Here is a 56,336-nt window from a genome sequence, read left to right on the forward strand (position 1 = left end):
GTGCATTGACCCTCGCCATCCTCTCGGTTGCCGCCATGTCGGCGTCGGCCCAATCGTCGGCTCAATACCAGGAACCCGGCTTCTTCTACGGTGGCGTGTCCGCCGGTGAATCCCGTGCCAAGGTGGACGAAGCCGGCGTTGCGAACAACCTGCTCGGCGCCAACGGCCCGGCCACCGGTTTCAGCAGCGACGAAAAGGACACCGCCTACAAGCTCTTCGGCGGCTACCAGTTCAACCGCAACATCGCACTTGAAGGTGGTTACTACGATCTGGGCAAGACCAGCTTCTCGTCGACCACGCCCGCAGGCGCCTTCAACAACAGCACCCGCCGCCACGGTCTGAACCTGGATCTGGTGGGCACGCTGCCGATCACCGAACGCTTTTCCATGCTGGGTCGCGTCGGCGCTGCCCATGGCCGCACCCAGAGCAACTACTCGGGCGCTGGTGCCACCGCTGCCGGTGTGCAGGGCAGCCGCGACAGCAAGACCGACGTGAAGGTCGGCCTGGGCGTTCAGTACGAACTGAACCGCTCCATGTGGCTGCGCGCCGAGATCGAGCGCTACCGGGTGAAGACCGCCAGCGCCGGCCGCACCAACGTCGATGTGGTGACCGTGGGCCTGGTGTTCCCGTTCAACCGCGCTCCTGCCTACGTGGCCGCAGCCCCTGCGCCTTACGTGGCACCGGCACCGGCGCCCGCACCGATCGTGCAGGCACCCGCACCGGCACCAGCCCCCATGCCCGCACCAGCACCCGCACCCATGCCCCAGCGCGTGAGCATGTCGGCCGAGTCGCTGTTCGGCTTTGACGCTTCCACCGTGAAGCCCGAAGGCCGCGCCGAACTCGACAAGTTTGCCCGTGACCTCTCCAGCGCCAACTACCAGACCGTGACCGTCGAAGGTCACACCGACCGTCTGGGTTCGGACTCGTACAACCAGAAGCTCTCGGAACAGCGCGCCACGGCAGTCAAGAACTACCTGGTCACCTCCGGCAAGCTCGATGGTTCGAAGATCTCCGCCGTGGGCAAGGGCGAAACCATGCCCGTGACCAAGCCGGGTGACTGCAAAGGCACGAAGCGCACCGCCGCACTCGTGGCCTGCCTGCAGCCTGATCGCCGCGTCGACGTGGAAGTGACCGGCACCCGCTGATCGCTGTCTTCGGACAAAAAAAGCGGCCTTCGGGCCGCTTTTTTCGTTGTGACAGGGGATCAGGCAGCAAACGGCATGCGTTCACCGGTGGCGAGCTGGCGCCATCCCATCCATTCCAGTTCGGCCAGCACGAACACCACCACCGCCTGCACCAGCAGGTAGGCCATGCCCAGCGGTGTGGGGTTGATCGCAGCGCCGAACGCCAGCCACAGGCAGCCGACGGCCCAGGCGAAGTTGAGCAGCACGATCAACATCAGCGGCCCGCGCGGGGGCGAGGCATGCAGCGCGAGCCAGCCGGCCAACGCCACGAACGCGAAGATCACCACACCCGAGGCTTGCAACAGCCCCTCGGGCAGGCCCAGCCAGGTCGAGAGCGTGGACCCCAGCAACAGGTGCAGCACGCCGGTGCCGGCGCCTGACAAGGCGTCGAAAGCCAGCACGCGGCGCAGCACAGTGGGCGAAGAGAGTTGGGAGGTGAGGGACATGGAAGCACTCCTTGCGGGGGTTGAAGAGGCCTTCATCGTGGACGTGGTCGTGCACCGCGTCGATGACCTCACAGGTCATGGAAGCGGAGCCCCGAGCGGCCTAACATGGCGGCCATGGACACCTCTGCCCTCCCCCACCGCAGCGCCCCACCCTCCACGTTTGGCGAACACCTGCGCCACTGGCGCCAGCGAAGACGCTTCAGCCAGATGGACCTGGCGCACGTGGCGGAAGTCTCCACGCGCCACCTGAGTTGCGTGGAGACCGGCCGCGCCAGCCCGAGCCGCGAGATGGTGCTGCGCTTGGTGGAGCGGCTGGACGTGCCGCTGCGCGAGCGCAACGCCTGGCTGGTGGCGGCGGGCTTTGCACCCATGTACCGCGCGCGGCCGCTGGACGACCCCGAGATGGCCTCGGCCCGCGCGGCGGTTCAGCGCATCCTCGAATGCCACGAGCCCTGCCCCGCGCTGGCCATGGACCGGCACTGGAACCTGGTGATGCACAACCGCCTCGTGCCGATGCTGATGGCCGGTGCCGCGCCCGCGTTGCTGCAAGGCCCGGTGAATGTGCTGCGCATCAGCCTGCACCCGCAGGGCCTGGCGCCGCGCATCGCCAACCTGCGGCAGTGGCGCGAACACCTGTTCGAGCGCTTGCGCCAGCAGATTCGGGCCACGGGCGACGCGGTGCTGGCCGCGCTGCTGGAAGAACTCAAGGGCTACCCCGATGCCTTTGGCTCGGAACACCTGGCCTTGCCCGGTGAACACCTGGGTGTGCTGATGCCGTTCCAGTTCCACACGGCGCACGGTGTGCTGCAGCTGGTGAGCACCACCACCGTGTTCGGCTCGCCGGTGGACATCACCTTGCAGGAACTCGCGCTGGAGACTTTTTTCCCGGCAGACGAAGCCTCGGCCGCCGTGCTGCGCGGGCTGCTGGCTTCTAGGACGGCCTGATCAGCGCGGGCCGTCGGTCGGGGTCGACGCCGCCGACTCGTGGTTCAGCGGTGGTGGGATCTCGCCGCTGCCGCCGGTGCCGTTGCGACGGCGGAACAGCTCGGTGCGCGCCAGCAGGATGGTGGTCACCGGCACGGTGAGCGCCAGGAAGATGATGATGAGCCAGCTGCGCAGCGCGAGCCTGTCGTCCTGCGCGGAGAAGTAGACGATGCTCGCGAGCGTGACGCACCAGGCGGCGAACGTGAACGCAAGCGCCGGCGGATGCATGCGCTGGAAAAAGGTCTTGAAGCGCAACACACCCACCGCTGCCGCCAGGGTGAACACGCCGCTGAGCACCAGCAGCAGTGCCACCAGAACATCGATCCACCAGGACAGGTTGCCGCTCATTCGATCACCTCGCCGCGCAACAGGAACTTGGCCATGGCCGCCGAACCGATGAAACCGAAGATGGAGATCAGCAGCGCTGCTTCAAAGTACATCGAGCTGCGATAGCGGATGGCCAGCACCATCATCATCAACATGGCGATGGTGCAGATCAGGTCCATGGCCAGCACGCGGTCCTGCGCCGACGGACCCAGGTACAGCCGCAACAACGACAGCCCCATGGCCACTGCGTAGCAGGACAGCGCAAAGACGATGGCGACAAACAGCACCGGGGTCATTCGAATATCTCCATCAGCGGCCGCTCGTAGCGGTGTTTGATCAGGTCGATCTCCGCCTGCGCGTCTTCCAGATCGAACATGTGGACCAGCAGCGCGCTTCGGTCCAGCGCAAGCTCTGACCAGATCGTGCCGGGGATCACACACATGATGGCCGCCAGCACGGCCAGGCCGTTGGGGTCGCGCAGGTCCAGCGGCACCACCACAAAACCGCCCTGCGGAACCTTGTCCGCGGGGGCCAGCGTGCCCAACAGAACGCGCCAGTTCCAGACGATGACGTCGCACCCGACCTGGAAGAAAAGCCGCAGTGCCACCAGCGGGTGGCTGAAGCGCACGGGCGTGGGACGCAGCGAATGCGTGAGCCAGGGCACCAGCCAGCCCAGCAGCAGGGCCATCAACCACTGGCCCAGGCCGAGCGAGTTGTTGAGCAGCAGCCACAGGGCCACCAGCGCCAGGGACAGCAGGGGCGCCGGGAAGAGTCGGCGCATCATGGGCGCCCCCCCGGCTGTGGAACGCCCAGGCGATCGGCGTTGGTGGGCGTGGGCAAAGGCCGTGAGGTCATCACGGCGTCGATGTAGAGGCGGGGCTGGTAGAGCGCGGCTGCCGTGGCGCTGGTGTAGCGCATCACCGCTTCGGCGCGCACGGTGAACACCACGCACAGCGCGATCAGCAAGGCAATCGGCAGGTACTCCACGACGCGCAGCACCGGGGCCGGGCGATCCACCGGCGCCCAGAAGAACCGGATGCCGGTGCGCGACAACGCCAGAAGCGCCAACAGACCCGAGACGATGATGCAGGCCATGAGCAACCAGCTCACGGGCGCCACGGCTGCGCCCGGCGCGTCCAGCAAGGCGGAGAGCATGGCGAACTTGCCGATGAAACCTGAGAACGGCGGCAGACCCGCCAGCAAGAGCGTGCAGACGATGAAAGCCAGACCGAGCAGCGCGGTGGACGCGGGAATGGCGCGCCCGACCAGCGGCACTTCGTCCTCGTCCAGGTTGGCGCCGCGTGGGAGCTCCAGCTCGGCCATGGAGAACGGCAGGTGGTCTTCTTCGTCTTCGGGCGCCTGCTGGCGTGCCGGATCGGACTGGCGCGAGCGGTCCATGAGTTCGGTCAGCAGAAAAAACGCCGCCACCGCGAAGGTGGACACCGGCAGGTAATACAGCGCACCGGCCGTGACCTCGGGCCGGGCCAGCCCCAGCACCGCCATGAGCGTGCCCGAGGAGATGATGACCGCGAAGCCCGCCATGCGCGCCGGTCGTTGCGCGGACATCATGCCGATGGCGCCCATGGTCAGCGTGGCCAGGCCGCCCCACAGCAACCATTGGCTACCGAAGCCGGCGGACTCACCCGCATCATCTGAAAACAGCAGCGTCGACAGCCGCAGCAGCACATAGATGCCGACCTTGGTGAGCAAGGCAAACACAGCAGCCGACGGCGCGCTGGCGCTCGCGTACGCCGGCACCAGCCAGAAGTTCATCGGCCACATCGCCGCCTTGGCGAGAAAGGCCACTGCCAGGATGGCGCATCCCGCGTGCAGCAAGGCCCGGTCGGCGCTGGGCACCTCGGGGATGCGCGCGGCGAGGTCGGCCATGTTGAGCGTGCCCGACACGCCGTAAATCAAGGCGGCACCCACGAGGAACAACGAGGATGCGGCGAGGTTGATGGCGATGTAGTGCAGACCGGCCTTCACGCGAGCCGGCCCGGAGCCGTGCAGCAGCAGACCGTAGGAAGCGGCGAGCATGACCTCGAAGAACACGAACAGGTTGAAGAGATCGCCCGTGAGGAAAGCACCGTTGAGACCCATGATCTGGATCTGGAACAGCGGGTGGAAATGCGCACCCGCCCGGTGCCAGCGCGCCAGCGAGAACAGCAAGGCCATCAGGGCCACCAGCGCCGTCATCACCAGCATCAGGGCCGAGAGCCGGTCCAGCACGAGCACGATGCCGTAAGGCACATCCCAGTTGGACGGCAGGTAGATGCCGAAGGCGTCGGGCTCGTCGCCAGCCTTGACCCAGAAGACCAGCAGCACCGCCACACAGAGATTGGCGGCGGTGGCCAGCAGGCCCAGCGTGGCCTTGGTGCGGTGCCGACGTTCGCTCACGAACATGAGCAGACAGGCCGCCAGCAGCGGCAACAGGATGGGAGCCACCATCAGGTGCGGCATCAGGGCCTGGGCCAAAGCCGTCATTCGCCATCCTCCCGAGCCTTCTCGTGTCCGTCCACATGGTCATTGCCGGAGAAACCCCGCTGGGCCAGCAACACCACGAGGAACAGCGCGGTCATGGCAAAGCCGATCACGATGGCGGTGAGCACGAGGGCCTGCGGCATGGGGTCGTCGTAGAACTCGAATGTGGGCGGAAAACCAGCCACGAGGATCGGCTCGCTGTCGACCGAGAGCCGCCCCATGCTGAAGATGAACAGGTTCACGCCGTAGCCCAGCAGCGCCAGGCCCATGATCACCTGGAAGGTACGCGGGCGCAGCATGAGCCACACGCCGCAGGTGGTGAGCACACCGATGGCCAGAGCCAGCACGATTTCCATCAGAGGTCTCCCTGGGTTTGTCCGCCAGCACCCCGGGCATCGGTGCTCACGCGGCGGTGGCCGCGCACCGACTGGTGGCCCAGCGCCGTGAGGATGAGCAGCGTGGCGCCCACCACCAGGGTGAACACGCCGATGTCATAGAAGAGCGCACTGGCCACGTGGATCTCGCCCAGCAGCGGGAGGTCGAGGTGGGCGGTGTGTGTGGTGAGGAAGGGGTAGCCAAAGAACAGCGACCCCAAGCCCGTGAAGGTGGCCAGCAGCAGGCCTGTTGCGATCCAGCGCACGGGCCGCAGCCTGATGTTGGCTTCGACCCACTGCGTGCCCGAAACGATGTACTGCAGGATGAACGCGGTCGAGAGCACCAGCCCGGCCACGAAGCCACCCCCCGGCTCGTTGTGCCCGCGCATGAAAAGGTACACACCGATGACAGCTGCGATGGGCAGGATCAGACGCACCAGCACCGCGGGCACCAAGAGGTAGCCGCGTGCGGTGTCGGCGGTGGTCTGCGCATTCACGAGATCGGTCATCAGGTCGGTGGGCAGGGCACGCTGTTGCGGCGGCAGGTCCATGCTCTCGGGCGCGGGCCGGAAGCGCCTGAGCAGCGCATACACCGTGAGCGCCACGATGCCGAGCACGGCGATTTCGCCCAGCGTGTCGAAGCCACGGAAGTCCACCAGCATCACGTTGACCACGTTGGTGCCACCGCCCTCGGGCATGGCACGCTCCAGGAAGAAGGTGGAGATGCTCTGCGGGAAGTCGCGCGTCATCAACGCATACGACAGCGCCGCCATGCCGCAGCCGGCGGTCAGCGCCACGGCCAGGTCACGCCCGCGCCGCGCGCTCGTGCGCATGCGCTTGCGCAGCGGCTGCCTGCGATCGACTTCCTCGAAGCGTTTGGGCAGCCAGCGAAGACCCAGCAGGATCAGCACCGTGGTCACGGCCTCCACCGAGAGCTGCGTCAAGGCCAGGTCGGGCGCGGAGAACCAGGCGAAGGTAACCACCGTGACCAGACCGGCCACGCTCATGAGGGCCAGCGCCGTCAACCGGTGGTACTTGGCCTGCCACGACGCGCCGATGGCGCTGCCGATGCCCACCAGCCAGAGCAGCGCAAACATGGGCGAGAACGGCAACACACGCCGCTCACCCGCGAGCCAGGTCGACTCACCAGCACCACGCAGGGTCGCGAACGCAGCCAGCAGGGTCACCAGCACCAACAGCAGCAGCTGTGTCTGGAGGCGCCGCGTGCCCAGCCAGCGCTGCAGGGTGCGACTGGCGCCGGTGATGAACGCCAGGGTGCCTTCGAACACCCGTTTTCCGCTCACCCGGCTGAGCACCGGCGTGCGCCGGATGCGCCCCGTCTGCATCGGTCGGCGCAGCAACAGGAACAGCACGATGCCCCCGGCCAGCGCGAGGAAACTCATCCACAGCGGCAGGTTGAAGCCATGCCACACCGCCAGATCGAAGGGGGGCAACTCCCCGCCCACCACCGGCGTGGCCGCGGTGGACAGGATGTCCTGAATGGACCAATGCGGCAGCACACCCACCACCAGACAGGCCAGCACCAGCAGTTCGACCGGCACGCGCATCCAGTGCGGCGGCTCGTGCGGCGTGCGCGGCAGGGCTTGGCAGGTGTCGGGTCCGAAGAACACGTGGACGGTGAAGCGCAGCGAATAGGCCACGCTGAAGGCACCGGCCACCACCGCGGCCATCGGCAGCAGGCTGTCGAACCAGGGCGCGGCATTCACGAACACGGCCTCGGTGAAGAACATCTCCTTGGAGATGAATCCGTTGAGCAGTGGAACGCCCGCCATGGCCGCCCCCGCCACCATGGTCAGGGTGGCGGTGATGGGCATGTAGCGCCAGAGGCCGCTGAGGCGGCGCATGTCGCGCGTGCCGGTCTCGTGGTCGATGATGCCCACCGCCATGAACAGCGAGGCCTTGAAGGTGGCGTGGTTGATGATGTGGAACACCGCCGCCACGGCAGCCAGCGGGCTGTTGAGTCCCAGCAGCGTGGTGATGAGTCCGAGGTGCGAAATGGTCGAGTAGGCGAGCAGGCTCTTGAGGTCGTTCTGGAAGATGGCCGAGAAGCCCCCGATGAGCAAGGTGATGAGGCCCGAGCAGGTCACGATCCAGAACCACTCGTCGGTGCCGGCCAGCACCGGCCACAGCCGCGCCAGCAGGAACACCCCGGCCTTGACCATGGTGGCCGAGTGCAGGTAGGCCGACACCGGCGTGGGTGCGGCCATGGCGTGCGGCAGCCAGAAGTGAAACGGAAACTGCGCGCTCTTGGTCAGCGCCCCCAGCAGGATCAGCACCAGCGCCGTGCTGTAGAGCGGATGGGCGCGGATCACGGCGCCCGCGCGCAGCACCACGTCCAGGTCGTAGCTGCCCACGATGTGGCCCAGCACCAGCATGCCGGCCAGCAGGCACAGGCCGCCCGTGCCGGTGACGGTCAGCGCCATGCGGGCGCCGCGCCGCGCATCGCTGCGGTGGTGCCAGTAGCCGATGAGCAGAAACGAAAACAGGCTGGTCAACTCCCAGAACGCCACCAGCTGGATCAGGTTGCCCGAGAGCACCACACCGCTCATGGAGCCCATGAAGGCCAGCAGCAGCGAGAAGAAACGCGGCACCGGGTCGGTGGGTGACATGTAGTAACGCGCGTAGAGCACCACCAGCGCGCCGATGCCCAGCACGAGCATGGAGAACATCCACGCGAATCCGTCCATGCGGAACACCAGGTTCAAGCCCAGCGACGGCAGCCAGACGATCTCTTCGCGAACCACACCGCCCGAAGCCACCTCGGGAAACAGCAGCGCGGCCTGCACCGCGCAGAAGAGTGCGATGGCACCGGCCAACGTCGACTCGGCGTTTCGAGCGTTCGACGGCAGCAAGGCGGCAACGAGACTGCCCACGAAAGGCAGGAGGACGAGGCTGTAGAGCGGCAAGGTCATGTGGCTTTGAGTCTATCGGCTGCTCGTGGCAAAACGCGGCGCAAAAAAAGCGGCCCGCAGGCCGCTTTTTTCATGCCGTTGCAGCGGCTCAGGCGGTGACCCCTTTGGCCGTGTCGGCGTACTCCGAGATCTGGTCGAAGTTCAGGTACTTGTAGATCTGGCTGCCGTCCTTGTTGATCACACCCATGTCGGCCTGGTACTCGGCCACGGTGGGAATGCGACCCAGCTTGGACGCGATGGCCGCCAGCTCGGCCGAGGCCAGGTACACGTTGGTGTTCTTGCCCAAGCGGTTGGGGAAGTTGCGCGTGGAGGTGGACACCACAGTGGCGCCTTCGCGCACTTGCGCCTGGTTGCCCATGCACAGCGAGCAGCCCGGCATTTCGGTGCGCGCACCGGCGGTGCCGAACACGCCGTAATGGCCTTCCTTGGTCAGCTCGGCCGCGTCCATCTTGGTGGGTGGAGCAATCCACAGCTTCACAGGGATGTCGCGCTTGCCTTCGAGCAGCTTGGAGGCGGCACGGAAGTGACCGATGTTGGTCATGCACGAACCGATGAACACCTCGTCGATCTTCACACCGGCCACATCGCTCAGCAGCTTGGCGTCGTCCGGATCGTTCGGGCAGCACAGCACGGGTTCGTTGAGATCGGCCAGGTCGATCTCGATCACGGCGGCGTACTCGGCATCCTTGTCGGCTTCGAGCAGGCTGGGGTTGGCCAGCCAGGCTTCGACCTTCTCGATGCGGCGCGCCAGCGTGCGGGCGTCGGCGTAACCGTCGGCGATCATGTTCTTCATCAGCACCACGTTGCTGGTGAGGTATTCCTTGATCGGTTCGGGGTTGAGCTTGACCGTGCAGCCGGCGGCCGAGCGCTCGGCCGAGGCGTCGGAGAGTTCAAACGCCTGCTCCACCTTCAGATCCGGCAGACCTTCGATTTCGAGGATGCGGCCGGAGAAGACGTTGATCTTGCCGGCCTTGGCCACGGTCAGCAGACCGGCCCGGATGGCGTACAGCGGGATCGCGTGCACCAGGTCGCGCAGGGTGATGCCGGGCTGCATCTTGCCCTTGAAGCGCACCAGCACCGACTCGGGCATGTCCAGCGGCATCACGCCGGTGGCGGCGCCGAAGGCCACCAGGCCGGAGCCGGCGGGGAAGCAAATACCGATCGGGAAGCGGGTGTGCGAGTCACCGCCGGTGCCCACGGTGTCGGGCAGCAGCAGGCGGTTGAGCCAGCTGTGGATCACGCCGTCACCGGGACGCAGGGACACGCCGCCCCGGTTGCTGATGAAGGCCGGCAGATCGCGGTGGGTCTTCACGTCCACCGGTTTCGGGTAGGCCGCGGTGTGGCAGAAGGACTGCATCACCAGATCGGCGCTGAAGCCCAGGCAGGCCAGGTCTTTCAGCTCGTCGCGCGTCATGGGGCCGGTGGTGTCCTGGCTGCCCACGGTGGTCATCTTGGGCTCGCAGTAGGTGCCCGGGCGCACGCCCTGGCCTTCGGGCAGACCGACCGCGCGGCCCACCATCTTCTGCGCCAGCGTGAACCCGGCCTTGGTCGCCACGGGTGTGGTCGGCAGGCGGAACAGTGTGGAGACTGGCAGGCCCAGGAACTCACGCGCCTTGGCGGTGAGCGAGCGGCCGATGATCAGGTTGATGCGGCCACCGGCTCGTACTTCGTCGAACAGCACATCGCTGCGCAGCTGGAACTCCACCACTGTGGCACCACCCTTGGTGATCTTGCCGTCGTAGGGGTGGATGTCGATCACGTCGCCCATCTCGAGCTTGCTCACGTCGACCTCGATCGGCAGCGCACCCGAGTCTTCCTGCGTGTTGAAGAAGATGGGGGCGATCTTGCCGCCGAGCGTGACACCGCCGAAGCGCTTGTTCGGCACGAAGGGGATGTCCTGGCCGGTGGCCCAGATCACCGAATTGGTGGCCGATTTGCGCGAGGAGCCGGTGCCCACCACGTCGCCCACGTAGGAAACCAGGTGGCCATTCTTCTTGAGGTTTTCGATGAACTGCATCGGGCCGCGCTTGCCGTCTTCTTCGGGCTTGAAGGCCGCGTCAGGGCGTGTGTTCTTGAGCATCGCCAGCGTGTGCAGCGGAATGTCCGGGCGACTCCAGGCGTCGGGGGCGGGCGAGAGGTCATCGGTGTTGGTCTCGCCGGGCACCTTGAACACCGTCACGGTGATCACCTTCGGCACTTCGGGGCGCGTGGTGAACCACTCGGCGTTGGCCCAGCTCTCGATCACTTCCTTCGCCTTGGCGTTGCCGGCCTTGGCCTTCTCGGCCACGTCGTTGAAGAAGTCGAACATCAGCAGCGTCTTCTTCAGGCCTTCGGCCGCCACCGCAGCCACATCGGCCTGGTCAAGCAGGTCGATCAGCGGGTGCACGTTGTAGCCGCCCACCATGGTGCCGAGCAATTCGGTGGCCTTGGCCTTGGACACCAACCCGACAGCGATGTCGCCGTGCGCCACGGCGGCCAGGAAGCTGGCCTTGACCTTGGCGGCGTCGTCCACGCCGGGGGGCACGCGGTGCGTGAGCAGGTCCAGCAGGAAAGCGTCTTCCCCGGCCGGTGGCGCCTTGACCAGTTCGATCAGGTCGGCCACCTGCTTCGCATCAAGCGGCAATGGTGGAATGCCCAGTGCCGCGCGTTCGGCGGTGTGGGCGCGGTAGTCGGTGAGGAAGGTGGTGGACATGGCGATCTCCAGAGGGAAGTGGTGTGCGTGGGGGTCGGAAAACAGATGGAAACAGGGCAAGCAAGCTCAATGCCGCGGTGCAACGGGCTCGCTGAAATGGGACTGCACCGTCTCGGGCAATGACAGGCCTGTGTGGTGCGCGCGCTCCAGCACCTGCCAGAAATAACGGTAACTCGCGCGGTCGTGCAGACGGCCTTCAAACTGAACCGGCGCCCAGTCGGCGGCCATGGCGCATTCAATGAGCGCCGCAGCGGTGTCGACCTCGCGCTCCGAGGGCGCGAACGCGGCCAGGATGGGGCGGATCTGATCGGGGTGGATGCTCCACATGCGGGTGTAGCCGAGCTCGCGGGCAGCCTTGTGTGCGGCGTTCTGCAGCGCGACCATGTCCTTGAACTCGGTGACCACGCAGTGCGAGGGCACCTTGCCGTGCGCGTGGCAGGCCGAGGCGATGTCCAGCTTGGCGCGCAGCACCAGCGGGTGGCTGAACTGGCCGGTCACGCTCATGCCGTCGGCGGGGATGGCCCCGCCATGCGCCGAGACAAAGTCCATCAGCCCAAAGCTCAGGCTCTGCACGCGCGGGTGGGCCGCGATGTCGAAGGCGCGGTGCACGGCGGCGGGCGACTCGATGAGCACGTGCAGCGGCAGTGCCTGCGCGCCCGCGGCGTCGAGCGCCATCACGGCGCGCTGAACATCGGCCACCGACTCGACCTTGGGCACCATCAGGTGCGTGAGGCGTTGACCCCCACGGCCGGCGATGGTGGCCACGTCGGCGTCGAACGCAGCGTGGTCCACCGGGTGCACCCGAACCGCCACACGGGCATCGGGGCTGGCGGCCAGCGCGAGTTCGGTGACAAGCAGGGCGTGTTCGCCCTCCCCGCCCACGGGCGCGCCGTCCTCGCAATCCAGCGTCACGTCGAACACACAGGTGCCGAACTCTTCGGTCATCTCGGCCTGCAGCGCCAGGCTCTTCTTCATCCGCGCCTCCACCCCGCTGTAGTGGTCACAGACCGGCAGCGCGAACGCGCCGGCCTGAGCGCCCAGCAGGATGGATCGGGGATGGCGCGCACTCACCCCCACGCTTTTCACTGCGTGTAAGGCGCTGCCCCCCCAGGGGGCTTGAGCGCCTTGGGGCGGCCCGGCGTCGCTCATGTTGCGCAGTTACCAGCGGGTTACAGGAGGTGTTTCACGCCGTCCTGTTCGCCTTGCAGCTCGGCCAGGGTCTTGTTGATGCATTCTTGCGAGAAGGCGTCGATGTCCAGGCCTTCAACAATCTTGTACTCACCGTTCTGGCAGGTGACAGGGAAGCCGAACATGATGTCCTTGGGAATGCCGTACCAACCTTGCGAAGGAATCCCCATGGTGACCCACTCGCCGTTGGTGCCCAGCGCCCAGTCGCGCATGTGGTCGATGGCGGCATTGGCTGCCGATGCGGCAGAAGACAGGCCACGCGCTTCGATGATGGCGGCGCCGCGCTTGCCCACGGTCGGCAGGAACACGTCCTTGTTCCAGACCTGGTCGTTGATCATGTCCTTGACCGAGGCGCCGTCGATGGTGGCGAAGCGGTAGTCGGCGTACATGGTGGGCGAGTGGTTGCCCCACACAGCCAGCTTCTTGATGCTGGCCACGGCCTTGCCGGTCTTGGCCGCGATCTGGCTCAGGGCGCGGTTGTGGTCCAGGCGCAGCATGGCGGTGAAGTTGCCGGGGTTGAGGTCGGGTGCACTCTTCATGGCGATGTACGCGTTGGTGTTGGCCGGGTTGCCGACCACGAGCACCTTGACGTTGCGCGAGGCCACGGCGTTGAGCGCCTTGCCCTGCGCGGTGAAGATGGCACCGTTGATGGCCAGCAGCTCTGCACGCTCCATGCCGGCTTTGCGCGGCATCGAGCCGACCAGCAGCGCGTAGTCGGTGTCCTTGAACGCGGTCATCGGGTCGCTGTGTGCTTCCATGCCCACCAACAGTGGGAACGCGCAATCTTCCAGTTCCATCATCACGCCCTTGAGCGCTTTTTGCGGCCCATCCACCGGCACTTCCAGCAATTGCAGGATCACGGGCTGGTCTTTGCCCAGCATTTCGCCGGAAGCGATGCGAAACAGCAGGGCGTAACCGATCTGGCCAGCGGCGCCGGTGACGGCAACACGAACGGGCTTCTTTTGCATGGTGAGAACTCCAGAATGAGACGAGAGGAAGGGGATGGGGTTGGGGAGGGACACCCCAAGACAAAGGCGACAGAAGCGGGCGAATGACGCGCCGCAGGTGGGTCAAGGTCAGGCGAAGAGTGTACCCTCGCAAACCCTGATACGTCAATTTGTCTTATGTCTTATATAAGATATCATTCGACGCTCGTGCGCAGTCTTCAGACGCGCCCAAAAACATGGCCACGACCCCACTCACCACCCCAGACGCGTCACCGAGCGATGGCCGCCCCGCGCCCGATGTCGGCGCGTTTGAACACTCCGCGCCGGCTTTCAGTCCGCTCTACCAGCAGATCAAGACGCTCATCCTGCGCAGCCTGCAGGCCAGTGAGTGGAAACCTGGCGACATGATCCCGAGCGAATTCGACCTGGCGGCACGCTTCAAGGTGAGCCAGGGCACGGTGCGCAAGGCGATCGACGAACTTGCCACCGACAACCTGCTGGTGCGCCGACAAGGCAAGGGCACCTTTGTTGCCACGCATTCCGAGCAACACATCCAGTACCGCTTCTTGCGCCTGCTGCCCGACACCGGCTCTCTGGAAGACCAGGGCCCGGCAGAGCGTCGCATCATCGAATGCCGCCGCCTGCGCGCGCCCGCCGAAGTGGCGCGTCAACTCGCCCTGCGCACCGGCGACCCGGTGCTCCAGGTCAAACGCGTGCTCACCTTTGACCAGGTGCCGGCCATCCTCGAAGACCTCTGGTTGCCCGGCGTGCCGTTCAAGGGCCTGACCATCGAGACCCTGTCGGACGACAAGGGGCCGATGTACGCCCTGTTTGAAGCCCAGTTCGGTGTGCGCATGGTGCGCGCGGTCGAGAAAATCAAGGCCGTTTCAGCGGACGGCGAGAGCGCGAACCTGCTCGGCGTGGCCGAAGGCTCTCCGCTGCTCAGCGTCGAGCGATTGGCATTCACGTACAACGACACCCCGATGGAACTGCGGCGCGGCCTGTACCGAACCGACGCCCGTCACTACCGCAACGAACTGAGCTGAGGCATGCGCTGCTATGTCCTTGATAGCCCCGCACGTGCCTCCGGTGTCAGCCTCACGATTGGTGCATTGCAATAGAATTTGACACTCGGTGGTTCCGGTTACCAACGCGTTACACCACCGACATCCCTTCCCCGCACCCCTTCCGCGCAAGAAAGCCCCACCATGACCGAGTTGACCAAAAAGCGGCCCGAGTTCCGCAACATCAACGCATTCAAGGATCTCCCCACCTACCGCCTGCCACCCGCGGGCTGGGTCTCGATCCTGCACCGCATCAGCGGTGGCCTGATGTTCATCCTGTTGCCCCTGATCGTCTGGCTGTTCGACACCTCCGTGTCCTCAGAGATTTCCTTCGAACGTTTCAGCGCGGCCTTCTCGGCGGGCTTTGGCTTCGTGCCCGGCTGGTTCTTCAAGCTCGTGGTGCTGGCCCTGATCTGGGCCTACCTGCACCACCTGATTGCCGGTGTGCGCCACCTCTACATGGACGCGCGCCACGCCGTCACCAAAGAGTTCGGCAAGTCCTCCGCCATCTTCACGCTGGTGGTCAGCATCGGCCTGACCGTGCTGCTCGGCGCCAAGCTGTTCGGCCTTTATTGATTCCGAGAACCCACCCCAGGACCCACAAGATGTCTGTCAACTACGGTTCCAAGCGCGTCGTCACTGGCGCCCACTACGGTCTGCGCGACTGGCTGGCCCAGCGCATCACCGCCGCCATCATGGCTGTGTTCACCCTGATCCTGCTGGTACAGGTGCTGTTCACCAGCGGCCCGCTGGGCTACGAGGGCTGGGCCGGCATCTTTGCCGCCCAGTGGATGAAGGCCCTGACCTTCGCCGTCTTCCTCGCCCTGACCTACCACGTATGGGTCGGCATGCGCGACATCTGGATGGACTACGTCAAGCCCGCGGGCATCCGCCTGGTGCTGCACGTGTTCACCATGGTTTGGCTCCTGTCCTGCCTGGGCTGGGCCGTTCAAGTTCTCTGGAGGCTCTGAAGCAATGACCGCAACCGCAAATCTTCCCAAGCGTCAGTTTGATGTCGTCATCGTCGGTGCCGGTGGTTCCGGCATGCGCGCCTCGCTGCAGCTGGCGCGCGCCGGCCTCAAGGTGGCCGTGCTCTCCAAGGTGTTCCCCACGCGCTCGCACACCGTGGCCGCGCAAGGCGGCATTGGCGCCTCGCTCGGCAACATGAACGAGGACAACTGGCACTACCACTTCTACGACACCATCAAGGGCTCCGACTGGCTGGGCGACCAGGATGCCATCGAGTTCATGTGCCGCGAAGCCCCCAAGGTCGTGTACGAGCTCGAGCACATGGGCATGCCGTTCGACCGCAACCCCGACGGCACGATTTACCAGCGCCCCTTCGGTGGCCACACCGCCAACTACGGCGAAAAACCCGTGCAACGCGCCTGCGCCGCGGCCGACCGCACCGGCCATGCCATGCTGCACACGCTCTACCAGCAGAACGTTCAGGCACGCACCACCTTCTTCGTCGAATGGATGGCGCTCGACCTGATCCGCGACGCCAGCGGCGACGTGCTCGGCGTGACCGCCCTGGAAATGGAAACCGGCGAGACCTACGTGCTGGAAGCCAAGACCACGCTGCTGGCCACCGGTGGCGCCGGCCGCATCTTCGCCGCCTCCACCAACGCCTTCATCAACACCGGTGACGGCCTGGGCATGGCGGCGCGCGCCGGCATTCCGCTTGAAGACATGGAGTTCTGGCAGTTCCACCCCACCGGCGTGGCCGGCGCCGGCGTGTTGCTGACCGAAGGCTGCCGTGGCGAAGGCGCGATTCTGCTCAACAGCGAAGGCGAGCGTTTCATGGAGCGCTACGCGCCCACGCTGAAAGATCTGGCTCCTCGCGACTTCGTTTCGCGTTGCATGGACCAGGAGATCAAGGAAGGCCGCGGCTGTGGTCCCAACAAGGACTATGTGCTGCTCAAGCTCGACCACCTCGGCGCAGAAACCATCCACAAACGCCTGCCCTCGGTCTACGAGATCGGCGTGAACTTCGCCAACGTGGACATCACGCGCGAGCCGATCCCCGTCGTGCCCACCATCCATTACCAGATGGGTGGCATTCCGACCAACATCAATGGCCAGGTCGTCACCCCGGACGGCCAGGGCAACCAGGCCGTGGTCAATGGTCTCTATGCCGTGGGTGAGTGCTCCTGCGTGAGCGTGCACGGTGCCAACCGCCTGGGCACCAACTCGCTGCTGGATTTGCTGGTCTTCGGCCGCGCGGCCGGCAACCACATCGTGCAGTTCAACGACAAGAACAAGACCCACAAGCCCCTGCCGGCCGATGCAGCCGACAAGACCCTGGCGCGCTTGGCCCGGCTGGACAACACCACCGGCGGCGAATACGCGCAAGACGTCGCCAACGACCTGCGCGCCGCCATGCAGCAGCACGCCGGCGTGTTCCGCACCCAGGCCAGCATGGACGAAGGCGTTGCCAAGATCAACGCCATGCGTGCGCGGGTCAACAACATCGCGCTGAAAGACAAATCCAAGGTGTTCAATACGGCGCGCATCGAGGCGCTGGAAGTGGAAAACCTGATCGAGTGCGCCCAGGCCACCATGACCTCGGCCGCCGCCCGCCACGAATGCCGTGGCGCGCACACGGTCAACGACTACGAGCGCCCCGCCGATGACGCGCAGTTCCCGCTGGGTCGCAACGATGCCGAGTGGATGAAGCACACGCTCTGGCACAGCGCCGACAACAGCCTGACCTACAAGGCCGTCAACCTCAAGCCCCTGACCGTGGAGTCGGTGCCTCCGAAGGTACGCACCTTCTGAAGCCCCTTCATCCCGCACCCACGACGCACAGAGAAAAACACCATGGCCAAACGCACATTCAAGATCTACCGCTACGACCCCGAGAAGGACGCCAAGCCCTACATGCAGACGATCGAGGTTGAACTCGACGGCCACGAGCGCATGTTGCTCGACGCACTGGGCAAGCTCAAGGCGGTTGATCCCTCCATCTCGTTCCGCCGCTCGTGCCGCGAAGGCGTGTGCGGCTCGGACGCGATGAACATCAACGGCAAGAACGGTCTGGCTTGCCTCACCAACATGAACACGCTGCCGGGCGTGATCACGCTCAAGCCGCTGCCCGGCCTGCCCGTGGTGCGCGACCTGATCGTGGACATGACGCTGTTCTTCAAGCAGTACAACAGCATCAAGCCCTACCTGATCAACGACACCGTGCCGCCTGAAAAGGAGCGCCTGCAGAGCCCCGAAGAGCGCGACGAGCTCAACGGGCTGTACGAGTGCATCCTGTGCGCGAGCTGCTCCACGAGCTGCCCCAGCTTCTGGTGGAACCCCGACAAGTTCGTCGGCCCCGCCGGCTTGCTGCAGGCCTACCGCTTCATCGCCGACAGCCGCGATCAAGGCACGGCCGAGCGTCTGGACAACCTCGAAGACCCGTATCGCCTGTTCCGCTGCCACACCATCATGAACTGCGTGGACGTCTGCCCCAAGGGCCTGAACCCCACCAAGGCCATTGGCAAGATCAAGGAAATGATGGTGATGCGTTCCGTTTGAGCGCGTTGACTGCCCTGCCATGAACACCGCAACCCTCCCCGAACAACCCTCCGAAGCAGCGCTTGACGCGTTGCTGGATGAGCGTGCCCTGAGCAAGCTCCGGTGGCGTTGCCGGCGTGGGTTGCTGGAGAACGATCTTTTCATCGAGCGTTTCTTCGCTCGGTACGAATCTGGCTTGACGGTTCGTCAAGCCGATGCCCTGGGGCTGCTGATGGACCTGTCCGACAACGATCTGCTCGATCTGTTGCTCGGCCGCAAAGCGCCGCAGGACGATCTGGCCCGTGACGACGTCACCCGTGTGCTGGGCATGCTTCGTGCAACCCGGCAATCCGCTTAAGCCATTCCCACAAGAAGGAACCCGAATGAAACTCGTTGACAACAAAGCCACCCTGTCGTTTTCCAACGGCAGCCCCAGCGTGGACCTGCCGGTGTACGCCGGCAGCATCGGCCCGGATGTCCTGGACATCCGCAAGCTGTACGCGCAGACCGGCATGTTCACCTATGACCCGGGCTTTTTGTCCACCGCCGCTTGCCAGTCGGCCATCACCTACATTGATGGCGACAAGGGCGAGTTGCTGTACCGCGGTTACCCCATCGAGCAGCTCGCCACCCAGTGCGACTACCTCGACACCTGCCACTTGCTGCTCAATGGTGAATTGCCCAACGAGGAAGAGCGCAAAGCCTTCCACAAGCTCGTGATCAACCACACCATGGTCAACGAGCAGATGCAGTTCTTCCTGCGTGGTTTCCGCCGTGACGCCCACCCGATGGCCGTGCTCACGGGTCTGGTCGGCGGCCTCTCGGCCTTCTACCACGACAGCACCGACATCAACAATCCGAAGCACCGCGAAATCGCCGCGATCCGCCTGATTGCCAAGATGCCCACACTGGTGGCCATGTCGTACAAGTACGGCATTGGACAGCCCTACATGTACCCGAAGAACGACCTGAGCTACTCGGGCAACTTCCTGCGCATGATGTTTGGCACACCGTGCGAAGAGTACGTGGTCAACCCGGTGCTCGAGCGAGCGCTTGACCGCATCTTCATCCTGCACGCCGACCACGAGCAGAACGCGTCCACCTCCACCGTGCGCCTGTGCGGTTCGTCAGGCACCAACCCCTTTGCAGCCATCGCCGCCGGCGTGGCCTGCCTGTGGGGCCCCGCCCACGGCGGTGCCAACGAGGCAGCCCTGAACATGCTGGAAGACATCCAGCGCCAGGGCGGCGTGTCCAAGGTCGGTGAGTTCATGGAGAAGGTCAAGGACAAGAACTCCGGCGTCAAACTCATGGGCTTTGGTCACCGCGTCTACAAGAACTACGATCCACGCGCCAAGCTGATGCAGGAAACCTGCAACGAAGTTCTGCAAGAGCTGGGTCTGGAAAACGACCCCCTGTTCAAGCTTGCCAAGGAACTCGAGAAGATCGCGCTGGAAGACGAGTACTTCGTCTCGCGCAAGCTCTATCCGAACGTGGACTTCTATTCCGGCATCGTGCAACGCGCCATCGGCATCCCGGTGAACCTGTTCACCGGGATCTTCGCGCTGGCCCGCACGGTGGGCTGGATCGCCCAGCTCAACGAAATGATCGGCGACCCCGAGTACAAGATCGGCCGCCCGCGCCAGCTGTTCACCGGCTCGCCGCGCCGCGACATCAAGCCACTGGCCAGCCGCTGAGAGGCACCCGTCCGCTGAAGAAGCCCGCTACCGAGCGGGCTTTTTTTCGCCCGCGCCTTCGCGGGGCGGCAACCCGGACATCGTGCTTGGAGATGTCAAATCACTCCCAACTAGAGGAAAATCCCTCTTCAGCATCTCGAAACGAGAAGCCACAACCCCATGCTCTCCGAACGCAACTTCGCCCGCCAGATCGACCTCACCTCGCTGCAGCTCTTCGTGGCTGTGTGCGAACTGGGCAGCATCGGCCGCGCAGCCGAACGGGAGTTCATCGCAGCGTCAGCGATCAGCAAGCGCCTGTCGGACCTCGAGGGCACGCTGGGCACCACGCTGCTGCACCGTCACACGCGGGGCGTGCGCCTGACACCCGCCGGGGAAGGGCTGCTGCACCACGCGCGCGCCGTTCTGTACGGGCTGGAACAGATGCAGGTCGAGCTGTCCGAATACGCGGACGGTGTGCGCGGCCACGTGCGGGTGCATGCCAGCATCTCGGCCATCGTGCAGTTCCTGCCCGAGGACCTGGGCGCCTTCGCGCGCCTCCACCCGCAGGTGAAGATCGATCTGGAGGAACACCTCAGCCCCGAGGTGCTGCGCGCCGTGCAGGAAGGCGCCACCGACCTGGGCCTGTGCAATGGCGCGATGGGCGCCGGCGGTCTGCAAAGCCTGCCCTACCGGCGCGACAGCCTGGTGCTGGTGGTGCCGCGCGGGCACGCGCTCGCCAGCGGCGGGCCGGTGGCGTTCGAGGCTTCCCTGCCTTTCGACCACGTGGGCCTGCATGCCAACAGCTCCATCCACCTCGCCACCCACCAGGCCGCCACCGAGGCCGGCACCCCCGTGCGCGTGCGCATTCGCGTCACCGGCTTGGATGCGATGTGCCGCATGATTGCCAACGGTTTGGGCGTGGGCGTCATGCCCGAGCGCGCCTTTGAACTGCTCCACACCGGCGACGCATTGCAAGCGGTGCCACTGACCGACGCCTGGGCCCAACGCCAACTGGTGCTGGTGGCCCGCGACTTCTCAACTCTGCCGGCCACTGCGCGCCTGCTGGTCGATCACCTGACGGCCGACGCGGTGCGGCAAGCCGCCTAAAATCATCCTTCTACAAGAGGCCCCACGCCATGCCACGCACGCTCTACGACAAGATCTGGGACGAACACGTTGTCCACACCGAAGAGGACGGCACGTCCGTGCTCTACATCGACCGGCACTTGGTGCACGAAGTCACCAGCCCGCAGGCTTTTGAAGGCCTGCGCCAAGCCGGCCGCAAGGTCTGGCGCGTGAGTTCGGTGGTCGCCACCGCGGACCACAACACGCCCACCACCGGCTGGGAACTGGGCTACGACGGCATCACCGACCCGATCAGCAAGGAACAGATCACCACGCTGGACAGCAACATCGCCGAGTTCGGCGCCGCCGCGTTCTTCCCCTTCATGTCCAAGCGGCAGGGCATCGTGCACGTGATCGGCCCCGAAAACGGCGCCACCCTGCCCGGCATGACGGTGGTCTGCGGCGACAGCCACACCTCCACCCACGGCGCGTTCGGCGCGCTGGCCCATGGCATCGGCACCAGCGAAGTCGAACACGTGCTGGCCACGCAGACCCTGCTCGCCAAAAAAGCCAAAAACATGCTGGTGCGCGTGGAGGGACAGCTCCCCAAAGGCTGCACCGCCAAGGACATCGTGCTGGCCATCATCGGCAAGATCGGTACCGCCGGCGGCACGGGCTATACCATCGAGTTCGGCGGCTCTGCCATCCGGACGCTCAGCGTCGAGGGCCGCATGACGGTCTGCAACATGGCCATCGAAGGCGGCGCGCGCGCCGGCTTGGTGGCGGTGGACGAGAAGACCATCGAATACGTCAAGGGTCGCCCGCTTTCGCCCACCGGTGTGGAGTGGGACCAGGCCGTGGCTTACTGGAAGACCTTGCAGTCCGACGTCGACGCGACGTTTGACGCCGTCGTCGAGCTGGATGCCTCGAAGATCGTGCCCCAAGTGACCTGGGGCACCTCGCCCGAAATGGTGCTGGGCATCGACGGTGTGGTGCCCGACCCTGACCGCGAAAAGGACGCCAACAAGCGCGGCGCCATTGAGCGTGCCCTGACCTACATGGGTCTGCCACCCGGCAAGCCACTCAACGACATCTTCGTCGACAAGGTCTTCATCGGTTCCTGCACCAACAGCCGCATCGAGGACATGCGCGAGGCGGCCGCCGTGGTCAAGAAGCTTGGTCAGAAGGTCGCAAAGAACGTGAAGCTCGCGCTGGTGGTTCCCGGCTCGGGACTGGTGAAGGCGCAGGCCGAACGCGAAGGCCTGCACGAAATCTTCAAGGCTGCCGGCTTCGAGTGGCGCGAGCCGGGCTGCTCGATGTGCCTGGCCATGAACGCCGACCGGCTCGAACCGGGAGAACGCTGCGCCTCCACCAGCAACCGCAATTTCGAAGGCCGCCAAGGTGCCGGCGGCCGCACGCACCTCGTGTCCCCCGCCATGGCCGCCGCGGCCGCGGTGCACGGCCACTTCGTGGACGTGCGCACCCTCGCCTGACCGCCCCATCCCACAACCAACCTCAGGAGACCCACATGAAACGCATTGCCTGGATCGCAGTCGCACTCGCAACCCTGTCGCTCACGCTGGCGGGATGCAACACCTGGTCCGGCGTCAAGCAGGACGCCAAGGAAGTCGGTACAGCCGCGGGCAAGGGCATTGAAAAGGCCGGCGAGAAAATTCAGGGCGTCGCCAAGTAACGCCCGCGGACCACACCATGCAAAAATTCACCCTCCACAAGGGCCTGGTGGCCCCGATGGACCGCGAGAACGTGGACACCGACGCCATCATCCCGAAGCAGTTCCTGAAGTCGATCCGCAAGACCGGCTTCGGCGAAAACCTGTTTGACGAGTGGCGCTACCTCGACAAGGGCGAGCCGGGACAAGACCCGACCAGCCGCAAGCCCAACCCCGATTTCGTGCTCAACCAGCCGCGCTACGCGGGTGCGTCGGTGCTGCTGGCGCGCAAGAACTTCGGCTGCGGATCGAGCCGCGAGCACGCACCCTGGGCCATCGACCAGTATGGCTTCCGCGCCATCATTGCGCCGAGCTATGCCGACATCTTCTTCAACAACTGCTTCAAGAACGGCTTGCTGCCCATCCAGTTGCCCGAAGCCCAGGTGGCGCAATTGTTCGACGAGGTGGCGGCCTTCCCCGGCTACGAGTTGACCGTCGATCTCGAGCGACAGGTGATCGTCAAGCCGCAAGGCGAAGAGCTGCCGTTCGAGGTGCAGGCGTTCCGCAAGTTCTGCCTGATCAATGGCCTGGACGACATCGGCCTGACCTTGCGCTACAAGGACAAGATCGCGGCGTTCGAAGCCGAGCGCCTGGCCACCAAGCCCTGGCTCGCGCACACCATGCCGGTGGCCTGACCCACCCCCGTCGCTTGCTCACTTCGTGTAGCCACATCCCCCCTCAAGGGGGCAACACCTGCGGCCCGGCAAAGCCGGTTCCGCGGTGTTTCTGAATCTCCTTCTTCTACTTCCAACATGAAAATCGCAGTTCTTCCGGGTGACGGCATCGGCACCGAAATCGTCGCCGAGGCCGTGCGGGTGCTTGAAGCACTCGAGTTGCCCATCGAAATGGAATCGGCCCTGGTGGGCGGCGCGGCTTATGAAGCACACGGGCATCCGCTGCCCGAAGCCACGCTCAAGCTGGCGATGGACGCCGACGCCGTGCTGTTCGGCGCCGTCGGCGACTGGAAGTACGACAAGCTGGACCGCCCGCTGCGCCCGGAGCAGGCCATCCTGGGCCTGCGCAAGCACATGGGTCTGTTCGCCAACTTCCGCCCCGCCATCTGTTACCCCGAGCTGGTGGGCGCATCCAGCCTCAAGCCCGAGATCATCTCGGGTCTGGACATCCTCATCATCCGCGAGCTCACCGGCGACATCTATTTCGGCCAGCCACGCGGCCGCCGCACCGCCACCGACGGGCACTTCCCCGGCGCGGAGGAAGCCTTCGACACCATGCGCTACAGCAAGCCCGAGATCGAGCGCATCGCCCACGTGGCCTTCCAGGCCGCGCGCAAGCGCAACAAGAAGGTGACCAGCGTAGACAAGGCCAACGTGCTGGAGACCTTCCAGTTCTGGAAGGACGTGGTCACCGAGGTGCACGCCCAGTACCCCGACGTGGAGCTGGAGCACATGTACGTGGACAACGCGGCCATGCAACTGGTGCGCGCGCCCAAGAAGTTCGACGTGGTCGTCACCGGCAACATGTTCGGCGACATCCTGTCCGACGAGGCCTCCATGCTCACCGGCTCCATCGGCATGCTGCCCTCGGCCTCGCTGAACACGAAGAACCAGGGCCTGTACGAACCCAGCCACGGCAGCGCGCCGGACATCGCCGGCAAGAACCTGGCCAATCCTCTGGCTACAATACTGTCCGCTGCCATGATGCTCAAATTCACTTTCAACCAGACCGAAGCCGCCGACCGCATTGAACATGCGGTGAGCAGCGTGCTTGCGTCCGGCTTGCGCACGACCGACATCTGGTCTGAAGGCACGACCAAGGTGAGCACCCGCGGCATGGGCGATGCCGTCGTGGCCGCCATCACCAAAACCATTACCAAGGGCTGATCCAGCTCCGGTTCGTCACGCCCCTCCCCGGCACGACGAGCCGGGGCTCAAAAGGTTTTTCAACTTTTAAAGGGCGTTGACATGAAACTCGTAGGACTCGTAGGCTGGCGCGGCATGGTCGGTTCCGTGCTGATGGACCGCATGGTCGCGGAAAGCGACTTCGACCTGATCGAACCGCTGTTCTTCTCCACCTCCAACGCAGGCGGCAAAGCCCCTGCCATGGCGAAGAACGAAACCACGCTGCAGGACGCGCACGACATCGCGGCCCTCAAGCGCTGCGACATCGTCATCACCGCCCAGGGCGGCGACTACACCAGCGAGGTCTATCCCAAGCTGCGCGCCGCCGGCTGGAACGGCCACTGGATCGATGCCGCGTCCACGCTGCGCATGGACAAGAGCGCCGTCATCATCCTGGACCCGGTCAACCTGCCCGTGATCCAGAACGCGCTGGCCCACGGCGGCAAGGACTGGATCGGCGGCAACTGCACCGTGAGCTGCATGCTCATGGGCGTGGGTGCACTGTACAAGGCGGGTCTGGTCGAGTGGATGAGCACGCAGACCTACCAGGCCGCATCGGGCGGCGGTGCACAACACATGCGCGAGCTGCTCACGCAATACGGCACGCTCAACGCCGAAGTGAAGGCCCTGCTGGACGACCCCAAGAGCGCCATTCTGGAGATCGACCGCAAGGTGATCGCCAAGCAGCGTTCTCTCAACGGTGCCGAAACCGCCAACTTCGGCGTGCCGCTCGGTGGTTCCCTGATTCCCTGGATCGACAAGGACCTGGGCAACGGCATGTCCAAGGAAGAGTGGAAAGGCATGGCCGAGACCAACAAGATCCTCGGCATGGGCGAGGGCTTCAGCGCGCCGGCCATTCCGGTGGACGGCTTCTGTGTGCGCGTGGGCGCCATGCGCTGCCACAGCCAGGCCCTGACCTTCAAGCTCAAGAAGGACGTGCCCGTGGCCGATATTGAAGCCATGATCGCGGCCGACAACGCCTGGGTCAAAGTGGTGCCGAACACGCGCGAGGCCACGGTCAAGGACCTGACCCCGGTGGCCGTGACCGGCACGATGACGATTCCGGTCGGTCGCATCCGCAAGCTGGCCATGGGCCCCGAATACCTGGGCGCATTCACCATTGGTGACCAGTTGCTGTGGGGCGCAGCGGAGCCGCTGCGGCGCATGTTGCGAATCCTGCTGGACGCCTGAACGCCCGCTGGGTCGGGCGCAGGGGTGGCGCGGCATGGAAATGGTGCGTTGCAAGTCAGCAACGCAAATTCGAGGACCAAACACGACAAACGGTGGGCTGGGAAACTCAAGCGGATTCTCAGCTTGTCACCGTAATCCGTTGATGTTAAGGTCAAAATTAGGTTTTTTCCTTCGAGGTCCAAGTGCCATTCAAACCCCGCCCTACCCCATTTCAATCGGCGCGCCAGGTGCGACAAATCACCGGGTTTGGTGGCTTGCAAGCAATCGCCGCGGCCGCCTTGCTGTGTGCCTCGCTCACGCACCATGGTGCTGCTCAAGCGCTGGCGTTGGGTCGTGTGGTTGTGCAATCTGCGCTCGGCGAACCCCTGAGAGCGGAGATCGACGTTCCAGACATCAACGCTGAAGAGGCGGCCAGCCTTCGGGTGGGACTGGCATCTGCCGAAACGTTCCGGGGCTCCGGAATGGAGATGAACGCGGCATTGGCCGGGCTGCAGATTTCGCTGCAAAAGCGAGCGGATGGTCGGTCATTCCTTCGACTGACCAGTCCCCGCCCGGTGAACGAGCCTTTCGTGGACTTGATCGTGGAGGCCAATTGGGCATCCGGTCGCATCGTTCGCGACTACACCCTCCTTTTTGATCCACCCAACCTGCGCCCCGCGCCTCGGCCCGCTCCTGTTGCACCCGGCGTGAGTTCACCGCCAGCGTCCACCCGTGCCCAGCCAGTGCTGCCCAGCACGCCACTGCCGCCGCCGGTGGCGCAAGCCACCCCGGCACCTTCGGTGAGCCGCCCAGCAGCTCCTGAGCAGGCGGCACCTGCACAGCCCCCACGCGCAACCCCAAGCCCGGCCCCCACCGGGTCCGCCGGTGGCGGACAAGTGCGTGTCCAGGCAGGAGACACCGCCGGCCGCATTGCAGCAGCCAACAAACCAGCCAACGTGTCGTTGGACCAGATGCTCGTTGCCATGCTTCGTTCCAGCCCGAACGCTTTCATCGGTGGCAACGTCAACCGGATCAAGGCCGGCGCAGTGGTCGATCTCCCGACGGCCGACCAGGCGGGGGCCGTCAACGCTGGTGAGGCCCGGCAAACAATCGCAGCCCAAAGTCGCGATTTCAACGATTTCCGCCGGCGTCTGGCCGGTGCTGCACCGGAGGCTGAGGTTGGCGTTGCGGACCGCCAAGCGGCCGGACGCGTGCAGACTGAAGTTAAAGACGCGGCCCCTGCGGCACCCGCTGCGGACAAGCTCACGCTGTCCAAAGGCGCGACACCCGCGCAAACTGCCAGCGAAGAACAGATCGCCAAGGATCGCCAGGCCAAGGAAGCATCGACCCGCGTGGCCGAGCTCTCGCGCAACATCGAAGAACTGTCCAAACTCGGCACGCCCGCACCTGGAGCCACGGCGCCTGCAGCCACCGCTCCTGCTGCGACGCCGGCCGCACCGGCAACACCTGCCACGCCGGCGGCCAGCCCCGCACCAGCAGTGACCGCCGCAACGCCAACGCCCGACACCGCCACGCCGGCAGCGTCGCCAGCTGCGCCGCCAGTGGCTGCGGATGCACCGGCTCCGGCCCCAACTCCGACGCCAACCCCCCAGGCACCTCCACCAGCACCCGTGCCGCTGCCAGACGAGCCTTCGTTCATTGACCAGCTGCGGGACAACCCCTTGGTGCTGCCGCTGGCTGGCGGCCTGTTGGCCCTGCTGGCCGGCTTCGGCATCTACCGCATGCGTCAGCGCAAAGGTGGCTCCAGTGTCGACAGCTCGTTCCTGGAAAGCCGGTTGCAACCCGACTCGTTCTTCGGTTCCAGCGGTGGGCAGCGCATCGACACGGCAGAGTCCGTCGCCTCCGGATCTTCAATGGTGTATTCACCCAGCCAGCTCGATGCGGCAGGCGATGTGGATCCCGTGGCAGAGGCGGACGTGTACCTCGCCTACGGACGCGATCTGCAGGCCGAGGAAATTCTCAAAGAAGCGATGCGCAGCACGCCGACCCGCGTGGCCATTCACAACAAGCTGCTGGAGATCTATGCCAAGCGGCGCGACGCCAGGGCCTTCGAAGTGGTGGCCACCGAAGCGTTTGGCCTGACACAAGGCCAGGGCCCCGAGTGGGATCGCGCGTGCGAACTGGGCAAAGAACTGGATCCGAGCAACCCCCTGTACCAGCCGGGAGGCAAACCCCTCACCAAGTCTGGCGCCGTGGAAAGCTTTGTGGGTGCGGGTGCCAATACCATGCCGTTCGCAAGCAGCACGATGTCAGACTCTTCAGGTGCTCAAGCCGCAGGCACGAGCGACCTCGATCTCGATCTGGATTTCTCGCTGGACGAGCCCCAACCGGAAGAACACATCGACGCAACCCCGGCCAGCATGGCGCGCGATGCTGCCATGTCGGACATGGGAGACCTGCAGGCCACGGAAGCATTGACCAGCAAAGCGGCTGAGGCGTCGGGCCCTTCGTCCATGTCGATGGACTTCGACCTCGACTTTCCGTCACAGCCCGATCACTTGCAAACGACGGCATTCAACGCAACCCCGGCACCCGGAGATGCCTCCCCTGCCATGCAGGCTGCTCAGAACGCGCCTACTTTCGACCTGAGCGAGGAAGCACCGGATTTCGGTCTCGACATGGATTTTCCCGACGAAGCGACCTCTCCAGCGCCCACCACGAAGGCAGCCGTGGGCGGCTCGCCCGAGTTGATGACGTTTGATCTGAACGACCTCAATCTCGATCTGGACTCGCCGGCCGAGGACACCCATGCGTCCAACGATGTGTCGGGCCAGGAGAACCCCCTGGAAACCAAGCTCTCCTTGGCCGAGGAATTCCGCGCAATTGGTGACTTCGAAGGTGCACGATCGCTGGCCGAAGAAGTGCTTGCGGAAGCGTCTGGTTCGCTCAAGAACAAGGCAGGCACCTTCCTGGCCGATCTGGCTTGAGCCACTCGGCCAGCGACGAACCAAACCCTTCGAGCCAGCAACAGACCTCGCAGAATCCCGTGCCTGACGTGACTCGCATCGCCTTGGGTGTGAGCTACAACGGCCGGGCTTACGAAGGCTGGCAGAGTCAGCTGGGGGGTCAAACCGTGCAGGACAAACTGGAGCAGGCCCTCACCCGCTTCGGGGCCGTTGACCCCATCAAGACCCTGTGTGCTGGTCGCACCGACTCTGGCGTGCACGGTCTCATGCAGGTGGTGCACTTCGACACCCCGCTGGATCGCGACGAAAACGCTTGGGTACGGGGCACCAACAGCTTCTTGCCCCCCGACATCGCGATCCAGTGGGCGCGTCACGTCGACAGCAGCTTTCACGCTCGCGGCAGCGCTCGCTCGCGTCGCTATGCGTACGTGCTGCTCGAATCCCCCGTGCGTCCCAGCGTGGACGCCGGCCAAGTGGGCTGGGTGTTTCGCCCGTTGGCTCTGGAGCCGATGGTGCAAGCGGCGCAGGCGCTGGTGGGCGAACACGATTTCTCCTCCTTCCGTGCCGCCCAGTGCCAGGCCCATTCGCCGGTCAAGCACCTGATGCGCGCCGAGGTCACGCGTCGCGGCGCCTACTGGCGCTTCGAGTTCGAGGCGTCGGCTTTCCTGCACCACATGATCCGCAACATCATGGGCTGCCTGATCACTATTGGCATCGGAAGCCGTCCTCCCGAGTGGATGACCGAGGTCCTGCTCGCTCGCAGCCGTGATGTGGCCGCCCCCACCTTTTCCCCTGACGGCCTGTATTTCCTCGGACCGGTCTACGATCCAGCATGGGGCTTGCCACAGCGCACGCCCACCTTCGACTGGTTGCCATGAACGCTCACCGCACCCGCATCAAGATTTGCGGCCTCACGCGCGAGGTCGATGTGGACGCGGCCGCCCGTGCCGGCGCCGATGCCGTGGGCTTCGTGCTGTACGACAAGAGCCCGCGCCACATCACGCCCGAGCGCGCCGGCGAACTGGCCCGGCGCCTGCCGCCCTTCGTCACGCCGGTGCTGCTGTTCGTCAACGCCAGCCCCGAGCACATCCAACGGGCGTGTGCTGAAGTTCCCAACGCCTTGCTGCAATTCCACGGTGACGAGTCGCCCGACGACTGCCTGGCAGCAGGCCGGCCCTTCATGCGCGCGGCACGCATACCCGCAGGACCCGCCGGGCATGGCTTCGATCTCCTAAAATACGCCTCTGACTTCTCGGCAGCCCAGGCCCTCCTGCTCGACGCTCATGTCGAAGGCTACGGCGGCGGAGGTCAATCCTTCGACTGGACGGCATTTCCTTGGTCACACCCGCTTCTAAACGCCAGCTCTCGCCTCGTTTTGTCTGGTGGACTCACGCCTGCAAACGTGACCGATGGCATCACGTGCGTGCGGCCCTGGGCCGTTGATGTGAGTTCCGGCGTCGAGGTGTCCAAGGGCATCAAAAGCCCGGACCTCATGAACGCCTTCATCGCTGCCGTTCGCGCAGCCGATGAACACCTTTCCCGCCTGCCCTGATCGTCCCCGATCTTGGGTTGGGCAGCCGAACCGAGATCACTCCATGCAGACTTACCAACAACCCGACGCCCGCGGCCACTTCGGCATTTACGGCGGCAGCTTCGTGAGCGAAACGCTCACCCACGCGATCAACGAACTCAAGGCTGCGTACGCGAAGTACCAGCACGATCCCGAGTTCCTCGCTGAATTCAGGAGCGAGCTCGCGCATTTCGTGGGCCGGCCCAGCCCGGTCTACCACGCCGCGCGCATGAGCCGTGAAGCGGGCGGCGCGCAGATCTTCCTGAAACGCGAAGACCTCAACCACACCGGCGCACACAAGATCAACAACACCATCGGCCAAGCCATGCTGGCCAGGCGCATGGGCAAGCCGCGCATCATTGCCGAGACGGGCGCCGGCCAGCACGGTGTGGCCACCGCCACCATCTGCGCGCGCTACGGCCTGGAATGCGTGGTTTACATGGGCAGCGAAGACGTCAAGCGACAGAGCCCCAACGTCTACCGGATGAAGCTGCTGGGTGCGACCGTTGTGCCGGTCGATTCCGGCAGCCGCACGCTGAAAGACGCGCTCAACGAGGCCATGCGCGACTGGGTGGCCAACGTGGACAACACCTTCTACATCATCGGCACCGTGGCGGGCCCGCACCCGTACCCGATGATGGTGCGCGACTTCCAGAGCGTGATCGGCGAGGAATGCCTGGTGCAGATGCCCGAGATGCTGGCCGACGCCGGCTGCAAGAACGAGCAGCCCGACGCGGTGATCGCCTGCGTGGGTGGTGGCAGTAACGCCATGGGCATCTTCTACCCCTACATTGAGCACGAGAAAACGCGCCTGATCGGTGTGGAAGCCGCCGGCGAAGGCATGGAGAGCGGAAAACACTCGGCCTCGTTGCAAAAGGGCAGCCCGGGCGTGCTGCACGGCAACCGCACCTATGTGCTGCAGGACGACAACGGTCAGGTGACCGAAACGCACAGCGTGAGCGCCGGTCTGGACTATCCCGGTGTCGGACCGGAGCATGCGTTCCTCAAGGACATCGGCCGCGCCGAGTACGTGGGCATCACCGATGCCGAGGCGTTGGAAGCGTTCCATTACCTGTGCCGCACCGAAGGCATCATCCCCGCGCTTGAGTCGAGCCATGCCGTGGCCTACGCCATGAAGTTGGCCAAGACCATGAAGCCCGACCAGTCGATCCTGGTCAACCTCTCGGGCCGGGGCGACAAGGACATCGGCACCGTGGCCGACCTGTCCAGCGCCGATTTTTATTGTCGACCGAGCTGCCGCGGGCAGTCGGTCAAAGGCAGCGTTGCCACCATCGAGGTGAAAAAATGAGCCGTATCGATGCGACCTTTGCCGCGCTGAAGAAGCAGGACCGCAAGGCCCTGATCCCCTTCGTCACCGCCGGTTTCCCTTACGCCGACATCACGCCCGACCTGATGCACGGCATGGCCGAGGCCGGTGCCGACGTGATCGAACTCGGCGTGCCGTTCTCCGACCCCTCGGCCGATGGCCCGGTAATTCAGAAGGCAGGTGATCGCGCGCTGGCGGCCGGCATTGGCCTGACCCAGGTCATTGCCATGGTGCGCACCTTCCGCGAGCGCAACGACACCACGCCCGTGGTGCTCATGGGCTACGCCAACCCAGTCGAGCGCTATGACCAGAAGCACGGCGCGGGCGCCTTCGTGCGCGACGCATCGGCCGCCGGTGTGGACGGTGTGCTGATCGTCGACTACCCGCCCGAGGAGTGCGAAGACTTTGCCGCCTCGCTGCGCGAACACGGCATGGACCTGATCTTCCTGCTCGCTCCCACCTCCACCGACGAGCGCATGGCGCAGGTGGCGCGTGTGGCCACTGGTTATGTGTACTACGTGTCGCTCAAGGGCGTCACTGGTGCCGGCACGCTCGATGTGGGTCAGGTCGAGGCCATGTTGCCGCGCATCCGCTCGCATGTGAGCGTGCCCGTGGGCGTGGGCTTCGGCATCCGGGACGCGGAAACTGCGCGCGCCATCAGCCGTGCGGCCGATGCCGTGGTGATCGGCAGCAAGATCATCCAGTTGATCGACAACGAACCGCACGAAAAAGTGGTGGCCGTGGCGTCCAACTTCATTCGCACGATCCGCAAGGCACTCGACGCATAATTCCGGGTGGCGTCCTTGGGGCGCCACCGCATGGAGAAAACCACATGTCCTGGCTCGAAAAACTGCTGCCCCCCAAGATCACCCCCACCGACCCGACCGAGCGCCGCAGCGTGCCCGAGGGCTTGTGGATCAAGTGCCCCAGCTGCGAGGCCGTGCTCTACAAGAACGATCTGGAGAAGAACCAGAACGTCTGCCCGCACTGCACCCACCACCACCGGATTGGCGCGCGCGCGCGGCTCAACGCGTTTCTGGATGCCGAAGGCCGCTACGAACTCGCCCAGGAAGTGCTGCCCGTCGACGCCCTCAAGTTCAAGGACAGCCGCAAGTACCCCGAGCGCCTGAAAGACGCACTCGAGACCACCGGAGAGACCGATGCGCTGATCGTCATGGGCGGCGCGGTGCACGGCATCAGCCTGGTGGTGGCGTGCTTTGAATTCGACTTCATGGGCGGCTCCATGGGTTCGGTGGTCGGCGAGCGCTTCGTGCGTGGCGTCGAAGAAGCCATTGCGCAAAAAGTGCCGTTCGTGTGTTTCACTGCCACCGGTGGCGCGCGCATGCAGGAGGGCCTGCTCTCTCTCATGCAGATGGCCAAGACCAACGCCTCCCTCACGCGTCTGGCCAAGAAGGGCCTGCCCTACATCAGCGTGCTCACCGACCCGACCATGGGCGGCGTGAGCGCGGGCTTCGCCTTCCTGGGCGACGTGGTGATCGCCGAGCCCAAGGCGCTGATCGGCTTTGCCGGCCCTCGCGTGATCGAAAACACCGTGCGGGTGAAGCTGCCCGAAGGCTTCCAGCGCGCCGAGTTCCTGCAGACCAAAGGCGCGGTCGATTTCATCTCCGACCGGCGCGAGCTGCGAGCCACCATCGCCAACACTTTGGCCATGCTGCAGCGCCAGAGCGCCGACGCGGTGGTCAACGATTGAGTTCCGAGCCCGCGGCCGGGGCGCTCACGCTGTCTCAGCTTCCCCTGTTTCCGCTGCAGACCGTCCTGTTTCCTGGCGGGTGGTTGCCGCTTCGCATCTTCGAGGTTCGTTACCTCGACATGATCGGCCGCTGCCACAAGGCGGGTGCGCCGTTTGGTGTGGTCTGCCTGAGCGAAGGCAGCGAGGTGCGCCGGGTCAATCCCTCGGCAGCACCCACCGGTGACAGCTTCGCCAAGGAAGTGTTTCACGGGGTGGGCACGCTGGCCCACATCGAAAGTCTGGACCGCCCTCAGCCCGGGCTCATGGTGATCAAGTGCCGCGGCCTGCAGCGTTTCCACATCAACCGCCGCAGCCAGCTGCCGCATGGCCTGTGGGTGGCCGACGTGACGCTGGACGAGCCGGAGTCGATCGTGGCCGTGCCGTCCGACCTGGCGAACACCCGCGATGCGCTGAAGCGCCTGCTGCACAACCTGCAGGAGCGCGACCCCGAGAGCCTGGACCAGTTGCCACTGCAACCGCCTTACCACTGGGACGACAGCGGCTGGGTGGCCAACCGTTGGGCCGAGTTGCTGCCGACACCGGCCGAACTCAAGCAGCGCTTGATGGCGCTGGACAACCCGCTGCTGCGTCTGGAACTGGTATCGGACCTGCTGGACAAGCTGGGTCTGGAGAACTGATCCCCGCGCCCTGCCTCAATCGGGCAGCAGCGAGAGCGCCTGCATGTAGCGCTCTCCCACCATCAACGCATCCCAATCGCGCGCCGCAGCACGCGGCAGCAAGGCCAGGCGCCGCTCTTCGCTGGCCGGGTTGGGCACCCAGTCGCCCTGCAGGCAAGCCTTCGACAAATCGTTGATGGCTTCGTCGATCGGTGCCCCTCCCTCTTCCACCGACTGGTTGCACAGCAAGACCATGTCGCAGCCTGCTTGCAAGGCGGCCAGTGCAGCAGTGGTGAAGCTCACCGCCTGACCATCGATCTGCCGCGCCGCGGCCATGCTGAGGTCGTCACTGAAGATGGCGCCGGTGAAGCCCAGGCGATGGCGCAGCACCTCCTGCAGCCATCGTGCAGAGAAACCGGCTGGGCGTTGGTCGACCTTGGGGTAGATCACGTGGGCCGGCATCACCGCTTGCAGGCTGGCCGAAAGCCAGCCGTAGGGCGCAGCGTCCTCAGCCAGGATGGCTTTCAGGCTGCGCCGGTCAACAGGGACGGCGAGGTGTGAATCGGCCTTGACGAAACCATGGCCCGGAAAGTGTTTACCGCAGTTGCCCATGCCGCTTTGCAACAGGCCGTGCATCACCGTCTGCGCGAGCAGCGTGACGATGCGCGGATCGCGGCCGAAAGAGCGGTCACCAATCACCGAACTCTCGCCAAAATCGAGGTCCAGAACGGGTGTGAAGCTCAGGTCGACACCGCATGCGCGCAGCTCGGCACCCAACACATAACCGGCGGCGGTGGCCGCGTTGCAGGCCTGCAAGGTGGCGACACCTTCGGGCTCGCCAGCCTTGGCCGGGCGCATGGCCAAGGCGCCCAGTGCGGCCATCGGTGGCAGGTGGGTGAAGCCGTCGGTGCGGAATCGCTGCACGCGGCCACCTTCGTGGTCCACTGCGATCAGCAGGTCGGGCCGCACGGCCTTGATCTGGCGGCACAACTGCGTGAGTTGCACCCGGTTGTGCCAGTTGCGGCCAAACAGGATCACGCCACCGACCAAGGGGTGGGCCAGCCGCTGGCGGTCGGTGGTGGTGAGGCTGTGGCCAGCCACGTCGATGATGAGGGGGGCGTGTGGATTCATGGGGGCGGATGTCAAAGGTTGGGTCGCCGTCAATCGCGTTCAACGATGACGAAGCTGGCAGCGTAGTCGGTCTCGTCGGTCAAGGTCACATGCGCACGCAGGCCCTTGGCTTCAAACCAGGTCTTGAGCTCGCCGTGCAGCACGATGACCGGCTGTCCACTGGGCAGGTTGGCGATCTCGCAGCCCCGCCAGGTCATGGGCATGCGCATGCCGAGGCCGATGGCCTTGGAAAAGGCTTCCTTGGCGGAAAAACGCGTGGCAAGAAAGCGCAAGCCGCGCTGGGGCCAACGCGCGCTGCGTTTCTGCCACACATCGAACTCGGCGTCGCTCAGCACCTTGCGCACGAAGCGTTCGCCCTGGCGCTCGAACGTCGCCTGGATGCGGCGGATGTCGCAGATGTCGGTGCCGATACCGTAGATCATCGATCAGAGGCCTCGGCGATGCAGCGGTTGTACTCAGCGATGGTGGTGCTGTAGCCCAGCTCCAGCGCATCGGCCATCAAGGCGTGCCCGATCGAGACCTCGCTCACACCGGGCACCGCGCGCAGAAACGCGGTGAGGTTCTCGCGGTTCAGATCGTGCCCGGCGTTCACGCCCAACCCGGCATCCAGCGCGGCCTGCGCGGCAGCGCGAAAACGCTCGAGCTGCTCAGCCCGCTGCGGCGTGTGCCACGCGGCGGCATAAGGCTCGGTGTAGAGCTCCACACGATCGGCGCCCACGGCCTTGGCGCCGACCATCTGGAGGGCATCGGCGTCCATGAACAGGCTCACCCGCACACCCAGCACATGACACTCGTCGATCAACGGGCGCAGGCGATCGGCATCGGCAGGGAAACTCCAACCGTGGTCGCTGGTGAACTGCCCCTCGCTGTCGGGCACGAACGTGACCTGGTGGGGCCGCACCTCGCGCACAAAGCCCATGAGGTTGTGGAAGGGGTTGCCTTCGATGTTGTATTCACGGTCCGGCCACGCCTTCATGAGTTCGGACAGGTCGTGCACGTCGTGCGCGCGGATGTGGCGCTCGTCCGGACGCGGATGCACGGTGATGCCATGCGCACCGGCCTGCAGGCAGAGCGTGGCTGCACGGGTGACCGATGGAATGCCGAGGTGGCGGGTGTTGCGCACCAGGGCCACCTTGTTGAGGTTGACGGACAGCGCGGTGCGCAGGTGTGGGGTGGTGGCCGCGTTCATGGGGAGGGCTCGGGGTTGGAGTTTGCCGCTTCACCCTGTACGGGTGCCACGGTGGAACGGGGCCGCGTCATCGCTTGCACATCCAGCATGAGTTGCCGCGTCTTGAACACCCGCACGCCGCAATGGTAGTGCAGCAAATGGCGCAGCTGCGGGCGCAGGGCTTGCAGCGCACTGACGCAGGCCCGCAGCGTTGCAATGAAGGGTGCCGGACCATCCATGGCGGCTTGCAGGCCCAGCCACTGGTCACCGCTCAGCGGATGCGCGTCGTCCGCGTGCGCGGCGCGCAGGCCGCTCTCGGGGGTCAGTACATAAAGCGCTTCCGGGTCGAGGGGCGCCAGCGTGTTGGCCTCCTGCGCCAAGTCGGGCAACAAACCCACATCGCGCAGCAGCAGCAACTCGAACGCCCGCAGGATCAGCTGCTGCGCATCGCTCTTCTCGGCGAGCAGCTGCACGGCTGTGGTGAAGTGGTCGAACAGGCGCTCGTGCGGATCGTCGCGCGCCAGCAGGCGCATGAGCAGTTCGTTGAGGTAGCTGCCCGAGATCAGCGCCTCGCCAGTGGGCATCACATGCCCGCCCTGCCATTGCGCCGACTTGAGCGTGCGCACCTCGGCGTCACCCGTCCACGACACCTGCAGGGGCTGCAGGGGCAGCAGTACGGGGCGGAACTGGGAGGTGGGCCGTTTCACGCCTTTGGCCACCAGCGCGATGCGGCCATGGTGGCGGGTGAAGACCTCAAGCACCAGACTGGTTTCGCTCCAGTCGTAGCGGTGCAGCACGAAGGCAGGTTCTTCGGCGACGCGTTTCAGGGCCACGGGTCAAGCAGCCGGCGGCTCACTCGTAGCCGAATGAACGCACGCGGGCGTCATCATCGGCCCAGCCCGAGCGCACCTTCACCCACAGCTCCAGGAACACCTTGCAGTCCCAGAGTTTTTCGAGCTCCTGGCGCGCCTCGGTGCCGATGCGCTTGAGTTTCTCGCCACCCTCGCCAATCACCATGCCCTTGTGGCCTTCGCGCTCCACCACGATGGTGGCGGCAATGCGTTTGAGCGAGCCCTCTTCCTCGAACTTGTCGATGATCACGGTCGAGGTGTAGGGCAACTCGTCGCCGGTGAGCCGGAAGAGTTTTTCGCGCACCATCTCGCTGGCCATGAAGCGCTCGCTGCGGTCGGTCAGGTCGTCAGGATCGTGCATCCAGGGCTGCTGCGGCAGGAACTTCTCGCAGATGCCGAACAGGCGCTCGATGTCCTTGGCGGTCTTGGCCGACATGGGTACGAACTCGGTGAACGGGTGGCGCTCCTGCATGGAGCGCAGCCACGGTGCCAGGTCACCACGGCGGTGCACCAGGTCGAACTTGTTGGCCAGCAGGATCACCGGCACATTGGCCGGCAGCAGCGACAGCACCTTGGCGTCGGCCAGATTGAAATGCCCAGCCTCCACCACGAAGAGGATCAGGTCCACGTCGCTCACGGCGCCCATCACGGTCTTGTTCAGCGCGCGGTTCAGCGCGTTGCCGTGGCGGGTCTGGAAGCCCGGGGTGTCCACAAAGATGAACTGCGTGGGGCCCACGGTGCGCATGCCGGTGATGCGGTGGCGAGTGGTCTGCGCCTTGCGCGAGGTGATGCTGACTTTCTGCCCCACCAAGGCGTTGAGCAAGGTCGACTTGCCCACGTTGGGCTTGCCGACGATGGCCACATAGCCGCAGCGTTGCTCGGTGGGATCGACGTCGGCTGCATCGCCGGTGGACTCGGCGGGTTCGTCCGTTGGCCCAATGGCTGTTTCCTTGCTCAAGGCCTTGGCCAGCATGGCATCAAGATCGGGATTGGACGGAGGATTCACAGGTGTGCGGGGCATGGCTTCAAGGTACCTTGGCGGAAGGGGCGACATCGGCGGTCGCGGGGGGCAAGGCATCGGCCTGCTTGGGATCGGCGGTGAGGTGCTGCAACATGGCCGCGGCGGCAGCTTGCTCACCAGCTCGCCGCGACGCCCCGATGCCGCGCTCGCTGCGGCCGGTTTCGGTCACGGTGCACTCCACATCAAAGGTCTGTTTGTGCGCCTCGCCCAGAGTGGCCACCACGCGGTAGACCGGCAACTTCATTTTGCGCCCCTGCAGCCACTCCTGCAATTCGGTCTTGGGGTCCTTGCCCATGGCGCTCATCTGCGCGTTGAGCTCCAGGCCGCTGTAGAGGCGGTGCACCAGCGCGGCAGCCACTTCAAAGCCTGCGTCAAGGTACACCGCACCGATCACCGCTTCGAGCGCATCGGCCAGGATGGAGGGGCGCTTCTGCCCACCCGAGCGCTTTTCGCCATCACCCAACCGAAGACCGGCCGACAGATCCAGGCGCGATGCGATCTCGAACAGGGTGTCCTGCTTGACCAGATTGGCGCGAACGCGGGACAAGTCGCCTTCGGGCAACTGGTTGAGTTTTTCGAACAGGAGCCCGGAGACGGCCAGGTTGAGCACCGAGTCGCCCAGGAATTCAAGTCGCTCGTTGTGGTCGGCGGTGAAACTGCGGTGAGTCAGCGCGCGCTCAAGCAAGCGCGGATTGGCAAAATTGTGTTGCAGGCGCCGTTGCAGCGCCAGAAGTTCCGGATTCAAGAATATGGGCGCTCCATCGAGCGCTCCCTGCCCAGGCTGCATGTCACTTCGAGCGGCCTTCGTATTTCATGACCAGATACGCTGGGCCGGCGAGGTGCACCTCACGGGTGTAGGCGAAAGAGACCACAACGCGATCACCTTCTTTGCCCACGATCAGGTCCTTGCCCGAGATGGTGCGAATGTCATCAATCTGCGACGCCTTGTCGAACGTACTGCGCACTTCAGCCACCGTTGTTCCCGCAGCCGCCTTGTCCACCGCCTTCTGCACGGCGATGTACTCGATGTAGGTGGGAACCAGCTGCGCAAACACCACGCCGGCCAACGCCAGCAAGATGCCCACGATGATCAGGCCCATGAAAGTCAGGCCTTGCTGTTGTCGCTTCAGTTTCATGACGTCATGCTCCAAGGGTGGTGATTTTTATTCAAAGGACCCGATGCGCCCCAGGTCGCCAAAATTCATCCAGACGAAGAAGGCCTTGCCGACGATGTTGCGCTCGGGCACAAAGCCCCAGTAGCGCGAGTCCAGCGAGTTGTCCCGATTGTCGCCCATCATGAAATAGTGACCCGCCGGCACCTTGCAGGTCACGCCTTCGACGGTGTATTTGCAGCCATCGGCAAACGGGAATTCGGTGGCACCCGGAATGAACGCGGGGCGGTCGTCGTCGTTGAGGGTGTTGTACTTGCGCTTGTCCAGCGTTTCCGCGAACTGCTTGGAATAGCGCATCGAATCGCTGTCAAAAAAATCGGCCTGCGCCACGCGCGGCACGACTTTGCCATTGACGGTCAATTGTTTGTTCAGGTAGGCCACCTCGTCGCCGGGCACACCGATCACTCGCTTGATGTAGTCCAGGCTGGGTTGGGGCGGGTAGCGGAACACCATCACGTCGCCGCGCTGAGGCTCGTTGTTGGCGATCAACTTGGTGTTGAACACCGGCAGGCGAACACCGTAGTGGAATTTGTTCACCAGAATCAGGTCACCCACCCGCAAGGTGGGGATCATGGAGCCCGACGGGATTTTGAACGGCTCGAACAGGAACGAGCGCAACACGAACACCGCCAGAATCACGGGGAACAGACCCGCAGTCCAGTCCAGCCACCAGGGTTGAGCAAGCAGCTTTTGCCGCGCGGGCTCCACGTCACCCTCAATCTGGCTGAAACCCTGCTTGAGCAAGGATTCCTTGCGCGTGTTGTGCTCCAACAGCAACTGCTCCGCCGCGCGCCGGCGCTGCGGCAGAAACACGGCCCTCTCTGCCAACCAGTACACACCGGTGACGACAGTGGCCAACATCAGCAGGAGGGCGAAGTTGCCTTCCACCACGCCGGTGTACCAAGCGCCCGTGTAGGCCACGAACGCCGCCAGGATCACCGCAGTGACCGTCCCCATGAGCGCCTGCATCAGTCCTGCACCTGCAATATGGCGAGGAACGCCTCCTGGGGAACTTCCACCGAGCCGATCTGTTTCATGCGCTTCTTGCCTGCTTTCTGCTTTTCGAGGAGTTTGCGTTTGCGGGAGATGTCACCGCCGTAGCATTTTGCCAGCACGTTCTTGCGCAGCGCCTTGATGGTTTCCCGCGCGATCACATTACCTCCAATGGCGGCCTGAATCGCCACATCGAACATCTGCCGGCTGATGATTTCGCGCATCTTGGCCACCACGGCACGGCCACGGTACTGCGACTGCGAGCGGTGCACGATGATGGACAAGGCATCGACCTTCTCGCCATTGAGCAGGATGTCCACCTTGACCACGTCGGCCGCCCGGTACTCCTTGAACTCGTAGTCCATGGAGGCGTAACCGCGGCTCACCGACTTGAGCTTGTCGAAGAAGTCCAGCACGATCTCGCCCAACGGCATGTCGTAGGTCAGCATGACCTGCTTGCCGTGGTAGGCCATGTTGAGCTGCAGGCCGCGCTTCTGGTTCGCCAGGGTCATGACCGCGCCCACGTATTCCTGCGGCATGTACAGATGTACGGTGACGATGGGCTCGCGGATCTCTTCCAGCCGACCTTGATCGGGCATCTTGGACGGGTTCTCCACCATGATGACTTCGCCGTCGGGCTTGGCCACCTGATACACAACACTCGGCGCGGTCGTGATGAGGTCCTGATCGAACTCGCGCTCCAGCCGTTCCTGCACGATCTCCATGTGCAGCAGGCCCAGGAAGCCGCAGCGGAAGCCAAAGCCCAGCGCTTGCGACACCTCCGGCTCGTATTGCAGCGAAGCGTCGTTGAGCTTGAGCTTTTCCAGCGCGTCGCGCAGAGAGTCGTACTGGTTGGCTTCGGTCGGGTACAGGCCGGCAAACACCTGGGGCTGTACTTCCTTGAAGCCAGGCAAGGCTTCTGTGGCCGGGCCCGCGTTGTTGGGCAGCTTCTTTTCCAGGGTGATGGTGTCGCCCACCTTGGCCGCCTGCAGTTCCTTGATGCCCGCAATAACGTAGCCCACCTCGCCGGCTTGCAGCGACTCGCGGGGCTCGTTGCCCGGCGTGAACACGCCCATGCTGTCGGCGTTGTAGACCGTGTTGGTCGCCATCATCTTGAAGCGCTCGCCCTTGAGCAGGTGCCCGTCGACCACGCGCACCAGCATCACCACGCCCACATAGGCGTCGTACCAGCTGTCCACGATCATGGCGCGCAGTGGCGCGTCGGGGTTGCCCTTGGGGTGGGGAATGCGCGCGACCACCGCCTCAAGGATGTCTTCGACGCCCATGCCGGTCTTGGCCGAGCAGGGAATGGCGTCGGTGGCATCGATGCCGATCACATCCTCAATCTCGCTCTTCGCGTTCTCGGGATCGGCGTTGGGTAGATCCATCTTGTTGAGCACGGGAACCACCTCCACACCGAGCTCGAGCGCGGTGTAGCAGTTGGCCACGGTCTGGGCTTCAACGCCCTGGCTGGCATCCACCACCAGCAGCGCGCCTTCGCACGCCGATAGCGAGCGCGACACCTCGTAGGAGAAGTCAACGTGGCCAGGCGTGTCGATCAGATTGAGGTTGTAGACCTGCCCATCACGCGCTTTGTACTTGAGTGCAGCGGTCTGGGCCTTGATGGTGATGCCGCGCTCCTTCTCGATGTCCATCGAGTCGAGCACCTGCTCGCTCATCTCGCGATCGGAGAGGCCGCCACAGAGGGAAATGATGCGATCGGCGAGCGTGGACTTGCCATGGTCGATGTGCGCGATGATCGAAAAATTGCGGATGTGATTCATCAGGAGAGCGGCTCAAACACTGGGGAAAACCGCGGTTCCGAGCAGGAACGAGCGGCCATAAAAAAGGGCGCGTCAGCTGCTGACGCGCCCGTAACCAACAATCAATGGCAACTGCGATAGTTGGGGTTTCATTGTAGGCAAAAAGCCCGGAATGCACACCACAGAACCACCGACAGTCCCTTGTTGCGACGCAGCAACGTGAACTTTATACACAGCATATCCACAAGATGACGGGAAAACTTGTGGGCCGGCTGTGGACGACCTGGGGACTTCCGAGACCACTCCCACATCGTGGGTCAATGCAGCATCTCGACGCAGGAATTTCTCCGAAAACAGGCCTATTTTAGCGAAATCGGTCAACACAAGATCGTTGATAGTAAGTATCCACTAACAAATCTTCTTGGCGAAGCGCGTCTGCTCGACTCTAAGCACTGTGGCGAATCGGCCACCCTCGGAAAAAACCCCCAGATCCAAAGGGTCTGAGGGTTTTTGAAGCCTCCGACCAGCGGTCAGAGAGGACCGGCTCAGCGAAGCGGGCGGATCACAGCGTACTGCGCCCACTCACCGCGACGGAACAGCACATTCACCGGTCGCGACTTGTCGATCTTGCTGAGCGCTGTCTCCATATCTTTCAAGCTCGCGGTGTCCGTGTTGGCAATGGCCACGATGACGTCGCCCTCGCGCAAACCGGCACGCGCCGCAGGCCCCTCAGCCGAAGCAATGCGCACACCCCCCTTGAGGTTGAGTTCCTTCTTTTCAGCGGCGGTCAACTCGGCCAGGCCCAGACCCAGCGATTGCACGGCGTTGCTCGCCTGGGGCTTGGTGGGCTCAGGTGCTGCGGCCTTCACCTCTGCCTTTTCGGGCTCCAACTCCGCCACCGTGATGAACAGTTCCTTCTGCGCGCCACGACGCAAGACCGTCACGGCGCTCTTGTTGCCTGGCTTGGTGTTGCCCACAAAGCGCGGCAAGTCCACCGACTTCTCAATTGTCTTGCCGTCGAACTTCAAGATGATGTCGCCCGGTTCGACGCCCGCTTTCGCCGCGGGCGAATCGGGCTCTACACCCCGAACCAATGCACCCTTCGGGCCGCCAAGCCCGAGCGACTCGGCCACCTCCTTGCTCACTTGGTCGATCTGCACACCGATGCGACCGCGCGTCACACGGCCGGTGGTCTTGAGCTGATCCGACACACGCACCGCTTCATCGATCGGGATGGCGAACGAGATGCCCTGAAAACCGCCCGAGCGCGAATAGATCTGGCTGTTGATGCCGATCACCTCGCCCCGCATGTTGATCAGCGGCCCACCCGAATTGCCCGGGTTGATTGCCACGTCGGTCTGGATGAACGGCAGGAAGTCGCCGGTGTCGCGCTGCTTGGCGCTCACGATGCCGGCGGTCACGGTGTTCTCAAGACCGAACGGCGATCCGATGGCCATCACCCATTCGCCCACCCGCAGCCGGTTCACATCGCCGATCTTCACCGGTGCCAGGCCGGTGGCCTCGATCTTCACGACCGCCACATCAGTGCGTTTGTCGGCACCCACCACCTTGGCCTTGAATTCGCGGTTGTCTGGCAAGGTGACGAGCAACTCGTCGGCTCCCTCCACCACATGGGCGTTGGTCATGATCAGACCATCCGCGCTCAGGATGAAGCCCGAGCCCACCCCGCGCGGCTGTGCATCCTCAGACGGTCCGCGCTCCTGCCGGGGCGTGCGCGGCGTCATGCCGGGCGGCACCGGAATGCCGAAACGCTTGAAGAACTCGAGCATCTGCTCATCGGGTGCACCACCCGCCCCCGGACGGGCGGCCACGGCGCGCTCCAGCGTTCTGATGTTGACCACCGAGGGTCCCACCAGATCAACCAGATCGGTGAAGTCAGGCAGGCCTCGCACACTGGCCGCAGGCGTCACCGGAACCACCGTCTGCGCTGAAAGAGAGGGGTGCAGCATGAGCAATGCTGTCCCGATCGCGGCCAGTGCCAGCAGGGGTTGTTGAGTACGTTTAGGGTGCGTCATGGTGATCCTTTACACAAACGCAAGTAGCAGAACCGGGCGGCGTGCATGCCGCGGCGCAGGACTCAATAAAACCTTGCGCAGATGCGGCTCCACCCAACAAAAACAAGTCGGCAGGTTTACCGAGTCCGTTCCAACGCAAGGGCAAAGCGGCGCAGCGTCGACGGAGGAACCTCTCCCAACACCGTCAGCCAATGATCGCCCACCCGCTTGCTGACAGAGTGCGTTGCGCCGACGGCAGCCGCCTTCTCCAGTCCATGGCGTTGCGGATCGAAGGGTTCGACGAACAGGGACACCGAGGCCAAGCCGTCTGAGAACACCCATTGCATCGGTGCTGTGCCAGGTGCTTGGGCGGCGCCGGCGTCGCGCGTGTGGCAACTCATGGCCGTGAATCCGGGCACGGCTTCTTTCAAACGCCAGCCCTCAGCTTCCGCCGTGGTCTTCTTGAGCACGGGTTTGTGCACTTCATAACCACGCGTGTCCTTCATCAGTCGCTGGAGCTTGTCCATGCTGACCGAGGCATCCAGGTGAAGTTCGGAGAACGCCATTTGCTCCAGCACGGCCCCCTGCTCGCCCAGCGTCTGCAGCTTCACCACCAGACCTGTCTGCCGTTCGGACCAGATGCGATAGCCAAACCGCAGTTCATCCCTGGGCAGGATTTCAACCATGTCGGCCAAGTGCCCCGCCACACGTTGAACACCGGTCTCGCGCGCCGAATAGAACTGTGGAATCAGGTTGCTCGGCGTGCGCAGCAACTCGGGAAACATGCCCAGCGACTCGCGCTTTTCAACAAACGCCGTCTTGGTCTCCGGCTCGAACGTGATGACCTCGTTGTTGCGGCGAATGGTCGTGCGAGGCGTACCCGTCAGCGTGTCGACGCGCTCCATCTGCTGGGTACCGTCGCACACATGCCAGATCTTCGAAGCGGACATCGCGGGGCCGGCCGACACCACCAGCGTGCCGGTGTAGGCCCGCTGACGCGAAGCCTCGTGCATGCGGGTGAGCCACTCATTGACGGTTCGCGCCCCGTTCTGGGCGCCCGGGCTGACCTGCGCCTGCAAGGGCCCGCCCAACAGCAGCCCCGCAGCCAACAAGGCCATGGCGCCCACCGGCCGCCAGCGCCCACGGCGAGCAAGACTGCGTGGGATGTGCACGAACGAGGCATCTGCAAAAACAGGCATGTTGGGACTGGCGGCAAACAGGTGTGGCGTCATGGCGGTTCAGCGCCCCCCGGCGTCGTACGTCGCGTTGCGAATGAACCCGGAAGGCATTTGCAAGGCAGACATGCCGCCGTGCTGGCGGTGCTCGGCCAGCAGTGCTTCGAGCTGGGCATCGCGAATCAAAACGCCCTGATCGGTGCTGACCACCACCGGCGAGGTGGTCGGAGGCACCTTGGCCGTTGCCGCCTTCGTGGGCTGCAGGGTGGGCATGGAATCAGTGCCGGGTGATGTCAACGCCAATTGAGCGCCGGTAGCGCCATCCAGCACACCTCCCGATCCAACCACCACACTCCAACTCACGGCCATCACGGCCGCGACGGAAGCAAGCCCTGCCACCAGCTTCCACCGAAAGACGGCATCGTTGGCGGCATCGCTGTGGCGATTGGTGGCGCGACCAGCAATCACCTCTACAGGCCGCAGCGGTGTGGCATCCGATTCGGTGCCCTGTGTTTGCAGACCGCGTCGGACAGCGGCCAGGAAATCGTTGGTCGACTTCGAGCTGATCGGGTCTTCATGCCCACGGAGAACATCCCCGATCACCTGATAGCAGTGCCAGTTCGACAACGTCGAAGCCGACGCGTCCAAGGAAGCCAGCAAGGCGCCCAGCTCCGATGCGCTGATTTCCCCATCGGCCAACGCTGACAAAGCGAGGTCGCTGCCCAAACCGTTCGTGGGGGCTGCTGCGTTTTCACCTGGCAACTGGTTGTGATGTTGTGCGGCATTCATGATTCATTTCCCCGTGTGCAGTGCAATCGGCCGAGTTCGTGTCAATCGACTGCTTGCGTCGTTACCAGCGCTTACCCGTCTGGCGCTCCAGCATGGGCTTGATACGCCCCGAAATCGCCTCGCGGGCCCGGAATATCCGCGAACGAACGGTTCCGATGGGACATTCCAGTGCCTGCGCTATTTCCTCGTAACTCATGCCCTCAATTTCCCGCAAGGTAATGGCCATACGCAACTCTTCGGGCAACGCATCCATGGCCGCATTGACCGCTTGGGCGATCTCCTTGCTGGCCAACACCGCTTCGGGCGTCTCGGTATCGGCAGCGTTGAAATTTAGTTCGCGTTCTGACGAGGAAGTTTCATCGTCGTCCGAGGATTTCATCTGCGACTGGAAAACCAAGGGGTCGCGCTTGAGCTCCATCAGTTGTTTCTTGGCCGTGTTGACCGCAATGCGGTAGAGCCATGTGTAGAACTGCGCGTCACCGCGAAACTGCGCCAGGGCACGGTACGCGCGGATGAACGTTTCTTGCGCGATGTCCTGGACCAGGTCGGAATCGCGCACCATGCGCCCAATCAGCCGCTCGACTCGGCGCTGGTACTTGATGACGAGCAACTCGAAAGCGCGCTGCTCTCCGCCCAGTGTGCGCTGCACCAGCATGACATCGCTGTCGGGTGGCGGGGCTGTGTGGTCTTCGGGAGTCATGCGCGCGGAAATATAACCCAAGGGGTCGAACGGAAGGCGGGGCCTGATCCCAGACCTGCCATCCCAGCTCCTGGCAAACGGTGGCCGGCGCTCAGGCGCGACTGGATACAAGTGCGCGTCGAAGGTCGTTCCAACGCGCCGGATGGCCGCTTCGCTCCACCCAGATCCAGCGCTGGCCAGTGCTGACTGATCGAAAGCGCAGCAGGATCTTGTTTTGAAGATCCAACACCCGCTCCACCTTGCTCAGCGCTAAGGGCTCGGAGCTGGACAGGTCGCTCCAAAGCCATGCGCCTGCTCCCCCCTCGTCGCGCACCATATTTGCGTCCCATTTCAGGGTTCCTTGAAGTGACCGAAGCCAACTCGTGACAGCCACCGCTACCCAAACCATCCACAAAAGCACCCAGGCCAACACAGGCGCCCACCGCCAAGAGTGATCCGACCGCTGAGCAAACCCGAGCAGGAACAAGGTCCCCACCGCAGCACTCAGCAAGCCGATGATTGCCAGCAGCAAGGCGTAAAAAACGCAACGCCCCACCGGGTAGACCACGGATGGGGCGTTGTGCATGGAGGTATCTCAGGATAGGGGCGATCGTTGGATTCAAACGCGCTTGAAAACCAGCGAACCGTTGGTACCGCCAAAGCCAAAGTTGTTCTTCAGCGCAACATCGATCTTCATGTCCCGCGCCGTGTTGGCGCAGTAATCCAGGTCGCATTCCGGGTCCTGGTTGAAGATGTTGATGGTCGGCGGGCTCTTTTGATGGTGCAGTGCGAGCACGGTGAACACACTCTCGATGCCGCCAGCTCCACCCAGCAAGTGACCGGTCATGGACTTGGTGGAGTTCACCACCACCTTGTGCGCGTGGTCGCCCAATGCCGCCTTGATGGCGTTCGTTTCGTTCAGATCGCCCAGAGGCGTCGAAGTGCCGTGCGCGTTGAGGTAATCCACCTGATCGGCGTTGACTCCCGCATTGCGCAGGGCGCTGACCATGGCGCGCCGTGGGCCGTCCATGCTGGGTGCAGTCATGTGACCGGCATCGGCGCTCATGCCATAGCCCGAAACCTCGGCGTAGATTCGCGCGCCGCGCGCCTTGGCGAACTCGTACTCTTCCAGCACCATGACACCGGCACCTTCACCCAGCACGAAACCATCCCTGTCCTTGTCCCACGGGCGAGAGGCGGTTGCCGGGTCGTCGTTGCGCGTCGATACCGCGCGCATGGCGGCAAAGCCCCCGACACCCAAAGGCGACACAGTGGCCTCCGAGCCACCTGCAACGATCACGTCGGCATCGCCGTATTCGATCTTGCGTGCAGCCTCGCCGATGCAATGCAAACCCGTGGTGCATGCAGTGACCACCGCCAGGTTCGGGCCTTTGAAGCCGTATCGAATGGAAACATGGCCGGCGATCATGTTGATGATCGAAGCAGGCACGAAAAAGGGCGAGATGCGGCGCGGGCCGCGACTCACCAGCTCGGCGTGCATGTTTTCAATCAACGGAAGTCCGCCAATACCCGAACCGATGATGCAACCGATGCGGATGGCGGTTTCTTCGTCCAGCGCGTCACCCAAGGGCAGCCCCGAATCGACGACGGCCTGGTGAGCCGCTGCAATTCCGTAATGGATGAAGCTGTCCATCGTGCGCGCCTCTTTGGCGCTCATGTAGGACTCCAGATCGAAACCCTTGACCTCGCCTGCGATCTTGCAGGCGAAGTTGGATGCATCAAACCGGGTGATGAGATCAATGCCGGAACGTCCGGCCAGGAGATTGGCCCAAGCGTCTGCCACCGTGTTGCCCACGGGGCTGATACAACCCAGACCGGTCACGACAACGCGACGACGGCTCATTCAATTCCCCCACGCCTTGTGTCGCGCACCTCGGACGCAGCGTCTGATGAACGTGCGAGCCGGGGGACGATCAAGCGTTTGCAAATGGACAATCAGGCCTTCTGGTGGGCCGTTGCGTATTCGATGGCGTTTTGCACCGTCGTGATCTTCTCGGCGTCTTCGTCGGGGATTTCGATACCGAATTCGTCCTCGAGAGCCATCACCAGTTCGACCGTGTCCAGGGAATCGGCGCCGAGATCGGCCACGAAAGCTTTCTCGTTGGTGACCTGACCCTCTTCCACGCCGAGTTGTTCGGCAATGATTTTCTTAACACGTGCTTCGATATCGCTCATAAGTCCCTCTGAGGGTGGTTGAAATACAAGGCCGCCATTTTAGCCGGGCTAGGGAGGACTCCCCAGATGGCCCGCCGGGCGGCTGGCGCGGCGATTCAACAAAATTGACAGCGGAAGGCGTGGTCAGGACATGAACATGCCGCCGTTGACGTGCAACTCCTGGCCGGTGACGTAAGACGCCTGTGGGCTGGCCAAGTAGGCCACCGCGTGCGCGATGTCGGCCGGTTTGCCCAGATGCCCGAGCGGAATCTGGCCCAGCAAAGCCTTTTGCTGCTCTTCGGGCAGCGCCGCGGTCATGTCTGTTTCGATGAAACCGGGTGCCACGCAGTTCACCGTGATATTGCGGCTGCCGAGTTCACGCGCCAGTGCACGTGTCATGCCCGCCACGCCCGCCTTGGCGGCGGCGTAGTTGGCCTGGCCTGCATTGCCAGATGCGCCGACCACGCTGGTGATGCTGATGACGCGACCGTAGCGCTGCTTCATCATCGGGCGGATCACAGCACGGCTCATGCGAAACACGGCCTTGAGGTTGGTATCCAGCACGGCATCCCAGTCGTCGTCCTTCAGGCGCATGGCCAGCATGTCACGGGTGATGCCGGCGTTGTTCACCAGCACCTGCAGACCGCCGTGGGTCTTCACGATCTCATCGATCAGCACCTCGGCCGAGGCCACATCGTTCACATCCAGTTTCGCGCCCCGGCATCCCGCAGCGGCCCCGGGAACACCCGTCAGACTGGTGGTGATCCTGGCGGCACCTTCGTCGCTGGTGGCGGTACCGATCACGATCAGGCCGCGTGCAGTGAGCTCGTGAGCAATGGCGGCACCGATGCCGCGGGAGGCCCCGGTGACAAGCGCCACCTGACCTGCAAACTTAACTTCAGACATGGTGTGCTCCAGGCCTCAGGCCAACAAGATTTTGACGTCGGTCAGCGTGGCCGGGTCGTACAGGGCAGCGCCCGTGAGTTGGGGGTCGATGCGCTTGACCATGCCGGCGAGCACCTTGCCCGGGCCGCTCTCGACGATCGTGTCAATGCCACGCGCCTTGATGGCTTGCACACATTCGACCCAGCGCACCGGGCCGAAGGCCTGGCGGTACAGCGCATCGCGGATGCGGTCGGCGTCGGATTCTTCGGCCACGTCGATGTTGTTGATCACGGGAATCTGCGAAGGGGCAAAGACCGTGTTCGCCAGCATCTCCTTCAACCGCTCTGCCGCCGGCTTCATCAGGCTGGAATGGAAAGGAGCCGACACCGGCAATGGCAGCGCGCGCTTGGCACCGTGCGTCTTGAGCACCTCGCAGGCCTTCTCCACAGCTGCCTTGCTGCCGGCAATCACGGTCTGGGCGGGATCGTTGAAGTTCACCGCTTCCACCACTTCGACGCTGCCCGCGCCAAACGTGGCTTGCGCCTCGGCACAGCCAGCCATGACACGTTGCGCATCCATGCCGAGGATGGCGGCCATGGCCCCAGTGCCGACCGGCACGGCTTCCTGCATGGCGGTCGCGCGAAAACGCACCAGCGGCGCAGCCTGGGTCAGCGTCAACACGCCAGAGGCGACCAACGCGGCGTATTCCCCCAGTGAATGGCCTGCCAGCACGGAGGGCAACGCACCACCCTCAGCACGCCAAACGCGCCATGCAGCCACGCCCGCAACCAGCATCACTGGCTGGGTATTGGTGGTCAGAGACAGCAGTTCCTTGGGGCCTTCGTGAATCAGCTGACCCACGTTTTCGCCCAGGGCATCCGACGCTTCGGCGAGGGCGCCGAGCACCTCGGGGTGATCGCCCCAAGCGTCGAGCATGCCCACAGACTGGGATCCCTGGCCGGGAAATACGAACGCGAAATTCTTCATGTGATCTTCAAATGGTCTTGTGCGGGAGAAGCCTTGGCTCTGGGGAAGCCAAGCTCAGAAGTCCAGCAGCACAGCGCCCCAGGTGAAGCCACCGCCCACCCCTTCAAGCATCAAGGTGTCGCCCCGCTTCACCTGACCCGTGCGCACGGCATGGTCCAGCGCCAGCGGAATCGAGGCGGCCGACGTGTTGCCGTGCTGATCGACGGTCACCACCACCTTGTCCATGGACAGCTTGAGCTTGCGCGCCGTGCTTTGCATGATGCGGATGTTCGCCTGGTGGGGAATGAGCCAGTCGACATCTTCGGCTGTTCGACCAGCCTTGGCGAGCACGGCCCGCGCGGTGTCTTCGAGCACGCCAACGGCCAGTTTGAACACCGCTTGGCCGTCCATCTTGAGTAGCGGGTCACCCAGAATCGCGCCACCCGACACATGCCCGGGCACACACAGGATGCCCGAGTGCTTGCCATCGGCGTGGATGTCGGTGGCGAGAATGCCGGGCGCATCAGACGCTTCGAGCACCACGGCACCTGCACCATCACCAAACAACACGCAGGTCGTGCGGTCATTGAAATCCAGGATGCGGCTGAACACTTCGGAGCCCACCACGAGCGCCTTGTGGGCCGTACCCGACTGGATCAGGGCATCGGCCACGGTGAGCGCGTAGATGAAACCACTGCAGACCGCCTGCACATCGAACACCGGACAACCCGCCATGCCCAGCTTGTGCTGGAGAAGCGCTGCGGTGGAGGGAAAAACCATGTCAGGCGTCGACGTGGCCACGATGATGAGGTCAATGTCTGCTGGCAGCACGCCTGCGGCGGTCATGGCCTCGCGGCAGGCCACGGCAGCCAGATCGCTGGCAAACACGCCATCCGCAGCGAAATGCCGCGCGCGGATGCCGGTGCGCTCGACGATCCAGTCGTCGCTGGTTTCCACACCGCGCTTGGCCAACATGTCCACCATGTCGGCGTTGGTCAGGCGGTTCGGCGGCAGGCAACTGCCGGTGCCGGTGATGCGGGCAAAGCGGGTCATGCGAGGCGGATGGGACAAATCAAAGTGTCGGGATGCTCTTGAGCTCGCTGGGCAGCGATTCTGGCGAGATCAGTTGCCGGGCATGTGCGATGCGATCACGCACGTTGTCCAGCAGCTGGTTGTGGGCCGCATCATAAGCCCGCCTCAAGGCGTGCTCGAACGCAAAAGCATCGGCGGAGCCGTGGCTCTTGAACACCAGCCCTTGCAGGCCGAGCAGGGCAGCTCCGTTGTACCGGCGGTGGTCTACGCGGTTTTTAAACGACTTTAAAACCGGATAAGCCACGATAGCTGCGATTTTTCGGAAAATGCTGCTGGAAAACTCTTCACGAATGAAGCCGCTGATCATGGAGGCCAAGCCTTCGCTGGCCTTCAACGCGACATTACCCACAAAACCGTCGCAAACGACGATATCGGTGGTGCCCTTGAAGATGTCGTCACCCTCAACGTTGCCAAAAAAGTTGAGATCGCCGGTGTTGGCCGCATTTCGCAGCAGCACACCGGCCTTTTTTATCACTTCACTTCCTTTGATAACCTCTTCGCCCACATTGAGCAACCCGACGCTGGGCTCCGGGCGACCGCTGGCGGCTGCCACCAGGGCCGAGCCCATCACGGCGAACTGCAAAAGGTGTTCCGCTGTGCAATCGACATTGGCCCCCAGGTCCAGGACAGTGGTGGCACCACCACGGGCGTTGGGCATTTGCGTGGCAATCGCAGGCCGGTCGATCCCCTCCAGCGTCTTGAGCACATAGCGGGCGATCGCCATCAAGGCACCGGTGTTGCCGGCCGAGACCACCGCCTGCGCATGGCCGTCCTTGACCTGGTTGATGGCAACCCGCATGGACGAGTCCTTTTTGCGGCGAAGCGCTATCTCCAGCGGGTCGTCCATCCCGACAACCTCTGTGGCGGACACAACGGTGCAGCGGACGTTGTTGAGCAACTGTGGCCACGCCCGGAAGACCTCCGGTTTGCCCACCAACAACAGTTGGGCCTGCGGGTGGCTGACAAGAAAGGCCTGGCAGGCGGGCATCGTCACACCCGGGCCGACGTCTCCACCCATGCAATCCACGGCAATGGTGATCATCTCAACTTCCTGAGGAGGGCACGCGAGGTGCCCCGTCCATGAAAAAAGCCCGCATGGATCATGCGGGCCTGTGCCTTTCGAGCCCGCCTGACCCCGAGCGCATGACGCAACAGGGCCAACGGCGAACCGTCACGTCAGGCTTCGGATTTGTTCTTCAGCACCTGCCGGCCACGGTAGAAACCGTTGGGGCTGATGTGGTGGCGCAGGTGAATTTCACCGGTGGTGGGCTCCACGGCGATGCCCGGCACGTTCAGGGCGTTGTGCGAACGGTGCATGCCGCGCTTGGAGGGGGACTTTTTGTTTTGCTGAACAGCCATGGTGGGCTCCTGAAATCGGTAGGGTCAAACGGGTGCGCCTGAACCATGCACATCGGTGTGCCTTTGGATGCCAGCGCAAAGCCAAGCATTATAGCCCGAAGCGGAGTTCTGAAGCCACCTCCTTTGTCGAGGCTGCCCAAAGAGCCTATTTCTTGAGCTTGGCAAGTCCGGCAAACGGATTCTTGCGTTCTGGTTCGCCTTCTTCCGGTCCCACCAGGGGATCGGACGCGCTCATGACCACATGCACCGGGCAGGTTTCGTGCAACGGCACCAGGGGCAACTCCATCAGCAGTTCGTCTTCCAGCACATCGTAGAGCCGGGGACGGGGCTCCAGCGCCAGCAGGTCTTCCTCACAATCGTCGTCTTCTGCCGCCGCAGTGGCCTCGTCGGCGACAAAGCGGAACCAGCGGTCCACCGACAACGAAGTTTCGACCGGCCCCAGGCAACGCTGGCAGGTCAGGGGCACCCGGGCACTGGCCTCCAGGTGCAGCCACACGGCCGGGGCGCCGCCGGAAGCTCCGGGGCGCATTTCGCCCTGGGCTTGCCAGCTCACGCCGCCCAACGCTGGCGCACCGTCTTCCCGGTGGGCTTCGGCCTGGAGGCGCTCGAAGCGCGTCATGGGATCGTCGGCGCTCAAACTGGCGCCAGCCTGGGCAAATGCGCGCACATCCAGCCGATCGGGGCTCCAGGCTGTCTTGGGGGTGGGTTTCATGTGGATCAGTTTAAGAGAATGCAAGGAGAATAGCGGGATGACCTCCGACCGCCCCAGCGCCACACCTCCGGCCTCGCGCCCTCTCATCCTGGGCTCTACGTCCCGTTACCGGCACGAACTGTTGTCGCGTTTGAAATTGCCCTTCGAGGCAGTGGCGCCCAACGTCGACGAAACCCCGCGCTCGGGCGAGAACCCCGCCGACCTGGCGGTGCGGCTGGCGTTGGCCAAAGCGCGCGAAGTGGCTCAGCGCCATCCGCAGGCGGTGGTGATCGGCAGCGACCAGGTGGCGGACCTGCGGGGAGAGCCGCTGGGCAAACCGGGCACGCACGAACGTGCGGTAGTACAGCTCAAGCGCCTGCGCGGCGAAACGGTGGTGTTTCAGACCGCACTGGCCGTGGTCTGCGCGGCCACGGGGTTCGAGCAATGCGACATCGCCTCGGTACGCGTGGTGTTCCGCAAACTCAGCGATGCCGAGATCGAGCGCTACCTGCGGGCTGAGCAACCTTACGACTGCGCCGGCAGCGCCAAAAGTGAAGGCTTGGGAATCGCGCTGCTGGAACGCATCGACAACGACGACCCCACCGCACTGGTGGGCCTGCCCTTGATCCGCACCTGCCGCATGATCCGCGCCGCTGGCGTGCATGTGCCGTGAGCGTCGGGCAACCCAAACCGGGCGTGCTCTACCTGGTGCCCACGCCACTGGATTTCGGCATGGCGATGGACGCCGCGCCGGCAGACACCTGGCTCCCCCGGGAGACGATGTTGGTGGCCAGCGGCCTGACCCACTGGATCACCGAGAACGCCAAGACCACGCGTGCTTTCCTGAAGCGGGTGGAATCCGCAGTGGGTATCGCGGCGCCGGTGCAGGGTCAACACATCACCGAACTGCCCCGCGCAGCACACAAGAAGGGTGACCACGCTCCGCAGGCCGAGAGTGACGCCCAGGCGCGCGAGATGCTCGCCCCCGCCCTGCAGGGTCATGACATCGGGCTGGTGAGCGAAGCCGGCATGCCGGCCATTGCCGACCCGGGCAGTGCGGTGGTGCGCGCTGCGCACGCCATGGGATTGCGGGTGGTGCCGCTTACCGGACCGATTTCGCTGATGCTGGCGCTGGCCGCCAGTGGCCTGAACGGGCAGAACTTCGCGTTTGTCGGCTATGTGCCGCAAGACGCCACGGAGCGGAGCAAGCGCCTGCGCGAACTGGAAGCCCTGGCCCTGAAGACCGGGCAGACGCAGATATTGATCGAGACGCCTTACCGCAACACCGCGCTGCTGCAAGCGCTCCTGCAGACCCTGCACCCACACACCCGACTGGCCGTGTGCTGCGCCATGTCGCTGCCGCAGCAGGTGAGCCGCAGCGCCTTGGTGAGCGAGTGGAAACGCCCCCAGGGCATGGTCAACAGCCTGCCGCTGGACATGCCTGCGGTGTTTCTGTTGGGTCGCTGAGGCGATTCCCGACGTTTTCAGCCCATCACGCGCTTGAGGTGGGCGCGCACCGACGCGCCGAGATCGGCATTGGCCAACGCCAGATCGATCGTCGCCTCCAGAAAGCCCTCTTTGCTGCCGCAGTCGTAGCGCGTGCCGTCATAGCGAAACGCCTGAACCTTTTCGGTGCCGATCAAGGCGGCAATGCCGTCGGTGAGCTGGATCTCTCCACCCGCACCGCGCGGCTGGCGGCGGATGCTCTCGAACACCGCGGGCGTGAGGACGTAACGGCCAGCCACGGCCAGGGTCGACGGAGCCACGTCGGGCGCGGGCTTCTCCACCATGCCAAACACCTCGGCCAATGCCGTGCTGACGCCATGCACATCGACCACACCATAGCGCCGGGTATCCGCTCGCGGCACGTCCTGCACGGCCAGCACGGTGCCGGGACTCGATTCATACGCCTGCACCATCTGCTGCAACACGGTCGGGCCACCCTCGCTTTGGCGGGCACCCATCATCAGATCGTCCGCCAGCAGCACGGCAAACGGCTCGTCGCCCACCAGTCGCTCGGCGCACAGGACCGCGTGGCCCAGACCGAGTGCGCGGGGCTGGCGCACATAAACGCAGTCCATGTCGTCGGGCTTGATGGAGTGCACCAGTTCGAGCAGGGCCGACTTGCCGGCCGCTTCAAGCTCCATCTCCAGTTCATAGGCGGTGTCGAAATGATCTTCAATGGCCCTCTTGTGGCGCCCTGTGACGAAGATCATTTCGCGGATGCCGGCGGCATATGCCTCCTCCACCGCGTACTGGATCAAGGGCTTGTCCACCACCGGCAGCATTTCCTTCGGGATGGCTTTGGTGGCTGGAAGAAATCGGGTGCCCAGGCCACCCACGGGGAAAACGGCTTTGCGAATTTTCATGCTCTCACTTTGCGTTGTGGTGTCGTGCACGAAGGATAGCCTTCCACAGCGACAGTGAGATGTAAAAATACGTTGAAAGGCTACACTGCTTCAGCCCTCGAGGCGCCCTCATCGTCCTCACCGCCCACTCCAAACACTGCAGCGCATGAGCATCACCCCCGTCATTCTTTGCGGAGGCTCCGGCACCCGCCTGTGGCCGCTGAGCCGCCAGAGCTTCCCCAAACAATT

General features: G+C 64.3%; 58 protein-coding genes (2 of these 58 cut by a window edge). 25 read left to right on the forward strand and 33 right to left on the reverse strand.

Going from position 1 to position 56,336, the window contains the following annotated elements; translation table 11 throughout:
- On the forward strand, positions 1-1,145 hold the 3' portion of the coding sequence (locus IV113_RS13510) for an OmpA family protein (RefSeq protein ID WP_291085873.1). 22 nt of this gene lie to the left of the window's left edge; only the last 1,145 of its 1,167 coding nucleotides appear in the window; its start codon lies off the left edge, out of view; its stop codon occupies positions 1,143-1,145.
- 59 nt (positions 1,146-1,204) lie between these two features.
- Here the strand turns inward: IV113_RS13510 and IV113_RS13515 are convergent, their stop codons facing one another.
- Positions 1,205-1,630 carry a hypothetical protein gene (locus IV113_RS13515; RefSeq protein WP_291085876.1) on the reverse strand — a complete coding sequence of 142 codons (426 nt, stop codon included), beginning with the start codon at positions 1,628-1,630 and terminating at the stop codon, positions 1,205-1,207.
- A 114-nt stretch (positions 1,631-1,744) separates the two neighbouring features.
- Here IV113_RS13515 and IV113_RS13520 point away from each other — a divergent pair, with 114 nt between their 5' ends.
- Positions 1,745-2,575 (forward strand): helix-turn-helix transcriptional regulator, encoded by an 831-nt coding sequence (locus IV113_RS13520; protein ID WP_291085879.1) that lies wholly within the window; start codon positions 1,745-1,747, stop codon positions 2,573-2,575.
- Here the strand turns inward: IV113_RS13520 and IV113_RS13525 are convergent, their stop codons facing one another.
- From IV113_RS13525 to IV113_RS13565, 9 genes are all read right to left on the reverse strand, one after another.
- Complete coding sequence (locus IV113_RS13525) at positions 2,576-2,962, reverse strand: Na+/H+ antiporter subunit G (RefSeq protein WP_291085882.1); 387 nt, start codon at positions 2,960-2,962, stop codon at positions 2,576-2,578.
- Positions 2,959-3,237: a K+/H+ antiporter subunit F gene (locus IV113_RS13530; RefSeq protein ID WP_291085885.1), complete on the reverse strand. Its 279-nt coding sequence runs from the start codon at positions 3,235-3,237 to the stop codon at positions 2,959-2,961. The genes IV113_RS13525 and IV113_RS13530 overlap by 4 nt, the downstream gene beginning before the upstream one ends.
- Positions 3,234-3,725 carry a Na+/H+ antiporter subunit E gene (locus IV113_RS13535; protein ID WP_291085888.1) on the reverse strand — a complete coding sequence of 164 codons (492 nt, stop codon included), beginning with the start codon at positions 3,723-3,725 and terminating at the stop codon, positions 3,234-3,236. The genes IV113_RS13530 and IV113_RS13535 overlap by 4 nt, the downstream gene beginning before the upstream one ends.
- Positions 3,722-5,425 (reverse strand): monovalent cation/H+ antiporter subunit D, encoded by a 1,704-nt coding sequence (locus tag IV113_RS13540; RefSeq protein ID WP_291085891.1) that lies wholly within the window; start codon positions 5,423-5,425, stop codon positions 3,722-3,724. Before IV113_RS13540 ends, IV113_RS13535 begins: the two co-directional genes overlap by 4 nt.
- Complete coding sequence (locus IV113_RS13545; RefSeq protein WP_291085894.1) at positions 5,422-5,778, reverse strand: Na+/H+ antiporter subunit C; 357 nt, start codon at positions 5,776-5,778, stop codon at positions 5,422-5,424. Before IV113_RS13545 ends, IV113_RS13540 begins: the two co-directional genes overlap by 4 nt.
- Positions 5,778-8,723 carry a monovalent cation/H+ antiporter subunit A gene (locus IV113_RS13550; RefSeq protein ID WP_291086117.1) on the reverse strand — a complete coding sequence of 982 codons (2,946 nt, stop codon included), beginning with the start codon at positions 8,721-8,723 and terminating at the stop codon, positions 5,778-5,780. Before IV113_RS13550 ends, IV113_RS13545 begins: the two co-directional genes overlap by 1 nt.
- Before the next feature lie 94 nt (positions 8,724-8,817).
- Entirely contained in the window at positions 8,818-11,421 is a 2,604-nt protein-coding gene (acnB, locus tag IV113_RS13555) for a bifunctional aconitate hydratase 2/2-methylisocitrate dehydratase (RefSeq protein ID WP_291085897.1), read from the reverse strand.
- A gap of 66 nt (positions 11,422-11,487) precedes the next feature.
- A complete protein-coding gene (locus tag IV113_RS13560; RefSeq protein ID WP_291085900.1) occupies positions 11,488-12,570 on the reverse strand; it encodes an aldolase/citrate lyase family protein in 1,083 nt (360 codons plus the stop codon).
- A 20-nt stretch (positions 12,571-12,590) separates the two neighbouring features.
- Complete coding sequence (locus tag IV113_RS13565; protein ID WP_291085903.1) at positions 12,591-13,577, reverse strand: malate dehydrogenase; 987 nt, start codon at positions 13,575-13,577, stop codon at positions 12,591-12,593.
- A 215-nt stretch (positions 13,578-13,792) separates the two neighbouring features.
- On the opposite strand from IV113_RS13565, the gene IV113_RS13570 reads away from it, so the two are divergent.
- The 20 genes from IV113_RS13570 to IV113_RS13665 all read left to right on the forward strand — a co-directional run bounded on the left by IV113_RS13570 (position 13,793) and on the right by IV113_RS13665 (position 33,835).
- Positions 13,793-14,602: a GntR family transcriptional regulator gene (locus tag IV113_RS13570; protein WP_291085906.1), complete on the forward strand. Its 810-nt coding sequence runs from the start codon at positions 13,793-13,795 to the stop codon at positions 14,600-14,602.
- Between the two features lie 162 nt (positions 14,603-14,764).
- Entirely contained in the window at positions 14,765-15,196 is a 432-nt protein-coding gene (gene sdhC, locus IV113_RS13575) for a succinate dehydrogenase, cytochrome b556 subunit (protein WP_291085910.1), read from the forward strand.
- 29 nt (positions 15,197-15,225) lie between these two features.
- Positions 15,226-15,591 (forward strand): succinate dehydrogenase, hydrophobic membrane anchor protein, encoded by a 366-nt coding sequence (gene sdhD, locus IV113_RS13580; protein WP_159604600.1) that lies wholly within the window; start codon positions 15,226-15,228, stop codon positions 15,589-15,591.
- Between the two features lie 4 nt (positions 15,592-15,595).
- Entirely contained in the window at positions 15,596-17,401 is a 1,806-nt protein-coding gene (sdhA, locus tag IV113_RS13585) for a succinate dehydrogenase flavoprotein subunit (RefSeq protein WP_056271464.1), read from the forward strand.
- A gap of 42 nt (positions 17,402-17,443) precedes the next feature.
- Positions 17,444-18,148, forward strand: a complete 705-nt coding sequence (locus IV113_RS13590; RefSeq protein ID WP_291085922.1) for a succinate dehydrogenase iron-sulfur subunit — start codon at positions 17,444-17,446, stop codon at positions 18,146-18,148.
- 19 nt (positions 18,149-18,167) lie between these two features.
- A complete protein-coding gene (locus tag IV113_RS13595) occupies positions 18,168-18,485 on the forward strand; it encodes a succinate dehydrogenase assembly factor 2 (protein WP_291085924.1) in 318 nt (105 codons plus the stop codon).
- A 25-nt stretch (positions 18,486-18,510) separates the two neighbouring features.
- A complete protein-coding gene (locus tag IV113_RS13600; RefSeq protein ID WP_291085927.1) occupies positions 18,511-19,821 on the forward strand; it encodes a citrate synthase in 1,311 nt (436 codons plus the stop codon).
- A 159-nt stretch (positions 19,822-19,980) separates the two neighbouring features.
- Entirely contained in the window at positions 19,981-20,907 is a 927-nt protein-coding gene (locus tag IV113_RS13605; protein ID WP_291085930.1) for a LysR substrate-binding domain-containing protein, read from the forward strand.
- 29 nt (positions 20,908-20,936) lie between these two features.
- Positions 20,937-22,358: a 3-isopropylmalate dehydratase large subunit gene (gene leuC / locus IV113_RS13610; protein ID WP_291085933.1), complete on the forward strand. Its 1,422-nt coding sequence runs from the start codon at positions 20,937-20,939 to the stop codon at positions 22,356-22,358.
- A 35-nt stretch (positions 22,359-22,393) separates the two neighbouring features.
- Positions 22,394-22,558: an entericidin EcnAB gene (locus IV113_RS13615; RefSeq protein ID WP_291085936.1), complete on the forward strand. Its 165-nt coding sequence runs from the start codon at positions 22,394-22,396 to the stop codon at positions 22,556-22,558.
- Positions 22,559-22,575: 17 nt separating this feature from the next.
- Positions 22,576-23,229 carry a 3-isopropylmalate dehydratase small subunit gene (gene leuD, locus IV113_RS13620; protein WP_291085939.1) on the forward strand — a complete coding sequence of 218 codons (654 nt, stop codon included), beginning with the start codon at positions 22,576-22,578 and terminating at the stop codon, positions 23,227-23,229.
- A 117-nt stretch (positions 23,230-23,346) separates the two neighbouring features.
- On the forward strand, positions 23,347-24,435 hold the full coding sequence (leuB, locus tag IV113_RS13625; protein WP_291085942.1) for a 3-isopropylmalate dehydrogenase: 1,089 nt from the start codon (positions 23,347-23,349) through the stop codon (positions 24,433-24,435).
- Positions 24,436-24,516: 81 nt separating this feature from the next.
- Positions 24,517-25,644: an aspartate-semialdehyde dehydrogenase gene (gene asd, locus IV113_RS13630; protein WP_291085945.1), complete on the forward strand. Its 1,128-nt coding sequence runs from the start codon at positions 24,517-24,519 to the stop codon at positions 25,642-25,644.
- Positions 25,645-25,898: 254 nt separating this feature from the next.
- Entirely contained in the window at positions 25,899-28,571 is a 2,673-nt protein-coding gene (locus tag IV113_RS13635) for a FimV/HubP family polar landmark protein (protein WP_291085948.1), read from the forward strand.
- A 68-nt stretch (positions 28,572-28,639) separates the two neighbouring features.
- Complete coding sequence (truA, locus tag IV113_RS13640) at positions 28,640-29,428, forward strand: tRNA pseudouridine(38-40) synthase TruA (RefSeq protein WP_291086119.1); 789 nt, start codon at positions 28,640-28,642, stop codon at positions 29,426-29,428.
- Positions 29,425-30,102 (forward strand): phosphoribosylanthranilate isomerase, encoded by a 678-nt coding sequence (locus IV113_RS13645; RefSeq protein WP_291085951.1) that lies wholly within the window; start codon positions 29,425-29,427, stop codon positions 30,100-30,102. The genes truA and IV113_RS13645 overlap by 4 nt, the downstream gene beginning before the upstream one ends.
- A gap of 43 nt (positions 30,103-30,145) precedes the next feature.
- Complete coding sequence (gene trpB / locus IV113_RS13650; protein ID WP_291085954.1) at positions 30,146-31,429, forward strand: tryptophan synthase subunit beta; 1,284 nt, start codon at positions 30,146-30,148, stop codon at positions 31,427-31,429.
- A complete protein-coding gene (gene trpA, locus IV113_RS13655) occupies positions 31,426-32,235 on the forward strand; it encodes a tryptophan synthase subunit alpha (RefSeq protein ID WP_291085957.1) in 810 nt (269 codons plus the stop codon). Before trpB ends, trpA begins: the two co-directional genes overlap by 4 nt.
- Positions 32,236-32,279: 44 nt before the next feature.
- A complete protein-coding gene (accD, locus tag IV113_RS13660; protein WP_291085960.1) occupies positions 32,280-33,158 on the forward strand; it encodes an acetyl-CoA carboxylase, carboxyltransferase subunit beta in 879 nt (292 codons plus the stop codon).
- On the forward strand, positions 33,155-33,835 hold the full coding sequence (locus IV113_RS13665; RefSeq protein WP_291085963.1) for an LON peptidase substrate-binding domain-containing protein: 681 nt from the start codon (positions 33,155-33,157) through the stop codon (positions 33,833-33,835). The genes accD and IV113_RS13665 overlap by 4 nt, the downstream gene beginning before the upstream one ends.
- Positions 33,836-33,850: 15 nt before the next feature.
- Here IV113_RS13665 and nagZ read toward each other — a convergent pair whose 3' ends face one another.
- From nagZ to IV113_RS13775, 22 genes are all read right to left on the reverse strand, one after another.
- Positions 33,851-34,945, reverse strand: a complete 1,095-nt coding sequence (nagZ, locus tag IV113_RS13670; protein ID WP_291085966.1) for a beta-N-acetylhexosaminidase — start codon at positions 34,943-34,945, stop codon at positions 33,851-33,853.
- Positions 34,946-34,974: 29 nt separating this feature from the next.
- Positions 34,975-35,367: a holo-ACP synthase gene (gene acpS / locus IV113_RS13675; protein WP_291085969.1), complete on the reverse strand. Its 393-nt coding sequence runs from the start codon at positions 35,365-35,367 to the stop codon at positions 34,975-34,977.
- A complete protein-coding gene (locus IV113_RS13680; protein WP_291085972.1) occupies positions 35,364-36,134 on the reverse strand; it encodes a pyridoxine 5'-phosphate synthase in 771 nt (256 codons plus the stop codon). The genes acpS and IV113_RS13680 overlap by 4 nt, the downstream gene beginning before the upstream one ends.
- On the reverse strand, positions 36,131-36,946 hold the full coding sequence (gene recO, locus IV113_RS13685; protein ID WP_291085975.1) for a DNA repair protein RecO: 816 nt from the start codon (positions 36,944-36,946) through the stop codon (positions 36,131-36,133). Before recO ends, IV113_RS13680 begins: the two co-directional genes overlap by 4 nt.
- Before the next feature lie 19 nt (positions 36,947-36,965).
- Positions 36,966-37,985 (reverse strand): GTPase Era, encoded by a 1,020-nt coding sequence (gene era / locus IV113_RS13690; protein WP_291085978.1) that lies wholly within the window; start codon positions 37,983-37,985, stop codon positions 36,966-36,968.
- A 4-nt stretch (positions 37,986-37,989) separates the two neighbouring features.
- Entirely contained in the window at positions 37,990-38,730 is a 741-nt protein-coding gene (gene rnc / locus IV113_RS13695) for a ribonuclease III (RefSeq protein WP_291085981.1), read from the reverse strand.
- A 43-nt stretch (positions 38,731-38,773) separates the two neighbouring features.
- A complete protein-coding gene (locus tag IV113_RS13700; protein ID WP_291085985.1) occupies positions 38,774-39,121 on the reverse strand; it encodes a DUF4845 domain-containing protein in 348 nt (115 codons plus the stop codon).
- 27 nt (positions 39,122-39,148) lie between these two features.
- Complete coding sequence (gene lepB / locus IV113_RS13705; protein WP_291085988.1) at positions 39,149-40,114, reverse strand: signal peptidase I; 966 nt, start codon at positions 40,112-40,114, stop codon at positions 39,149-39,151.
- A gap of 11 nt (positions 40,115-40,125) precedes the next feature.
- Positions 40,126-41,934 (reverse strand): translation elongation factor 4, encoded by a 1,809-nt coding sequence (gene lepA / locus IV113_RS13710; RefSeq protein WP_291085990.1) that lies wholly within the window; start codon positions 41,932-41,934, stop codon positions 40,126-40,128.
- A gap of 524 nt (positions 41,935-42,458) precedes the next feature.
- Positions 42,459-43,883 carry a DegQ family serine endoprotease gene (locus tag IV113_RS13715; protein WP_291086122.1) on the reverse strand — a complete coding sequence of 475 codons (1,425 nt, stop codon included), beginning with the start codon at positions 43,881-43,883 and terminating at the stop codon, positions 42,459-42,461.
- A gap of 182 nt (positions 43,884-44,065) precedes the next feature.
- The gene (locus IV113_RS13720; protein WP_291085992.1) at positions 44,066-45,160 is read right to left on the reverse strand and encodes a MucB/RseB C-terminal domain-containing protein; all 1,095 of its coding nucleotides are present in this window, start codon (positions 45,158-45,160) and stop codon (positions 44,066-44,068) included.
- Between the two features lie 6 nt (positions 45,161-45,166).
- A complete protein-coding gene (locus IV113_RS13725) occupies positions 45,167-45,892 on the reverse strand; it encodes a sigma-E factor negative regulatory protein (RefSeq protein ID WP_291085994.1) in 726 nt (241 codons plus the stop codon).
- Between the two features lie 61 nt (positions 45,893-45,953).
- Positions 45,954-46,592 (reverse strand): RNA polymerase sigma factor RpoE, encoded by a 639-nt coding sequence (rpoE, locus tag IV113_RS13730; protein ID WP_291085997.1) that lies wholly within the window; start codon positions 46,590-46,592, stop codon positions 45,954-45,956.
- A gap of 91 nt (positions 46,593-46,683) precedes the next feature.
- On the reverse strand, positions 46,684-47,157 hold the full coding sequence (locus tag IV113_RS13735; RefSeq protein ID WP_291086000.1) for a hypothetical protein: 474 nt from the start codon (positions 47,155-47,157) through the stop codon (positions 46,684-46,686).
- A 33-nt stretch (positions 47,158-47,190) separates the two neighbouring features.
- Complete coding sequence (fabF, locus tag IV113_RS13740) at positions 47,191-48,435, reverse strand: beta-ketoacyl-ACP synthase II (RefSeq protein ID WP_291086003.1); 1,245 nt, start codon at positions 48,433-48,435, stop codon at positions 47,191-47,193.
- A gap of 92 nt (positions 48,436-48,527) precedes the next feature.
- Positions 48,528-48,767 carry an acyl carrier protein gene (acpP, locus tag IV113_RS13745; RefSeq protein ID WP_056271556.1) on the reverse strand — a complete coding sequence of 80 codons (240 nt, stop codon included), beginning with the start codon at positions 48,765-48,767 and terminating at the stop codon, positions 48,528-48,530.
- Positions 48,768-48,890: 123 nt separating this feature from the next.
- A complete protein-coding gene (gene fabG, locus IV113_RS13750; protein ID WP_291086008.1) occupies positions 48,891-49,652 on the reverse strand; it encodes a 3-oxoacyl-ACP reductase FabG in 762 nt (253 codons plus the stop codon).
- A 15-nt stretch (positions 49,653-49,667) separates the two neighbouring features.
- On the reverse strand, positions 49,668-50,618 hold the full coding sequence (gene fabD, locus IV113_RS13755; RefSeq protein ID WP_291086011.1) for an ACP S-malonyltransferase: 951 nt from the start codon (positions 50,616-50,618) through the stop codon (positions 49,668-49,670).
- A 54-nt stretch (positions 50,619-50,672) separates the two neighbouring features.
- Positions 50,673-51,650, reverse strand: a complete 978-nt coding sequence (locus IV113_RS13760; RefSeq protein ID WP_291086014.1) for a beta-ketoacyl-ACP synthase III — start codon at positions 51,648-51,650, stop codon at positions 50,673-50,675.
- 19 nt (positions 51,651-51,669) lie between these two features.
- Entirely contained in the window at positions 51,670-52,731 is a 1,062-nt protein-coding gene (gene plsX, locus IV113_RS13765; protein WP_291086017.1) for a phosphate acyltransferase PlsX, read from the reverse strand.
- A gap of 134 nt (positions 52,732-52,865) precedes the next feature.
- Positions 52,866-53,048, reverse strand: a complete 183-nt coding sequence (gene rpmF, locus IV113_RS13770) for a 50S ribosomal protein L32 (RefSeq protein WP_019575026.1) — start codon at positions 53,046-53,048, stop codon at positions 52,866-52,868.
- A 145-nt stretch (positions 53,049-53,193) separates the two neighbouring features.
- The gene (locus IV113_RS13775; protein ID WP_291086020.1) at positions 53,194-53,760 is read right to left on the reverse strand and encodes a DUF177 domain-containing protein; all 567 of its coding nucleotides are present in this window, start codon (positions 53,758-53,760) and stop codon (positions 53,194-53,196) included.
- Between the two features lie 37 nt (positions 53,761-53,797).
- Between IV113_RS13775 and IV113_RS13780 the strand changes: the two genes are divergently transcribed.
- Positions 53,798-54,412 (forward strand): Maf family nucleotide pyrophosphatase, encoded by a 615-nt coding sequence (locus IV113_RS13780; protein WP_291086023.1) that lies wholly within the window; start codon positions 53,798-53,800, stop codon positions 54,410-54,412.
- Between the two features lie 59 nt (positions 54,413-54,471).
- Positions 54,472-55,206 (forward strand): SAM-dependent methyltransferase, encoded by a 735-nt coding sequence (locus IV113_RS13785; RefSeq protein WP_291086125.1) that lies wholly within the window; start codon positions 54,472-54,474, stop codon positions 55,204-55,206.
- Positions 55,207-55,223: 17 nt separating this feature from the next.
- On the opposite strand, the gene galU is transcribed toward IV113_RS13785, so the two are convergent.
- The gene (gene galU, locus IV113_RS13790; RefSeq protein ID WP_291086026.1) at positions 55,224-56,108 is read right to left on the reverse strand and encodes a UTP--glucose-1-phosphate uridylyltransferase GalU; all 885 of its coding nucleotides are present in this window, start codon (positions 56,106-56,108) and stop codon (positions 55,224-55,226) included.
- Between the two features lie 145 nt (positions 56,109-56,253).
- Here galU and IV113_RS13795 point away from each other — a divergent pair, with 145 nt between their 5' ends.
- On the forward strand, positions 56,254-56,336 hold the beginning of the coding sequence (locus IV113_RS13795) for a mannose-1-phosphate guanylyltransferase/mannose-6-phosphate isomerase (RefSeq protein ID WP_291086029.1). The gene runs 1,354 nt beyond the window's last position; the window shows 83 of its 1,437 coding nt (coding positions 1-83); it begins with the start codon at positions 56,254-56,256; its stop codon lies off the right edge, out of view.

The organism is Hydrogenophaga sp., assembly GCF_018780385.1.
Lineage (GTDB): Bacteria > Pseudomonadota > Gammaproteobacteria > Burkholderiales > Burkholderiaceae_C > Hydrogenophaga.

Bases quoted from the DNA above. Each gene is read 5' to 3' on its own strand.
- IV113_RS13515 (WP_291085876.1), bottom strand. From the start codon at position 1,630: ATGTCCCTCACCTCCCAACTCTCTTCGCCCACTGTGCTGCGCCGCGTG.
- IV113_RS13520 (WP_291085879.1), top strand. From the start codon at position 1,745: ATGGACACCTCTGCCCTCCCCCACCGCAGCGCCCCACCCTCCACGTTT.
- IV113_RS13525 (WP_291085882.1), bottom strand. From the start codon at position 2,962: ATGAGCGGCAACCTGTCCTGGTGGATCGATGTTCTGGTGGCACTGCTG.
- IV113_RS13530 (WP_291085885.1), bottom strand. From the start codon at position 3,237: ATGACCCCGGTGCTGTTTGTCGCCATCGTCTTTGCGCTGTCCTGCTAC.
- IV113_RS13535 (WP_291085888.1), bottom strand. From the start codon at position 3,725: ATGATGCGCCGACTCTTCCCGGCGCCCCTGCTGTCCCTGGCGCTGGTG.
- IV113_RS13540 (WP_291085891.1), bottom strand. From the start codon at position 5,425: ATGACGGCTTTGGCCCAGGCCCTGATGCCGCACCTGATGGTGGCTCCC.
- IV113_RS13545 (WP_291085894.1), bottom strand. From the start codon at position 5,778: ATGGAAATCGTGCTGGCTCTGGCCATCGGTGTGCTCACCACCTGCGGC.
- acnB (WP_291085897.1), bottom strand. From the start codon at position 11,421: ATGTCCACCACCTTCCTCACCGACTACCGCGCCCACACCGCCGAACGC.
- IV113_RS13560 (WP_291085900.1), bottom strand. From the start codon at position 12,570: ATGAGCGACGCCGGGCCGCCCCAAGGCGCTCAAGCCCCCTGGGGGGGC.
- IV113_RS13565 (WP_291085903.1), bottom strand. From the start codon at position 13,577: ATGCAAAAGAAGCCCGTTCGTGTTGCCGTCACCGGCGCCGCTGGCCAG.
- IV113_RS13570 (WP_291085906.1), top strand. From the start codon at position 13,793: ATGGCCACGACCCCACTCACCACCCCAGACGCGTCACCGAGCGATGGC.
- sdhC (WP_291085910.1), top strand. From the start codon at position 14,765: ATGACCGAGTTGACCAAAAAGCGGCCCGAGTTCCGCAACATCAACGCA.
- sdhD (WP_159604600.1), top strand. From the start codon at position 15,226: ATGTCTGTCAACTACGGTTCCAAGCGCGTCGTCACTGGCGCCCACTAC.
- sdhA (WP_056271464.1), top strand. From the start codon at position 15,596: ATGACCGCAACCGCAAATCTTCCCAAGCGTCAGTTTGATGTCGTCATC.
- IV113_RS13590 (WP_291085922.1), top strand. From the start codon at position 17,444: ATGGCCAAACGCACATTCAAGATCTACCGCTACGACCCCGAGAAGGAC.
- IV113_RS13595 (WP_291085924.1), top strand. From the start codon at position 18,168: ATGAACACCGCAACCCTCCCCGAACAACCCTCCGAAGCAGCGCTTGAC.
- IV113_RS13600 (WP_291085927.1), top strand. From the start codon at position 18,511: ATGAAACTCGTTGACAACAAAGCCACCCTGTCGTTTTCCAACGGCAGC.
- IV113_RS13605 (WP_291085930.1), top strand. From the start codon at position 19,981: ATGCTCTCCGAACGCAACTTCGCCCGCCAGATCGACCTCACCTCGCTG.
- leuC (WP_291085933.1), top strand. From the start codon at position 20,937: ATGCCACGCACGCTCTACGACAAGATCTGGGACGAACACGTTGTCCAC.
- IV113_RS13615 (WP_291085936.1), top strand. From the start codon at position 22,394: ATGAAACGCATTGCCTGGATCGCAGTCGCACTCGCAACCCTGTCGCTC.
- leuD (WP_291085939.1), top strand. From the start codon at position 22,576: ATGCAAAAATTCACCCTCCACAAGGGCCTGGTGGCCCCGATGGACCGC.
- leuB (WP_291085942.1), top strand. From the start codon at position 23,347: ATGAAAATCGCAGTTCTTCCGGGTGACGGCATCGGCACCGAAATCGTC.
- asd (WP_291085945.1), top strand. From the start codon at position 24,517: ATGAAACTCGTAGGACTCGTAGGCTGGCGCGGCATGGTCGGTTCCGTG.
- IV113_RS13645 (WP_291085951.1), top strand. From the start codon at position 29,425: ATGAACGCTCACCGCACCCGCATCAAGATTTGCGGCCTCACGCGCGAG.
- trpB (WP_291085954.1), top strand. From the start codon at position 30,146: ATGCAGACTTACCAACAACCCGACGCCCGCGGCCACTTCGGCATTTAC.
- trpA (WP_291085957.1), top strand. From the start codon at position 31,426: ATGAGCCGTATCGATGCGACCTTTGCCGCGCTGAAGAAGCAGGACCGC.
- accD (WP_291085960.1), top strand. From the start codon at position 32,280: ATGTCCTGGCTCGAAAAACTGCTGCCCCCCAAGATCACCCCCACCGAC.
- nagZ (WP_291085966.1), bottom strand. From the start codon at position 34,945: ATGAATCCACACGCCCCCCTCATCATCGACGTGGCTGGCCACAGCCTC.
- acpS (WP_291085969.1), bottom strand. From the start codon at position 35,367: ATGATCTACGGTATCGGCACCGACATCTGCGACATCCGCCGCATCCAG.
- IV113_RS13680 (WP_291085972.1), bottom strand. From the start codon at position 36,134: ATGAACGCGGCCACCACCCCACACCTGCGCACCGCGCTGTCCGTCAAC.
- era (WP_291085978.1), bottom strand. From the start codon at position 37,985: ATGCCCCGCACACCTGTGAATCCTCCGTCCAATCCCGATCTTGATGCC.
- IV113_RS13700 (WP_291085985.1), bottom strand. From the start codon at position 39,121: ATGAAACTGAAGCGACAACAGCAAGGCCTGACTTTCATGGGCCTGATC.
- lepB (WP_291085988.1), bottom strand. From the start codon at position 40,114: ATGGGGACGGTCACTGCGGTGATCCTGGCGGCGTTCGTGGCCTACACG.
- lepA (WP_291085990.1), bottom strand. From the start codon at position 41,934: ATGAATCACATCCGCAATTTTTCGATCATCGCGCACATCGACCATGGC.
- IV113_RS13715 (WP_291086122.1), bottom strand. From the start codon at position 43,883: ATGCTGCACCCCTCTCTTTCAGCGCAGACGGTGGTTCCGGTGACGCCT.
- IV113_RS13720 (WP_291085992.1), bottom strand. From the start codon at position 45,160: ATGACGCCACACCTGTTTGCCGCCAGTCCCAACATGCCTGTTTTTGCA.
- IV113_RS13725 (WP_291085994.1), bottom strand. From the start codon at position 45,892: ATGAATGCCGCACAACATCACAACCAGTTGCCAGGTGAAAACGCAGCA.
- rpoE (WP_291085997.1), bottom strand. From the start codon at position 46,592: ATGACTCCCGAAGACCACACAGCCCCGCCACCCGACAGCGATGTCATG.
- IV113_RS13735 (WP_291086000.1), bottom strand. From the start codon at position 47,157: ATGCACAACGCCCCATCCGTGGTCTACCCGGTGGGGCGTTGCGTTTTT.
- fabF (WP_291086003.1), bottom strand. From the start codon at position 48,435: ATGAGCCGTCGTCGCGTTGTCGTGACCGGTCTGGGTTGTATCAGCCCC.
- acpP (WP_056271556.1), bottom strand. From the start codon at position 48,767: ATGAGCGATATCGAAGCACGTGTTAAGAAAATCATTGCCGAACAACTC.
- fabG (WP_291086008.1), bottom strand. From the start codon at position 49,652: ATGTCTGAAGTTAAGTTTGCAGGTCAGGTGGCGCTTGTCACCGGGGCC.
- fabD (WP_291086011.1), bottom strand. From the start codon at position 50,618: ATGAAGAATTTCGCGTTCGTATTTCCCGGCCAGGGATCCCAGTCTGTG.
- IV113_RS13760 (WP_291086014.1), bottom strand. From the start codon at position 51,650: ATGACCCGCTTTGCCCGCATCACCGGCACCGGCAGTTGCCTGCCGCCG.
- plsX (WP_291086017.1), bottom strand. From the start codon at position 52,731: ATGATCACCATTGCCGTGGATTGCATGGGTGGAGACGTCGGCCCGGGT.
- rpmF (WP_019575026.1), bottom strand. From the start codon at position 53,048: ATGGCTGTTCAGCAAAACAAAAAGTCCCCCTCCAAGCGCGGCATGCAC.
- IV113_RS13775 (WP_291086020.1), bottom strand. From the start codon at position 53,760: ATGAAACCCACCCCCAAGACAGCCTGGAGCCCCGATCGGCTGGATGTG.
- IV113_RS13780 (WP_291086023.1), top strand. From the start codon at position 53,798: ATGACCTCCGACCGCCCCAGCGCCACACCTCCGGCCTCGCGCCCTCTC.
- IV113_RS13785 (WP_291086125.1), top strand. From the start codon at position 54,472: ATGGCGATGGACGCCGCGCCGGCAGACACCTGGCTCCCCCGGGAGACG.
- galU (WP_291086026.1), bottom strand. From the start codon at position 56,108: ATGAAAATTCGCAAAGCCGTTTTCCCCGTGGGTGGCCTGGGCACCCGA.